The sequence below is a fragment of the Paenibacillus sp. R14(2021) genome, assembly GCF_019431355.1.
Lineage (GTDB): Bacteria > Bacillota > Bacilli > Paenibacillales > Paenibacillaceae > Paenibacillus_Z.
The window spans coordinates 2,922,118-2,967,500 of record NZ_CP080269.1 but is presented as its reverse complement, the minus strand read 5'-3'; the positions used below and the strand labels follow the sequence as shown (position 1 = coordinate 2,967,500).

General features: G+C 51.3%; 41 protein-coding genes, 16 tRNA genes and 1 rRNA gene (2 of these 58 only partly in view). 48 read left to right on the top strand and 10 right to left on the bottom strand.

Going from position 1 to position 45,383, the window contains the following annotated elements:
* The 23 genes from KXU80_RS13860 to KXU80_RS13750 all read left to right on the top strand — a co-directional run.
* Nucleotides 1–1,660: ribosomal RNA gene (locus tag KXU80_RS13860) — 23S ribosomal RNA — on the top strand (it extends 1,268 nt beyond the left edge of the window).
* A 123-nt stretch (nucleotides 1,661–1,783) separates the two neighbouring features.
* A tRNA-Asn gene (locus KXU80_RS13855) sits at nucleotides 1,784–1,859 on the top strand.
* A gap of 5 nt (nucleotides 1,860–1,864) precedes the next feature.
* Nucleotides 1,865–1,955: transfer RNA gene (locus KXU80_RS13850), tRNA-Ser, on the top strand.
* A gap of 5 nt (nucleotides 1,956–1,960) precedes the next feature.
* Nucleotides 1,961–2,035: transfer RNA gene (locus KXU80_RS13845), tRNA-Glu, on the top strand.
* A 79-nt stretch (nucleotides 2,036–2,114) separates the two neighbouring features.
* Nucleotides 2,115–2,190: transfer RNA gene (locus tag KXU80_RS13840), tRNA-Val, on the top strand.
* A 16-nt stretch (nucleotides 2,191–2,206) separates the two neighbouring features.
* Nucleotides 2,207–2,283: transfer RNA gene (locus KXU80_RS13835), tRNA-Met, on the top strand.
* A gap of 33 nt (nucleotides 2,284–2,316) precedes the next feature.
* Nucleotides 2,317–2,393: transfer RNA gene (locus KXU80_RS13830), tRNA-Asp, on the top strand.
* Nucleotides 2,394–2,407: 14 nt separating this feature from the next.
* Nucleotides 2,408–2,483, top strand: a tRNA-Phe gene (locus KXU80_RS13825).
* A 28-nt stretch (nucleotides 2,484–2,511) separates the two neighbouring features.
* A tRNA-Thr gene (locus KXU80_RS13820) sits at nucleotides 2,512–2,587 on the top strand.
* A 4-nt stretch (nucleotides 2,588–2,591) separates the two neighbouring features.
* Nucleotides 2,592–2,676 (top strand) — tRNA-Tyr (locus KXU80_RS13815).
* A gap of 12 nt (nucleotides 2,677–2,688) precedes the next feature.
* Nucleotides 2,689–2,762: transfer RNA gene (locus KXU80_RS13810), tRNA-Trp, on the top strand.
* Between the two features lie 18 nt (nucleotides 2,763–2,780).
* Nucleotides 2,781–2,856: transfer RNA gene (locus tag KXU80_RS13805), tRNA-His, on the top strand.
* Between the two features lie 26 nt (nucleotides 2,857–2,882).
* Nucleotides 2,883–2,958, top strand: a tRNA-Gln gene (locus KXU80_RS13800).
* A 6-nt stretch (nucleotides 2,959–2,964) separates the two neighbouring features.
* Nucleotides 2,965–3,039: transfer RNA gene (locus KXU80_RS13795), tRNA-Gly, on the top strand.
* Between the two features lie 11 nt (nucleotides 3,040–3,050).
* Nucleotides 3,051–3,124, top strand: a tRNA-Cys gene (locus KXU80_RS13790).
* Nucleotides 3,125–3,140: 16 nt separating this feature from the next.
* Nucleotides 3,141–3,217, top strand: a tRNA-Arg gene (locus tag KXU80_RS13785).
* An 8-nt stretch (nucleotides 3,218–3,225) separates the two neighbouring features.
* A tRNA-Leu gene (locus tag KXU80_RS13780) sits at nucleotides 3,226–3,307 on the top strand.
* Nucleotides 3,308–4,479: 1,172 nt separating this feature from the next.
* Nucleotides 4,480–4,773: a LiaF transmembrane domain-containing protein gene (locus KXU80_RS13775; RefSeq protein WP_219838762.1), complete on the top strand. Its 294-nt coding sequence runs from the start codon at nucleotides 4,480–4,482 to the stop codon at nucleotides 4,771–4,773.
* A 50-nt stretch (nucleotides 4,774–4,823) separates the two neighbouring features.
* Nucleotides 4,824–5,519 carry a PspA/IM30 family protein gene (locus KXU80_RS13770; RefSeq protein WP_219838761.1) on the top strand — a complete coding sequence of 232 codons (696 nt, stop codon included), beginning with the start codon at nucleotides 4,824–4,826 and terminating at the stop codon, nucleotides 5,517–5,519.
* Complete coding sequence (locus KXU80_RS13765) at nucleotides 5,519–5,998, top strand: PspC domain-containing protein (protein ID WP_219838760.1); 480 nt, start codon at nucleotides 5,519–5,521, stop codon at nucleotides 5,996–5,998. The genes KXU80_RS13770 and KXU80_RS13765 overlap by 1 nt, the downstream gene beginning before the upstream one ends.
* Before the next feature lie 3 nt (nucleotides 5,999–6,001).
* On the top strand, nucleotides 6,002–6,688 hold the full coding sequence (locus KXU80_RS13760) for a PspA/IM30 family protein (RefSeq protein ID WP_219838759.1): 687 nt from the start codon (nucleotides 6,002–6,004) through the stop codon (nucleotides 6,686–6,688).
* A 103-nt stretch (nucleotides 6,689–6,791) separates the two neighbouring features.
* Entirely contained in the window at nucleotides 6,792–7,868 is a 1,077-nt protein-coding gene (locus KXU80_RS13755; RefSeq protein WP_258171388.1) for a sensor histidine kinase, read from the top strand.
* 22 nt (nucleotides 7,869–7,890) lie between these two features.
* Complete coding sequence (locus KXU80_RS13750; RefSeq protein ID WP_258171387.1) at nucleotides 7,891–8,568, top strand: response regulator; 678 nt, start codon at nucleotides 7,891–7,893, stop codon at nucleotides 8,566–8,568.
* A gap of 149 nt (nucleotides 8,569–8,717) precedes the next feature.
* Here KXU80_RS13750 and mobB read toward each other — a convergent pair whose 3' ends face one another.
* Entirely contained in the window at nucleotides 8,718–9,275 is a 558-nt protein-coding gene (mobB, locus tag KXU80_RS13745) for a molybdopterin-guanine dinucleotide biosynthesis protein B (RefSeq protein ID WP_219838758.1), read from the bottom strand.
* 137 nt (nucleotides 9,276–9,412) lie between these two features.
* On the opposite strand from mobB, the gene glp reads away from it, so the two are divergent.
* Nucleotides 9,413–10,768, top strand: a complete 1,356-nt coding sequence (glp, locus tag KXU80_RS28465; protein WP_219838757.1) for a molybdopterin molybdotransferase MoeA — start codon at nucleotides 9,413–9,415, stop codon at nucleotides 10,766–10,768.
* A gap of 85 nt (nucleotides 10,769–10,853) precedes the next feature.
* On the opposite strand, the gene KXU80_RS13735 is transcribed toward glp, so the two are convergent.
* Nucleotides 10,854–12,182 (bottom strand): hypothetical protein, encoded by a 1,329-nt coding sequence (locus KXU80_RS13735; RefSeq protein ID WP_219838756.1) that lies wholly within the window; start codon nucleotides 12,180–12,182, stop codon nucleotides 10,854–10,856.
* Between the two features lie 170 nt (nucleotides 12,183–12,352).
* Nucleotides 12,353–12,763 carry a hypothetical protein gene (locus KXU80_RS13730; protein ID WP_219838755.1) on the bottom strand — a complete coding sequence of 137 codons (411 nt, stop codon included), beginning with the start codon at nucleotides 12,761–12,763 and terminating at the stop codon, nucleotides 12,353–12,355.
* 117 nt (nucleotides 12,764–12,880) lie between these two features.
* Here KXU80_RS13730 and KXU80_RS13725 point away from each other — a divergent pair, with 117 nt between their 5' ends.
* The 9 genes from KXU80_RS13725 to KXU80_RS13685 all read left to right on the top strand — a co-directional run bounded on the left by KXU80_RS13725 (nucleotide 12,881) and on the right by KXU80_RS13685 (nucleotide 23,050).
* Nucleotides 12,881–13,678 carry a YwmB family TATA-box binding protein gene (locus KXU80_RS13725; RefSeq protein WP_219838754.1) on the top strand — a complete coding sequence of 266 codons (798 nt, stop codon included), beginning with the start codon at nucleotides 12,881–12,883 and terminating at the stop codon, nucleotides 13,676–13,678.
* A 128-nt stretch (nucleotides 13,679–13,806) separates the two neighbouring features.
* A complete protein-coding gene (gene zwf, locus KXU80_RS13720; RefSeq protein WP_219838753.1) occupies nucleotides 13,807–15,351 on the top strand; it encodes a glucose-6-phosphate dehydrogenase in 1,545 nt (514 codons plus the stop codon).
* Nucleotides 15,352–15,403: 52 nt separating this feature from the next.
* Nucleotides 15,404–15,895 carry a cyclase family protein gene (locus KXU80_RS13715; protein WP_219838752.1) on the top strand — a complete coding sequence of 164 codons (492 nt, stop codon included), beginning with the start codon at nucleotides 15,404–15,406 and terminating at the stop codon, nucleotides 15,893–15,895.
* Between the two features lie 19 nt (nucleotides 15,896–15,914).
* Nucleotides 15,915–17,501: a peptide chain release factor 3 gene (locus tag KXU80_RS13710; RefSeq protein ID WP_219838751.1), complete on the top strand. Its 1,587-nt coding sequence runs from the start codon at nucleotides 15,915–15,917 to the stop codon at nucleotides 17,499–17,501.
* Between the two features lie 193 nt (nucleotides 17,502–17,694).
* Nucleotides 17,695–18,795: a LacI family DNA-binding transcriptional regulator gene (locus tag KXU80_RS13705; protein WP_219838750.1), complete on the top strand. Its 1,101-nt coding sequence runs from the start codon at nucleotides 17,695–17,697 to the stop codon at nucleotides 18,793–18,795.
* A 47-nt stretch (nucleotides 18,796–18,842) separates the two neighbouring features.
* Nucleotides 18,843–20,006, top strand: coding sequence for a Gfo/Idh/MocA family protein (locus tag KXU80_RS13700; RefSeq protein WP_219838749.1), 1,164 nt, complete (start codon nucleotides 18,843–18,845; stop codon nucleotides 20,004–20,006).
* 42 nt (nucleotides 20,007–20,048) lie between these two features.
* Nucleotides 20,049–20,672, top strand: a complete 624-nt coding sequence (locus KXU80_RS13695) for a ThuA domain-containing protein (RefSeq protein ID WP_219838748.1) — start codon at nucleotides 20,049–20,051, stop codon at nucleotides 20,670–20,672.
* 77 nt (nucleotides 20,673–20,749) lie between these two features.
* On the top strand, nucleotides 20,750–21,844 hold the full coding sequence (locus tag KXU80_RS13690) for a Gfo/Idh/MocA family protein (RefSeq protein WP_219838747.1): 1,095 nt from the start codon (nucleotides 20,750–20,752) through the stop codon (nucleotides 21,842–21,844).
* A gap of 108 nt (nucleotides 21,845–21,952) precedes the next feature.
* Complete coding sequence (locus KXU80_RS13685) at nucleotides 21,953–23,050, top strand: Gfo/Idh/MocA family protein (RefSeq protein WP_219838746.1); 1,098 nt, start codon at nucleotides 21,953–21,955, stop codon at nucleotides 23,048–23,050.
* Nucleotides 23,051–23,215: 165 nt separating this feature from the next.
* Here KXU80_RS13685 and sspI read toward each other — a convergent pair whose 3' ends face one another.
* Nucleotides 23,216–23,452: a small acid-soluble spore protein SspI gene (gene sspI, locus KXU80_RS13680; protein ID WP_258171386.1), complete on the bottom strand. Its 237-nt coding sequence runs from the start codon at nucleotides 23,450–23,452 to the stop codon at nucleotides 23,216–23,218.
* Nucleotides 23,453–23,596: 144 nt separating this feature from the next.
* On the opposite strand from sspI, the gene KXU80_RS13675 reads away from it, so the two are divergent.
* The 8 genes from KXU80_RS13675 to KXU80_RS13640 all read left to right on the top strand — a co-directional run bounded on the left by KXU80_RS13675 (nucleotide 23,597) and on the right by KXU80_RS13640 (nucleotide 32,079).
* Nucleotides 23,597–24,262: a potassium channel family protein gene (locus KXU80_RS13675; RefSeq protein ID WP_258171385.1), complete on the top strand. Its 666-nt coding sequence runs from the start codon at nucleotides 23,597–23,599 to the stop codon at nucleotides 24,260–24,262.
* A gap of 32 nt (nucleotides 24,263–24,294) precedes the next feature.
* Nucleotides 24,295–25,080, top strand: coding sequence for a TrmH family RNA methyltransferase (locus KXU80_RS13670; RefSeq protein WP_219839033.1), 786 nt, complete (start codon nucleotides 24,295–24,297; stop codon nucleotides 25,078–25,080).
* A gap of 914 nt (nucleotides 25,081–25,994) precedes the next feature.
* Nucleotides 25,995–27,155, top strand: a complete 1,161-nt coding sequence (locus tag KXU80_RS13665; protein ID WP_219838743.1) for a DegT/DnrJ/EryC1/StrS family aminotransferase — start codon at nucleotides 25,995–25,997, stop codon at nucleotides 27,153–27,155.
* 28 nt (nucleotides 27,156–27,183) lie between these two features.
* On the top strand, nucleotides 27,184–28,443 hold the full coding sequence (locus KXU80_RS13660) for a UDP-N-acetylglucosamine 4,6-dehydratase family protein (protein WP_258171384.1): 1,260 nt from the start codon (nucleotides 27,184–27,186) through the stop codon (nucleotides 28,441–28,443).
* Nucleotides 28,440–29,390 carry a glycosyltransferase gene (locus KXU80_RS13655; RefSeq protein ID WP_219838742.1) on the top strand — a complete coding sequence of 317 codons (951 nt, stop codon included), beginning with the start codon at nucleotides 28,440–28,442 and terminating at the stop codon, nucleotides 29,388–29,390. Before KXU80_RS13660 ends, KXU80_RS13655 begins: the two co-directional genes overlap by 4 nt.
* A gap of 37 nt (nucleotides 29,391–29,427) precedes the next feature.
* Complete coding sequence (locus KXU80_RS13650) at nucleotides 29,428–30,396, top strand: glycosyltransferase (protein WP_219838741.1); 969 nt, start codon at nucleotides 29,428–29,430, stop codon at nucleotides 30,394–30,396.
* A 28-nt stretch (nucleotides 30,397–30,424) separates the two neighbouring features.
* Nucleotides 30,425–31,411: an ATP-grasp domain-containing protein gene (locus KXU80_RS13645; RefSeq protein WP_219838740.1), complete on the top strand. Its 987-nt coding sequence runs from the start codon at nucleotides 30,425–30,427 to the stop codon at nucleotides 31,409–31,411.
* Nucleotides 31,408–32,079 carry an HAD family hydrolase gene (locus KXU80_RS13640; protein ID WP_219838739.1) on the top strand — a complete coding sequence of 224 codons (672 nt, stop codon included), beginning with the start codon at nucleotides 31,408–31,410 and terminating at the stop codon, nucleotides 32,077–32,079. Before KXU80_RS13645 ends, KXU80_RS13640 begins: the two co-directional genes overlap by 4 nt.
* Before the next feature lie 365 nt (nucleotides 32,080–32,444).
* Here KXU80_RS13640 and KXU80_RS13635 read toward each other — a convergent pair whose 3' ends face one another.
* Entirely contained in the window at nucleotides 32,445–33,311 is an 867-nt protein-coding gene (locus KXU80_RS13635) for an AraC family transcriptional regulator (protein ID WP_219838738.1), read from the bottom strand.
* 165 nt (nucleotides 33,312–33,476) lie between these two features.
* On the opposite strand from KXU80_RS13635, the gene KXU80_RS13630 reads away from it, so the two are divergent.
* Genes KXU80_RS13630 through KXU80_RS13615 form a run of 4 tightly spaced genes read left to right on the top strand, consistent with a single transcriptional unit; the run spans nucleotide 33,477 to nucleotide 38,499 of the window.
* A complete protein-coding gene (locus tag KXU80_RS13630) occupies nucleotides 33,477–34,961 on the top strand; it encodes a tagaturonate reductase (protein WP_219838737.1) in 1,485 nt (494 codons plus the stop codon).
* A complete protein-coding gene (locus KXU80_RS13625) occupies nucleotides 34,958–36,472 on the top strand; it encodes a UxaA family hydrolase (protein WP_219838736.1) in 1,515 nt (504 codons plus the stop codon). The genes KXU80_RS13630 and KXU80_RS13625 overlap by 4 nt, the downstream gene beginning before the upstream one ends.
* 43 nt (nucleotides 36,473–36,515) lie before the next feature.
* Nucleotides 36,516–37,460 carry an aldo/keto reductase gene (locus KXU80_RS13620; protein WP_219838735.1) on the top strand — a complete coding sequence of 315 codons (945 nt, stop codon included), beginning with the start codon at nucleotides 36,516–36,518 and terminating at the stop codon, nucleotides 37,458–37,460.
* 19 nt (nucleotides 37,461–37,479) lie between these two features.
* A complete protein-coding gene (locus KXU80_RS13615) occupies nucleotides 37,480–38,499 on the top strand; it encodes a zinc-binding alcohol dehydrogenase family protein (protein ID WP_219838734.1) in 1,020 nt (339 codons plus the stop codon).
* A gap of 164 nt (nucleotides 38,500–38,663) precedes the next feature.
* On the opposite strand, the gene KXU80_RS13610 is transcribed toward KXU80_RS13615, so the two are convergent.
* The 5 genes from KXU80_RS13610 to KXU80_RS13590 form a co-directional block, all read right to left on the bottom strand.
* Nucleotides 38,664–39,620: an alpha/beta hydrolase gene (locus KXU80_RS13610; RefSeq protein ID WP_219838733.1), complete on the bottom strand. Its 957-nt coding sequence runs from the start codon at nucleotides 39,618–39,620 to the stop codon at nucleotides 38,664–38,666.
* A 93-nt stretch (nucleotides 39,621–39,713) separates the two neighbouring features.
* Nucleotides 39,714–40,448 carry an alpha/beta hydrolase gene (locus tag KXU80_RS13605; RefSeq protein WP_219838732.1) on the bottom strand — a complete coding sequence of 245 codons (735 nt, stop codon included), beginning with the start codon at nucleotides 40,446–40,448 and terminating at the stop codon, nucleotides 39,714–39,716.
* A gap of 4 nt (nucleotides 40,449–40,452) precedes the next feature.
* Nucleotides 40,453–41,046, bottom strand: a complete 594-nt coding sequence (locus tag KXU80_RS13600; protein ID WP_374987788.1) for a hydrolase — start codon at nucleotides 41,044–41,046, stop codon at nucleotides 40,453–40,455.
* 510 nt (nucleotides 41,047–41,556) lie between these two features.
* Entirely contained in the window at nucleotides 41,557–41,676 is a 120-nt protein-coding gene (locus tag KXU80_RS28460; protein WP_374987769.1) for a helix-turn-helix domain-containing protein, read from the bottom strand.
* 57 nt (nucleotides 41,677–41,733) lie between these two features.
* Nucleotides 41,734–42,804, bottom strand: a complete 1,071-nt coding sequence (locus KXU80_RS13590) for a response regulator (protein WP_258171458.1) — start codon at nucleotides 42,802–42,804, stop codon at nucleotides 41,734–41,736.
* Nucleotides 42,805–43,119: 315 nt separating this feature from the next.
* Here KXU80_RS13590 and KXU80_RS13585 point away from each other — a divergent pair, with 315 nt between their 5' ends.
* The 3 genes from KXU80_RS13585 to KXU80_RS13575 all read left to right on the top strand — a co-directional run.
* The gene (locus KXU80_RS13585; RefSeq protein WP_219838729.1) at nucleotides 43,120–43,542 is read left to right on the top strand and encodes a DUF1641 domain-containing protein; all 423 of its coding nucleotides are present in this window, start codon (nucleotides 43,120–43,122) and stop codon (nucleotides 43,540–43,542) included.
* Between the two features lie 18 nt (nucleotides 43,543–43,560).
* A complete protein-coding gene (locus KXU80_RS13580; RefSeq protein ID WP_219838728.1) occupies nucleotides 43,561–44,739 on the top strand; it encodes an NAD(P)/FAD-dependent oxidoreductase in 1,179 nt (392 codons plus the stop codon).
* A 332-nt stretch (nucleotides 44,740–45,071) separates the two neighbouring features.
* Nucleotides 45,072–45,383, top strand: partial view of an IclR family transcriptional regulator gene (locus tag KXU80_RS13575; RefSeq protein ID WP_219838727.1) — the start only. Its footprint extends 450 nt past the window's final position; the window shows 312 of its 762 coding nt (coding positions 1–312); its start codon is at nucleotides 45,072–45,074; the stop codon falls past the right edge of the window.

The window sequence follows — 45,383 nt, the reverse complement described above, 5'->3', positions numbered from 1 at the left end:
TAAGGACTGGTGGAGCGCATTCAAGTGAGAATGCCGGTATGAGTAACGAAAAGACAAGTGAGAATCTTGTCCGCCGTAAGACTAAGGTTTCCTGAGGAAGGCTCGTCCGCTCAGGGTAAGTCGGGACCTAAGGCGAGGCCGAAAGGCGTAGTCGAAGGACAACAGGTTGATATTCCTGTACCACCGTAAGCCGTTACGAGCAATGGGGTGACGCAGAAGGATAGTGACGCGGGCTGATGGATGCCCGTCCAAGCAGTGAGGCTGATGTGTAGGCAAATCCGCACATCGATAAGGCTGGGCTGTGATGGGGAGCGAAAATTGCAGTAGCGAAGGTCATGAGTTCAGGCTGCCAAGAAAAGCCTCTAGCCAGGTGAAGGTGCCCGTACCGCAAACCGACACAGGTAGTCGAGCAGAGTATGCTAAGGCGCTCGGAAGAACTCTCGTTAAGGAACTCGGCAAAATGACCCCGTAACTTCGGGAGAAGGGGTGCCTCGGTAGGGTGAATAGCCCGAGGGGGCCGCAGTGAAAAGGCCCAAGCGACTGTTTAGCAAAAACACAGGTCTGTGCGAAGCCGTAAGGCGAAGTATACGGGCTGACGCCTGCCCGGTGCTGGAAGGTTAAGGGGAGTGGTTAGCCGCAAGGCGAAGCTATGAACCGAAGCCCCAGTAAACGGCGGCCGTAACTATAACGGTCCTAAGGTAGCGAAATTCCTTGTCAGGTAAATTCTGACCCGCACGAATGGCGTAACGACTTGGGCGCTGTCTCAACGAGAGATCCGGTGAAATTTTAATACCTGTGAAGATGCAGGTTACCCGCGACAAGACGGAAAGACCCCATGGAGCTTTACTGCAGCTTGATATTGGACTTTGGTACGATCTGTACAGGATAGGTGGGAGCCTAAGAAGCCGGAGCGCCAGCTTCGGTGGAGGCAACGTTGGGATACCACCCTGATCGTATCGGAGTTCTAACCTGGTACCGTAATCCGGTACAGGGACCGTGTCAGGTGGGCAGTTTGACTGGGGCGGTCGCCTCCTAAAATGTAACGGAGGCGCCCAAAGGTTCCCTCAGAATGGTTGGAAATCATTCGCAGCGTGCAAAGGCATAAGGGAGCTTGACTGCGAGACCTACAAGTCGAGCAGGGACGAAAGTCGGGCTTAGTGATCCGGTGGTACCGAATGGAAGGGCCATCGCTCAACGGATAAAAGCTACCCTGGGGATAACAGGCTTATCTCCCCCAAGAGTCCACATCGACGGGGAGGTTTGGCACCTCGATGTCGGCTCATCGCATCCTGGGGCTGAAGTAGGTCCCAAGGGTTGGGCTGTTCGCCCATTAAAGCGGTACGCGAGCTGGGTTCAGAACGTCGTGAGACAGTTCGGTCCCTATCTGTCGTGGGCGTAGGAAATTTGAGAGGAGCTGTCCTTAGTACGAGAGGACCGGGATGGACGCACCGCTGGTGTACCAGTTGTTCCGCCAGGAGCACCGCTGGGTAGCCAAGTGCGGACGGGATAAGCGCTGAAAGCATCTAAGCGTGAAGCCCCCCTCAAGATGAGATTTCCCAATTCGTAAGACCCCTGGTAGACGACCAGGTTGATAGGTTCGAGGTGGAAGTGCAGCAATGCATGCAGCTGACGAATACTAATCGGTCGAGGGCTTATCCTATTGAACCCTGTTAAGGGGTTCACTTCGGAAACCAACCCTAACATCTTCGCTCAGCTAAGTAATGACCTTCGCAAAGGTTCGTATCCAGTTTTCAGGGTGAAAGTTGCCCGAATGTATTACCGTTCCCTGATAGCTCAGTTGGTAGAGCACTCGACTGTTAATCGAGTTGTCACAGGTTCGAGTCCTGTTCGGGGAGCCATTTCTGGAGAGCTGTCCGAGTGGTCGAAGGAGCACGATTGGAAATCGTGTAGGCGCTAACCGCGTCTCGAGGGTTCGAATCCCTCGCTCTCCGCCAGATCTGGCCCGTTGGTCAAGTGGTTAAGACACCTCCCTTTCACGGAGGTAACAGGGGTTCGAGTCCCCTACGGGTCACCATTTTCTCTGAAATTCCTTCAAGAAAACAGTTGCATTGAGCATAAGAAATAGGTTATAGTATTACTTGTTGCTCAAACATGGAGGCTTAGCTCAGCTGGGAGAGCATCTGCCTTACAAGCAGAGGGTCGGCGGTTCGATCCCGTCAGCCTCCACCATAATGATTTACAATGACGCGGGGTGGAGCAGCTCGGTAGCTCGTCGGGCTCATAACCCGAAGGCCGCAGGTTCAAATCCTGCCCCCGCAACCAATTACCTTCGGTGTATACCGAGAATTATAATGTGGAGCCGTGGTGTAGAGGCCTAACATGCCTGCCTGTCACGCAGGAGACCGCGGGTTCGAATCCCGTCGGCTCCGCCATTATAACCAAGTACGGCTCGGTAGCTCAGTCGGTAGAGCAGAGGACTGAAAATCCTCGTGTCGGCGGTTCGATTCCGTCCCGAGCCACCATTCTTGACAAGCAATAATTGAATAACTTGCCGGTGTAGCTCAGTTGGTAGAGCAACTGACTTGTAATCAGTAGGTCGGGGGTTCGAATCCTCTCGCCGGCACCATCATGGAGGATTAGTGAAGTGGCTAAACACGGCAGACTGTAAATCTGCTCTCTCTGAGTTCGGTGGTTCGAATCCATCATCCTCCACCACTTTTCTTACCTAGGGGCATAGTTTAAGGGTAGAACAGCGGTCTCCAAAACCGTTAGTGTGGGTTCAATTCCTGCTGCCCCTGCCAATTAAATATTGTTGTATGGCGATCGTGGCGAAGTGGTTAACGCACCGGTTTGTGGATCCGGCATTCGTGGGTTCAATTCCCATCGGTCGCCCCATTTTAACTAAACCAAAAGCTTTATGTTGGGGATTAGCCAAGCGGTAAGGCAACGGACTTTGACTCCGTCATTCCCTAGGTTCGAATCCTAGATCCCCAGCCATTTTATGCGGAAGTGGCTCAGCGGTAGAGCATCGCCTTGCCAAGGCGAGGGTCGCGGGTTCGATTCCCGTCTTCCGCTCCAATTTTTTATCTGGCGCCATAGCCAAGTGGTAAGGCAGAGCTCTGCAAAAGCTTTACCCCCAGTTCGAGTCTGGGTGGCGCCTCCACAAATTTATACAACATGTGCCCTTAGCTCAGCTGGATAGAGCATTTGACTACGAATCAAAAGGTCAGGAGTTCGAATCTCTTAGGGCACGCCATTAAATATGCCGGCGTGGCGGAATGGCAGACGCGCGCGACTCAAAATCGTGAGGGAAACCGTGGAGGTTCGAGTCCTCTCGCCGGCACCAATTTAAAAATTTCAGCGCTGTATGTACATTATGTACATACAGCGTTTTTGCGTTCTAGTCTTATATTTCAATTTTGTAAAAGGGTGGGGTGTAGATGGTGTTGAATCAGTCAGCAGCCATTCAAGATGAGATTGTTGAAACGTGTCCGCTCTGCGACACGGATGTTCCGAAGAATAAGCAGTTTATGATTTGGCAACCGTGTTCATGATGACTTTGTCCATGATTCCGAAGGTGCTTTCATATTTATATATACATATGTTTACTATGAATCGCAAAAAGAGATGTATTTGGCTGACTACTCGAGCGCAACATTGAGCGGAACGGAAGCTATCATTGGGTTGAACGATACAAATGGTATGGCCGCCAGGCATTTGAGTTCGCCTTACATCGATTTGTTTTAAATCAGCATGGAGGAATTTCTTTAGAGCGGTTAAAACAACGGTGAGTGCGTTGTCCCTCCTTGAGAAGGAAAGAATCAAAACGCGTAGGGCTCCTCAAAGGATCAAGATTGCATTATACGCATCCGCCAACCGCCAATAGGCTTGAATTTTTGAATCATCATTAGATAACAACACCGCAAGTAACATTGAGTATGGAACGTGTACAAGCAATAGAAGCGGAATTGACAGCAGTTGAGCCGACAATGCAACGACGTTTAATCGAGGCTTTTCATGCTGCTCTAAACGAATAAAACACGTTCAAAAGAGGATGAATTTATTTCTTCGTCTAAATAGGCGGAGAAATTAAAAAATTACTAAAGCTTATTTTGTCTGCAGGTCAGTGGTTCTGCAGACTTTGTCAACTAGAGATGTGTCGAAGAGCAGTGAAAGGTACGATAGGAAACACGGATAGGTATAGGCAAGTAGAGGCTAGATGTGTGTTGAGAGGGCTGAACTGCAGTCGTAGCTCATAAAGGAGCAAGCAGGTACAACCTGAATTAAATAGGTGCAAATGACGTTTGAGTCGTGCAGCAAATGCTTTTTATGCATGTGTTCGGTCTTAGGGTCTGCTAGCTCCCCGCCTGAGGTCTAGGGCTAAAAACCGTCGCGGGTCCGTTTTGAATCATGGCAAAACAACCTACAATAAGGACATAAGCAAGAAACGAAACAACGGCAAGGCAAGCAACGTAAGAAACGAATAACAGTAACTTATAGAAAGGCGGTGACTGAACAATGAACGGAAAAAATGCACTTGGCGCGATACTGGTATTGGTCGGAGGACTTATGGTCTTGAAATTCCTGCACATTAATCTGGGAGGCATCATTGGTTTCTTGATGCCCTTCATCCTGATCGGACTCGGCGTTGTCGGCGTAAAAAACAACAGCAAAATAATCGGAGCCGTGTTGATCGTTGTGGGCGGACTTATGCTGCTCGGCAAACTGGCTGGTATTATCACGCTTCTGCTGGCAATCGGCTTGATCGTTTGGGGCGTGTCTTATTTCAAAAATCGTCATAACCGCGTCTAACATACAACAGTGATCGTCATTGAAGTTCTGGAACGGAGGAGGCTTAAATCATGAGCATTATGCGAAGAGTGCGGGATATGACAGTCGCTACGCTAAACGAGCGATTGGAGAAAGCGGAAGACCCAGTGAAGCTGATCGACCAGTTTCTGTGGTCCACAAGGGAAGAAATTATACAAGCAGAGAAGCTGTATCAACAGTGTCTCGGTCACAGCAATCATCTCAAAGTACAGTGGCTGCAGGCGGAGCAGTTAAAGGAGAAACGCGAGCAGCAAGCCATCATTGCCCTTAAAGCCGGCGAAGAACATGTCGCCCGCATCGCGCTGATGGAGAAGGCAGCCAGCGAAGAGCGCGCTAATCAATACCATGAGCTCTACGAGCAGGCCGCGGTGAGCGTGAAGGATCTAGAGGAACAGCTGCGCGAGCTGCGCAGCGAATATCAAAGCGTCTACGATAAACGGGAGTATTTTGCGGCACGAATGGAGTCCCTTCGTCTGCAGCAGCGGCTGAACCAACGATATGCCAATGGCGGTGTGTATAACAGTTCACCGGGCCAACAGCCTTCCGGCATGTTCCGCAAGCTGGAAGACCGGATCAGCGACCTAGAGCTGGAAGCACGGAGCTTACGCGATTTGCGCAAAGCGGGGCAAGAGTTTCTGACCAGTGCAGGACAAACGATGCAATCCGTTATCGAACGGGAGATGGAGTCGCTGAAACGTAAACTGCAGCAGGAAGGATGGAAATCGTAATGAAGAAACTGTATCGGTCGCGCCGCGATAAAAAACTGTTCGGCTTATGCGGCGGACTTGCCGAAATGTTGAACGTCGATGCGACGCTGCTGCGGATTCTTCTTATCGTCGTGACTGTCTTTACAAGCGGAGCATTGATTCTCGTTTATATCTTGGCAGGTTTAGTCGTGCCGAAGGATCCATACGGCGGTTATGGTCCCGGAGCAGGTGGATTCAATGGCGGATGGAATAACGGTCCCTATGGAGGTGGCCAATACGGAAACGGTGGAAACGGTCCGGGTCACGGACATGGAAGCTCCTACGGGAATTCCACAAATCCAGGACCGATGAACAATTGGCAGCATCCACCCGCTCAGACCCAGGCACAACCTGCCTCCAACATTGATGCGATGATGGAAGACTTGGAGAAACGCGCATTGAAGAAAGAAATCGAAGAGCTTCGCGCCAAACTAGCGAAACACGAGAAGGGAGAGTTTTAAACGATGAGTATTTTCAAACGTATGAAGGATATGACGAAAGCTTCCGTACATGAGCTCTTGGACAAAATGGAAGATCCGGTTGTCATGCTGAATCAATATCTCCGCGATATGGAGGCAGAAATTCACACAGCGGAGTTGACGGTCGCGAAGCAAATGGCCAATGAGCGTCGTATGAAACAGCGCCTGGACGAAGCGGAAAGAGGCGGCGTTGACCGCGAAGGAAAAGCCGAAACTGCACTTCGCGCTGGTCAGGAAGAGCTTGCACGCAAACTGCTGGAGGAGAAAATCTTCTTCGATCAAAAGACTGCGGAGTACGCCGAACTGCATGCGAGTGCAAAGACTCAGGCCGAGGAGCTGATGAACCAGCTGCATGGGATGAAGGATGAATACTACCAGCTCCGCAACAAGCGCAATGAGCTCGCAGCCCGCGCGCAAATGGCCAAAGCCAAGAAACAAATGGCACAGGCAGCATCTGTACATTCCATCGAAAGCGGCAGCGCTTCACGCGGTTTCAGCCGTATGGAAGAGAAGATCATGCAGCTGGAAGCAGAAGCGGATGTCATTCGAGGACCGTTCGGAACGTATAACGCTCCTTCCGCAGTAAGCACAGTCGATACGGCAAAGCAATTGAAAGTCGAAGAGCAGCTGCAAGCACTTAAAAGCAAGCTGAACCCGCCATCAGGCGAATAAGTCCACTCCAACAGCTGAACAATATGCCCATTTGGTCGATGCGAGTAAGCGGCATCGGCCACTGGCATGTTTTTACGCGTTTACATAAGGAAGGGGGAGGGCCGTGAGCGAGCATTCGTCCGTGCCGAAGCAAGAGCCGTTAGAAACTCAAGCTGACAGTTCGGAGACGGTTGTGGCAGAGCGGGGCCAATATCCAGTTTACCGCAATGACGGGGTACCGCCGCCCATTCAGGCCGAGAAAAGAAGAAATGCTGCGGAAACGGTGCTGTGGTTATTCGTCATTCTTGGATTAATCGTACTGGTGCTGCAGGGAACCGGCTATGTTAAGCTGTTTGCGCTGCAAAGCAAAGCGGCGCTGATCGGGTTGACGGTCATTGCGGTTGCGCTTGTGCTCGCTGCCGTTTACAGTTATTTACAAGGGATGAAGCTCCGTGCCGCACTTAAGCGGCTGACGGATCAACAACGGCGTAAGCGTCAACGCGTGACATTGCCCGCAGAGGGAAGCAGCAGGGCGGACACGGAAGCGTTGTCCGAGGAGGACGACGTATGGACGGAGCAGGTGCGTTTCTCGGCTGTGATCGAGGAGCGGGAACGTCTGGCCCGCGAGCTGCATGATGCTGTCAGTCAGCAGCTGTTCGCGATTTCGATGACGGCAACGGCTGTCAGCCGTACGCTGGAGAAAGACTGGGAGCGCGCAAAGCGCCAGGTACAGCTCATTGAGGAGATGGCATCCGTGGCGCAATCGGAAATGCGCGCGCTGCTGCTGCATTTGAGACCGGTGCATTTGGATGGCAAGAATTTGAGTCAGGCGCTTCATAGCCTGATTGAAGAATTGAAACAGAAGGTACCGATGGCGATCACGCTGGAAGCGGATGCGACGATCAAGCTGGATTCGGAAGCAGAGGATCATTTGTTTCGAATTGCGCAAGAGGCGTTCTCGAATGCGCTGCGCCACTCCAAAGCGGATCAGCTCAATATCTATCTGCAGCATGCGGGTCCTTACGTCCGGCTGACCATCCAGGATAACGGAAGCGGGTTTAATTTGGAAGAGAAGAAACAAACGTCCTACGGCTTACTCACCATAGAGGAACGGGTCAACGTGCTCGGGGGCTCGATGAAGCTCATTACTTCGCCGGGCAACGGAGTCGTTATCGATATCCGAGTGCCTTCGGCCGTATAGGATGGAGGAGGAATTTCACCGAATGGAAGCGATCGAACGAATGGAAAGCATCGAACAACCGATTAAGGTACTGCTTGTGGATGACCATGAAATGGTACGTATCGGCCTTGCGGCCGTACTCCATACAGAAGACGGCATCGAGGTCGTCGGAGAAGCCAGCAATGGCATGGAAGGAATTCGTCTGGCGCAGGCTTACCATCCCGATGTGGTGCTGATGGATCTGGTCATGGAAGGCATGGACGGGGTGGAAACGACTCGGCGGCTGCTTGAATTGTATCCGGATTGCAAAGTGATCGTGCTGACCAGCTATCTCGACGACGGCAAAATGTATCCGGTTATTGAAGCGGGGGCGTTTAGCTACCTGCTCAAAACGTCCCGCGCAAACGAAATTGCCGATGCGATACGCGCAGCGGCAAGAGGGCAGTCCGTGCTAGAATCGCAAGTGGCGGCAAAAATGATGAATCGTTTCCGCCAGCCCAAGGCTGAAGCCGTTCGGCCGCTGCATGAGCAGCTGACGGACCGGGAGATGGATGTCCTCAAATGCGTTGGCAAAGGCTTGTCTAATCAGGAAATTGCCGAGGAGCTGTTCATCGGCATTAAGACGGTTAAATTCCATGTAACGAATATTTTTGCCAAGCTCGGCGTGGATGACCGGACGCAGGCTGCTATCTATGCGCATAAGCACGGGCTGGCGGAGTAGCCTGATAGAGAGAGCCGGTGCAAAGCGAGTCTTTTGAAGTAATGGCCATAAGCGGTTGGAATTAGACAAGAGCTTTGCTTCATACATTAGCCCGAAGGGGACCCGAAAGAAGGACACTTGGCGAGAAGTGATCTTTTTTCGGGTCCTTTTCATATCGAGGTTTGGATGAGGGTTAGAATTTCTTTGGCAATGGCTTCATCTTGTTCGATATCGAAGAAGCGTATTCCTGTGCGCGGTTCCGTATCTACAAGGAGTGCGCCGGGCCAACGAACGGCCAGTAGCGGATTGCTGAGCGCAAGAAGCGCAGCGTCTTCGGGCGACCGGATGAGGATGATTTTGGGGTAAGCTTCCTGCTTAAAGCCTTCGACAAGTACAACATCGATATGCAGCATGTACGCAAGCAGCTCGGAGAGCTCGGCTGCACCTTGGCTGATCAGAGCGCTTCGATAGGCGGAGGAGATTGCGGTGATATTGGCTCCGGCCTCTTGGTGCTTCCATGTATCCGTACCCGGGGTATCCATAGCGAAATCATGGGCGTCATGTTTAATTGTACCGACTGTATAGCCGTTTTGCTTCAGGTGCTTTGTCAGCTTCGTGAGCAGGGTTGTTTTGCCGCTGTTCTTGTAGCCGACGATTTGAAGCACGAACGGGCTTCTGCGGCGATGCACGTCAGAGGAAGGCTGATGGCCCGGTAGATGAGATAGCATGGCAAATGTACTCCTTCAGTAGAATTGGGAGGTTTCGTGTCCGCTGGACATGCGCTTAGTATACCATATGAAGGTATCGCGGCATTGCCGGTTTCTGGTACAATGGAACGATAACGTGAGATGGGATCGGAGGAAGCATGAACGTGGGGCAGCTGCAAGGGGAGGCACGGTTTCGCAGGCAGGCTATCAAAGTAGACGATGCGATTCGTCTCATAATCGAAGCAGCGAAGCCTGGGCGGATGGAGTCGGTGCCGCTCCGGGAGGCCGGAGGCAGGCGGTTGGCAGAGTCGATTGCCGCGACGACGGACTGGCCGCCTTTCGCGCGGGCCGGACTGGACGGATTCGCCGTCCGCAGCGCGGATACCGCGCTGGCATCGCCGGGCTCGCCGGCGGTGCTGCGCGTCATTGACACGGTCGCCGCCGGCGAGCTTGCCTCGGCGGCCGTAGCTCCGGGCACTGCCGTCCGCATCATGACGGGCGGCGCCGTGCCCTGGGGGGCGGACGCCGTCGTCATGCTGGAGCAGACGGCGGACGCCCGGCTTGACGGGCAGCCCGCGGTACAGGTGAAGCGCACCGCCGAGCCCGGGCAGAACATCGCACCGCAGGGCGAGGAGTTTCGCTGCGGCAGCGTGCTGGCGGAGCCCGGCGTGCGGCTGCGGCCGGGCCACGCGGCATTGCTAGGCACATTCGGCTATGCCCATGTGCCTGTATATGCGCGGCCGCGCATCGCGGTGCTTGCGACCGGGGCGGAGCTGCTGCCGGTCGAGGCGCCGCTTGAGCCGGGCCGCATACGCGACAGCAACAGCGCGATGGTCGCCGCGCTCATCGAGCAGTACGGCGGCGTGCCGGTGCTGTGCGGCCGCGTGCCCGATGAGCCGGCAGCAGCGGCACGGGCCATCAGCGACGCGCTGGCGCAAAGCGATCTGCTCGTGACGACCGGCGGCGTGTCGGTCGGCGATTACGACGTGATCGCGAGCCTGCTGCAACGCATCGACGGCGTGCCTGCCGCGGCACCGGTTGAAGCTGCCCCGCAGCCGCGGGGAGAGATAGAGCTCTCGACGTCCGCGGCGCTGCCGGCGGACAGCAGGCTGCTATTTAACAAGGCCGCTATGCGTCCCGGGTCGCCGACCTCGGCGGCAGTCGTATCGGGCAAGCTGCTGATCGCGCTGTCGGGCAATCCAGGCGCTTGCTTTGTTGGCTTCGAGCTCTTCGCCCGGCCCGCGCTTCTACGGCTGCAGGGTGCTTCGCCGGCTGAAGCCATGCCGAAGCAGGTCACCGCTAAGCTCGCTTGCACCTTCGATAAAGGCAGTCCGCATGAACGATTCGTGCGTACCCGGCTGTATACGGAGGCGGGAGTTCTCTTCGCGGACCCGCTGGCGTTCGGCAAGTCCAGCATGATGGCTTCGATACCGGAAGCAGAGGGTCTGATACGCATTAAAGCCGGCGCGGAAGGTCCATCGGAGGGGACCGTCGTCGATGTGATCGTGCTCTAAACGTTCAAAACCCGCAGCCTTGCAGCATGCCGACAAAGCCGTTGCAGAGGAAGCGGGTTTATTTGATTGATCGCGAGTACGGCTCCTACATAAACGAATTTACGTAAAGTCCGTTCAAGGGCAGCTGGAGATAGGCTTTGGAGGAGGCACGGTACAGCGTGAACGATTGAAAGCCGCGTGCTCTCGAGCTGATCAGCGCTTCCGTAGGCAGGCTTGTAAATCGTTTCAGTGCGCTTTCCAGCCTCCCTGACAGTCCGTTCCGGCCTGTCAGCAGCCGTTTGACTTCATCGGGCTGCGTCTCCATAGCAGCCTGAAACGTCTCCTCTTCAAGTGTCCATGCTTCGTCGTGGTCACGATAGATGCCGATGGCCTCGATGCTGGCATTGTGCATGGCATCATGGATTCGCTGCTCCAGCATAGGATTCAGGTAACCGGAAGCACTGCCGTAAATGCGATGAAGCTCGTTGACATGTCCAAGAATCCGTTCAAGCTGCGAGGCGATGGCAGGGATATCATTGCCTACGGTTACCGTTACGGAAGCCGGGTCTGATAAAGGAGCGGCGATCTCAAGTGTGACGAGCCCGTCTTGGAGCACGATAAGGTTGGAGGTGGATACGATATCCGCTCCGCCGTCAATGGCGTAGACGGCATCCGACGCAGCATGCACGATCCGGCCGGCGCCGCTTGCAGCGATGCAGCTGCTGCTCCCCACATCTGTCAGCGCAAACGCCGCTGCAGCGCTCGCTTGTTCAGAGACGGCTTCAAATCGAATGACGCCGTTCACGGCATCCTCCAGCAGCGAAGCCATTATCCCTTTTCCCGCGTTATTCACGACATCGCGGATTTTGCCCAGCGCAATGGCATTGGTATCGCCTCTGCGAATATCGACCGCCAGGAGCGTGGAATCCCAGCCCATCCGCAGCAGAAACCGATGCGCGCCCCAGGGGATCACGGAAGGTGCCTGCGGGGTCAGCTCATAGCCCAGATTGCGCTGCGCCATTGCGGCAGAGGTAACCGCCACCGTATACGGCCGCCGTTCAGCGCCTGCCTGAGCTTGGCCGGACAGGGCGCCGCGCTCATCCACATCGATGACCCGCTGTTGAAACACGGATTTGTCTCTCCGGGCAAACTGGTTCAACGTGCCGATGAGCGCTTTGCCCTCCGAAAGCCACGCGGCCGAGCTGAACGCGGCCGACTTCAGTGCTTCCTCAGCTCCCTTGGGCAGTTGGAAGCTGGCGACGACTCCGGCAAGCTTGGCTCCGCGCACCGCAGGCTTCTTGGCGCTTCTGCGCCAGAACGGATATTTCCCATCATGCATGTAGGGGTACATCGCATAGCGTTCTACAGGAAAAATTGTCTCATCTGAGCGGCGAACCGTTCCGAAAATAGCAGGCACGGAATAAGGCAGCACCACAATCATCGCCTCCGGTCATTAGAATATGCTATTCTTATGCTACATAAATTTTTCCACCTTGTCGATGATTTATCGGCATTCCTCATCGATTCGCCTCAGGACAAGCCCCGCGCATACAAAAGCCCTCACCCCGCATGGCGCAAGGCTCGGGCGTTCGATGCATTGGCCTGCTACAGAAGCAGAAACAAGAATGCGATAGAAGCCAGATCGAAGGCAAGCGCCTCGCCGTAGTAGGGGTAACCATAGCCGTATCCGTAGCCATAACCACCGTAGGGATCACCGTAATAAGGATCGTACGGATAATAGGCTTGAGTCTGAGCAGCGGAATCCTTGGATTTGCTATCGGCTGCTGATTTTCCCTTCTTCTGCTTCTTGCTTTTCAGGTTCGTCACTTTGCCCAGCTGATCACCAATTGTCGCTTGCTGAGCATGGGCATTGGGGCGCTCGTTCAACATGAGGCGGCCGCCGTGGCACCGGCTTAATATGCCGACGTGGCGTTGTCCCTCTGTCGTGACAACACATACGGCCATGCCGCAGTAGCGTTTTATCGTATCTTCATGCAGCGGATAAATTTGTTCCATCTGTGATTGACACCTCCCCTGGTTAATCTGTGACAGTGTATTCACCCAGAGGCGGATGCGTATGGATGTTTACCCACTAATCGCGGAGAATAAGCCGAAGCGAAGGAGTGATCGTGCATGACACGTCAAATGGCCCCTCTGGTTCCGATTCGCAAAATGAAGCGTTCGCGCGGCCCGGTATTCAGCCTCATTGCCGCCCTGCTTGTGCTGACTGCTGCTGTCATATGGACGCTGCAGCACAGGGATAATCGCACCCGTCAGTCCGGAGACGAGCCGCTGCGGCATGATTTTGACACGGTATGGTCGTGGGGGCAATCGGCGTTTAAGGGAGGTTCGGAGGAGGCGCGCTGGTCTTTTCGCTGGGATGGCACGACAAGCTTGAAGGCCGCGAAGCTGTTCGCGGAGAGGCTGGGTTTTACGCTAAGCAGCAATGCGGGCAGCAAGCCCGTCGATATCATGGCTGCTAATCCAGCGCATAAAATGACACTTTGGCTGCATCCTCAGCAGGCAGCGGACGGTACGTCTACATCCGATTACGAGCTGGTGCTGCTCTTCGACGCCGTTCAACCGGCGGAGCAGTCGTCGATCCGCGCGTCATTGGGAAGCATTGAGGCAGCACGGAATGCCGCGCGGATTCAGCTGCAAGGGGGCTTTAGTGTCAAAGGTACCTCAGCCAGCGCAGATGCTGCTTCAAGAATCGTGAGGCTGGCTTCCGCGAGGGAGATGGAGTCCTACGATGACGGCCACACAAGCAGCCTGACCTACTATACCCCAGATTTGGAGCTCGAGGTCCAGAGCGGCTCTTCGTCCGTAAATCTACAAATCGCCGTCTCTCATGCCAGCAAAAATCAAGCGGAAGAACTGATCTTTGGGGTACCGCTAATAACGGGCGATTATACAGTGCAAGATAAGTGAAAGATTAACGGGGAAGTCGTTTATTTCTCCCCTGATGAATGGCATCCGGCGACTTGATATGCTAAACTACAATACAAGATACATACAATCGTTGGGTGAAAATACGTAGAGAATGAGGTATAACCTAAGTGAGCAAACATGATGCGATTGCCGCAGAGGGTGCGGTATACTTTTTGTTCGGGGCGACTGGCGATTTGGCGCGCAGAAAGCTGTTTCCTGCGCTTTTCAGCTTATATAAGGAAGGCAAACTGGCCGAGGATTTCGCTGTCATCGGACTTGCGCGCAGACCGCGGACCAATGAACAGTTCCGAGCGGATGTGCATGAATCCATCGGCGAGTTCTGCCGGTACAAGGCCGACGATGAAGCGCTGTGGAATCGGTTTGCGGAGCACTTTGTATACATGCCGCTCGACATCAAGAATGTCGATGGCTTCCGTGAGCTTTCCCGGCTCACCGTAGAACTGGATAAGAAGTTCGATATTCCGGGCAACCGCTTGTTTTACTTGGCGCTTGCGCCTGAGCTGTTCGGGCCGGTCTCGTTCAACCTGCGCGACGGCGGCATGCTGGAATCGCCGGGCTGGAACCGGCTCGTAATCGAGAAGCCGTTCGGCTACGACCTGGAATCTGCGCGCAAGCTGAATACGCAGCTCAGCCAGGTGTTCAAGGAAGAAGAGATCTACCGGATCGACCATTACCTGGGCAAGGAAATGGTGCAAAATATCGAAGTGCTCCGTTTCTCCAATGCGTTCTTCGAACCGTTATGGAACAACAAGCATATCGCGAATGTGCAAATAACGCTTTCCGAGACCGTCGGGGTCGAGGAGCGCGGCGGCTATTACGACAAGTCCGGCGCACTGCGCGATATGGTTCAGAACCATATGATGCAGATGCTCGCCATGATTGCCATGGAACCGCCGAGCAGACTGCATCCGGAAGACATCCGGGACGAGAAGGTCAAAGCGCTTCGCTCGCTTCGTCCGTACGAGACTGCTGCAGAAGTCAATCAGCACGTTATTCGCGGACAATACAGCGAAGGCGCGGTGAACGGCAAGCCGCTGAGCGGCTATCGGCAGGAGGATTCCGTCAATCCGGAGTCGTCGACGGAAACGTATTTCGCAGCCCGCGTATATCTGGACAATTTCCGGTGGGCGGGCGTTCCGTTCTACATTCGCACAGGCAAACGCCTTCCGGTCAAAACGACCGAAATCGTTATCGAGTTCAAGAACGTGCCGAACAATATTTTGTTCGCGAACCGTCACGAGCTGGAGCCGAACCTGCTTGTCATCCGCGTGAACCCGATGGAAGGCATTTATATTAAAATCAATGCCAAAAAGCCCGGCGCTGAGAATGTCGTGCCGGTGTCGATGGAGTTCTGCCAAAGCTGCATGGTAGGCATCAATACGCCTGAGGCTTACGAGCGGCTGCTTCATGACGCCGGCCGCGGCGAATCGACGTACTTCACGCGTTGGGACGAGGTCGCACAGGCTTGGTCTTTCGTGGACAGGATTGCTGCTGTATGGCGGGAAGGCAACGCCAGCCTGCAGTTCTATCCGGCGGGTTCGTGGGGACCGGAGCGTACGGACGGCCTGCTGGCCGAGGACGGATTTCACTGGTGGCCGGTCAACGGCCAAGTCGAAGATAATGTCATCTGGATTTCCGGCGGGCCGAAGTAGCAGGCAGCCCCTGTATACTTGCTGACGCTGAGCAGGGGGTCACCGCCTGGATATGGACGTTCACTGCGGCACGCATGTCGATGCGCCTTTGCATATGCTGGAGGATGGCGAAACGATCGATACCATCGGTCTGGAGCAGCTTGTCGGCTATGCGCGCGTCGTGGACCTGATGCATTGCGAGGAAGCGATCACCCGGGCGGATTTGGAAGTGCTCGGGTTGCAGCGCAATGACTGGGTGTTGTTCAAAACGCGCAATTCGTTGTCGGCGTCATTTGATTTTCAATTTGTGTACTTGCGCGAAGACGGCGCACGCTACTTGGTCGAGCTCGGCATTCGCGGCTTAGGCACGGATGCGCTTGGCATTGAACGCGCGCAGCCGGATTATGCCACACATCGCTCGTTATTCCGCAATAATGTTATTATTGTGGAGGGGCTGCGTTTGAAGGACGTTGCTCCTGGCACTTATTTTATGGTCATTGCGCCGCTTAAACTCACCGGAATCGACGCGGCTCCTGCCCGCGCATTCCTGATCGGCGGCATGTAAAAGGACGAAGGGAATAATCATGAGTAAAACAATTACGGACGAAATTAAACAGCAAGTCGAGAAAAGGCGAACATTCGCTATTATTTCTCACCCGGATGCGGGAAAAACGACACTGACCGAGAAGCTGCTTCTATTCGGGGGCGCGATCCGCGAAGCGGGCTCGGTTAAGGCGCGTAAAGCAAGCCGCCACGCAACAAGCGACTGGATGGAAATCGAGAAGCAGCGGGGGATCTCCGTTACTTCCTCGGTCATGCAGTTCGATTACAGCGGCCACCGCGTCAACATTCTGGATACGCCGGGTCACCAGGACTTCAGTGAAGATACTTACCGGACGCTGACTGCAGCGGACAGCGCTGTTATGCTGATCGACGTCGCGAAGGGCGTCGAGGCACAGACGATTAAGCTGTTCCAGGTGTGCAGCAAACGCGGCATTCCCATCTTCACGTTCATTAATAAGCTCGACCGCGAAGGGCAAAGCCCGTTCGAGCTGATGGAGGAGCTGGAGCGGGTGCTCGGCATCCGCGCCGTTCCGATGAACTGGCCGATCGGCATGGGCCGCGAGCTGTGCGGCGTATACGATCGGATGAAGAACCAAGTGGAGCTGTTTCAAGGGAACGATCACTCTACGATTGAAGTACAGAAGGTCGCCGATTATAACGACCCGCATATTCGCGAGATGGCGGGCGATTATTTGACCGATCAATTAATTGCGGATCTGGAGCTCCTCGATGTCGCGGGCGATCCGTTCGACTATGAGAAGGTACGTGCCGGCGAGTTGACGCCGCTCTTCTTCGGAAGTGCCGTGAACAACTTCGGCGTGCAGACCTTCCTCGAGAATTTCCTGCAGCTTGCTCCGGCGCCGACGCCGCGCCAAAGCACAAGCGGTCCGGTCGATCCGCTGAACGAGAAGTTCTCCGGCTACGTGTTCAAAATTCAAGCGAATATGAATCCGGCTCACCGTGACCGGATTGCCTTCCTGCGGATCTGCTCCGGCCGGTTCGAGCGCGGCATGAGCGTGCGTCATGTACGCAACGGCAAAGACATCAAGCTGTCGCAGCCGCAGCAGTTTCTTGCGCAGGACCGGGATATCGTGGAGAATGCGTATCCAGGCGATATTATCGGTTTATTCGATCCCGGCATATTCCGAATCGGAGATTCGCTATCGCAGGGAAGCGAGATCGTGTTCGATGAGCTGCCGACATTCTCGCCGGAGCTGTTCGCGAAGGTGACGGTTAAGAATGCGCTCAAGCATAAGCAGTATCAGAAGGGTATTGACCAGTTGACGGAGGAAGGGACAATTCAAGTGTTCCATTCCACAGGCAACTTCGACGAGACCATTCTGGGCGTCGTCGGCCAATTGCAATTCGAGGTGTTCGAGCATCGGATGCGCTCTGAGTATGGCGTAGACATTATGCTTCACCGAATGCAGTTCCAGTTTGCCCGCTGGATCGTCGACGATAAAATCGATCCTTCCAAGTATCGGATTAATTCCACGCTCGTGAAAGACAAGAAAGACAATTACGTTGCGCTGTTCGAGAACGAATACGCGATGCGCACGGCGATGGATAAGAACCCAACCTCCAAGTTTTTGGAGATGGCGCCGTAATCGAGTAGAAGTATGACGGATAGGAAGACCTCGAGTCTGCAAGCCATTGCGGATTCGGGGTCTTTTTGCATCTAAGCGTCAGTCTGCGCAAAGCTAACATGCTAAGTGTGACAGAGACGGTAAAAGCGGCATCCTGCGCCTTGCCTTGTCGAATGCGGCTGCACACAATTCACGTTGACATTCAGAGAGCTTCATGCGAAAATGTACGCGTGTACATTATGAGAGTTATGCTGAACGGGAGGAAGGACTTATCCGTAAAAAAGTCGCTGAGCTTGCCGGCGTGTCCGAGGCGACGGTATCGCGCGTGTTGAGCGGCGTCGGCTCGGTGAAGGAAGAAACGGCGAGGCGCGTCATTGAAGCGGCGGAGCAGCTGAATTATGTGCCGAGTTCGCTTGCACAGCGGTTTGCGCTGCGTAAAAGCGGCAATCTTGGCGTCATTCTGCCTATGCTGCCAAAGGTCAACCTGTTCTCGACGTACTATTTCTCAGAAGTGCTCAGCGGGATTGGCATGACGGCCAAACAGCGCGGCTATGATCTGTTGCTGCTCTTCCGCGAACCCGACGAGCCGCGAGACTATGCCAACCTGTTTCGGACGCAGAAGGTGGACGGCTGTATCATTCTGGGTGCGCAAGACGTGCCGCCCGAACGCGCAGCGCTGGCTGAGCTGAAAGCCGGCCATCACCCCTTCTGCCTGGTCAATCAGCGGTTTGACGGTGAAGCCTACAACACGGTGGACGCCGATCAGCGAAAGGGCAGCTATGATGCGGTCAAGCATCTGCTTCATCAGGGCTGCAAGCAAATTTGTTTCTTGAATGGACCTTCCGTCTACTCTAACAGCTTAGATCGGCTTCAAGGATATCGGGATGCGCTTGAGGAGGCAGGCCTTCCGTTCTTGAGCGAACGGGTGCTCCTCGGCAATTACAGCCGCAAGAGCGGCTATTTACAAGCGAAAGCGGTTGCAGATCTGATTCGCAGCGGGCAAATCGATGCGGTGATCGCGGCGAATGACCGGATGGCGATCGGTCTGCTGCAAGGGTTGAAGGAGCTCGGTATCCGAGTCGGCGAGGAAGCGGCGCTCATCGGCTGTGATGATTCCGATGTCGTACGCATGACGGACCCGCCGCTTTCCTCAATCAGAGTGCCGTTCTTTGAAATCGGGTCGGAGGCGGCTTCAAGATTGCTGGATAGGATGCAGGATCCGAATCCGGAGTCCGCTGCGTCCTTCGACGCAAAGCTGCCGGTCAAGCTGATCGAACGCGCTTCCTCTGCAGCCGCAGGAACGAACAGAACCTAACGATTGCCTGACTTTTAACCTATTCCAATGAGAGGTGGAACAAAACGATGAGCAATATTCGCATTGGCATGATCGGTTATAAATTCATGGGGAAAGCGCACAGCAACGCCTACCGCGCGCTGCCGATGTTTTTCCCGAACGTCAAACGGCCGCAAATGTCGGTCATCTGCGGCCGCGACGCTGCCGGCTTGGAGCAGGCGCGCGCGCAGTTCGGCTGGGAGAGCGCCGAGACGGATTGGCGGAAGCTGGTCGAGCGCGAGGATATCGATGTCGTCGATATCAATGCGCCTAGCGACGCTCATAAGGAGATTGCCATTGCCGCGGCGAAAGCAGGCAAGCACATTTTCTGCGAGAAGCCGCTGGCGCTGAATCTTGCAGATTCCGTCGAGATGCTGAATGAAGCCGAGAAAGCCGGCGTGAAGCATATGGTTGGTTTCAACTACCGATTTGCACCGGCCGTACAGCTGGCGAAGAAGCTGATCGAGGAGGGCCGCATCGGCCAAATTTATCATTTCCGCGGATTCTTTCTGCAGGACTGGATTGTGGATCCTAGCTTCCCGCTCGTATGGCGACTGCAGAAGGAGATCGCCGGCTCCGGCTCCCATGGCGATTTGGGCGCGCATGTCATCGACATGGCTCGTTTCCTGGTCGGCGAGTTCAACGAGGTGATCGGCATGAGCGAAACGTTCGTGAAAGAACGTCCGCTGCCGACGGCGATGACAGGATTGAGCGCAAAGGGCGACAAAGATGCGCCTAAGGGTTCGGTTACTGTCGATGACGCAACGCTGTTTCTGGCGCGTTTCGCTAACGGTGCGCTTGGCAGCATCGAAGCGACTCGCTTCGCGCCTGGCCACCGCTGCACGAATTCGTTCGAGATCAACGGCAGCAAGGGCAGCATCAAGTTCGATTTCGAGCGCGTTAATGAGCTCGAAGTATACTTCTCGGACGATGCCGCCGACGTGCAGGGCTTCCGCCGCGTGCTGGCTACAGATGCCGCGCATGCGTACAGCGAGAACTGGTGGCCGGCAGGGCATACAATCGGTTACGAGCATACGTTCACGCACGAGATGGTGGAATTCATGAACGCGATCGCCGAGGATCGCCAGCCGATTCCGAATTTCGTGGACGGCGTGGAGTGCCAAGCCGTATTGGAAGCCGTAGATAAATCGATCGAAGAACGCCGCTGGGTTTCCATTTCGGAGCTGCGATAGACGAATTGAGCGGGCAAATCAGAGCAGAGGATGGTACGGAATATGAAAAAGGCACTGATCGTATGGGGCGGATGGGATGGCCATCAGCCAAAGGAAGTGGGCGAGATCTTCGCAGGCTTGCTGCGCGAGGAAGGGTTCGAGGTGACAGTATCCGATACGCTGGATACGTTCGCGAACGCGGAACTGATGGCAGGTCTTGACTTGATCGTTCCGGTCTGGACGATGGGCCAAATTACGCAAGAGCAGCTTCGTCCGCTTCTGGACGCCGTGAACGCGGGCTGCGGGATCGCCGGCTGCCATGGCGGCATGGGCGATTCGTTCCGCAACGAGACGGAGTTTCAATTTATGGTGGGCGGCCAATGGGTTGCGCATCCGGGCAATGACGGCGTCCGCTACGACGTCAACCTGGTGGATGAGAACGATCCGCTGACGAAGGGCATCGGCGATTTTGAGGTCGTATCCGAGCAGTATTACATGCATGTCGATCCGGCGATCAAGGTTCACGCGACGACAAACTTCGGCGACGTGAAGATGCCTGTCGTATGGACGAAGAGTTGGGGGGCCGGCCGCGTGTATTACAATACGCTTGGCCATCAAGCGAACATTGTGGCCATGCCGCAAACGCTTGAACTGATGCGCCGCGGTTTCCTGTGGGCAGCGCGCTGACGCCAGGTCATGCTGAACCGTAATGCCTTGCAGTTCTGAGGAGAATCGAAGCATCACCATTCGGGAGGGGATTATCGATGAAGAAGGTTAAAGTCGGCATTATCGGCTGCGGTAATATCAGCTGGATTTATTTTACGAACTTGCAGAAGTACCCGGAGATTGATCTTGTTGCGGCGGCAGATCTTGATATTGAACGGGCACAGGCACGCGCGGCGGAATTCAATCTGGAGAAAGCCTACACGGTGGAACAGCTGCTCGCTGATCCCGAGATTGAGATCGTCGTCAACCTGACGATTCCGAAGGCGCATGCCTCCGTATGTTTGCAGGCGCTGGAAGCGGGCAAGCATGTGTATGTGGAGAAGCCGATCGTCGTGACGCGCGAAGAAGGCAGGCAGGTGCTTGAGCTTGCTGCGGCCAAAGGCCTCCGCGTAGCAAGCGCACCGGAGACGTTCCTCGGCGGCGGCATCCAAACGTGCCGCAAGCTGATCGATGAAGGCGCGATCGGGACGCCGGTATCGGCGACGGGCTTCATGATCTGCGGCGGTCATGAGAGCTGGCATCCGGATCCGGAATTTTACTATGAAATCGGCGGCGGGCCGATGTTTGATATGGGGCCTTATTATTTGACTGCGTTCGTCACCCTGTTTGGTCCGATTGACCGTGTGACAGGCTCCGCGCGCATCTCATACCCGGAGCGGACGATTACGAGCGAGAAGAAGCGCGGCAAGAAAATCACGGTGGAAACGCCGACGAACATTACGGGCGTGCTGGATTTCGCGAACGGTACGATCGGCACGCTTATTACAAGCTTTGATGCCGCGGCAGGTACTTCGCTGCCGAACATTGAGGTACATGGCAGCGCTGGCACGCTGCTCGTTCCGGATCCGAACGGCTTCGGCGGAACGGTCAAGCTGCGCCGCGCAGGCGGTGAGTGGGAAGAGATCGAGCTAACGCATGGTTATACGGATAACAACCGCGGCATCGGCGTAGCCGATATGGCCCGCGCTATCCGCGAAGGCGGACAGCATCGCGCGAACGGAGAAATGGCGTACCATGTCCTGGAAGCAATGCACGGCATTCATGATGCCTCCCGTGACGGCAAGCATTATGTGATGGAGAGCAGCTGCTCGCGGCCTGAGCCGATGCCGGCGCTGGAGACGCAGTCGAAGTAACCACTGAAGTCGCGTATACTGCATGTTGGAAAAGTACGTATTAAATGCCAGCCTGCCCCGAAGGGGCGGGCTGCTTTCTTATTTATGTTGAGACGGGGAGATGCTTCGATGAAGCCTGTTAAAGTCGGAATTGTGGGCTGCGGCAATATCAGCCAGATTTATTTTACAAATTTAAAGCAATATCCGGAGATCGAGCTTGTCGCGGCGGCGGATATCGATTTGGAGCGAGCGAAGCAGCGCGCCGAGGAATTTGATTTACCCAAAGCGTATACCGTTGAACAGCTGATGGCCGATCCTGACATTGAGCTTGTGGTAAACCTGACGTTTCCGAAGGCACATGCGAATATTTGCCTGCAAGCGCTGGAAGCTGGTAAGCATGTTTACGTGGAGAAGCCGCTTGCCGTAACGAGAGAGGAAGGCAGGCAGGTGCTGGAGTTAGCGGCGGCGAAGGGGCTGCGCGTAGCAAGCGCGCCGGAAACATTCCTCGGCGGCGGCATTCAAACGTGTCGCAAGTTGATCGATGACGGCGTGATCGGCCAGCCGATTTCGATTTCCGGGTTTATGATGGGCGGCGGGCCGGAGGGCTGGCACCCGGATCCGGAATTTTTCTACGAAGTCGGCGGCGGTCCGATGTTCGATATGGGACCTTATTATTTGACGGCCTACATTACGCTCATGGGCCCGATCCGCAGAGTAACGGGATCCGCGGTTATTTCCTATCCGGAGCGTACCATTACAAGCGAGAAGAAGAAGGGTAAAGTGATGAAGGTCGAGACGCCGACGTACATTGCGGGGGTTATCGATTTCGAAAGCGGCGCCGTCGGCACGCTGATTACGAGTTTTGATACGCGCGGAGGCACGACGCTGCCGAAAATGGAGATCCACGGCAGCGAAGGCTCCATGCTGGTGCCGGATCCGAACATGTTCGGCGGCACGGTGAAGCTTCGCCGTCTCGGCGGCGAGTGGGAGGAGGTCTCCCTTACGCACGACAATACGGATAATAACCGGGGCATCGGCGTTGCCGACATGGCCCGGGCGATCCGGGAAGGCGGCCCGCACCGCGCGAATGGCGCGATGGCCTACCATGTGCTTGAGGCGATGCACGGCTTCCACGATGCTTCCCGCGAGGGCAAGCATTACACGATGGAGAGCACATGCGCGCGTCCTGAACCGATGCCGGCGCTGACGAATTCTCCCGCTGTATAATTGTCCAGCACGAAAACAGCTTGCCCTTCCCGGGCAAGCTGTTTTCGTGTACTGGCCTTCGTATCGATGTCTTCCCGCTCGGAATGACTGCGTGTCCGCGCAGAGATGATGCTTTATTCGGTTAGTTAGTGACCCCGTTTATCTTCACTGCTTGCGCGGCGAGGGTCAGCTTGGACTCGGCGCTGCGCTTTCTGCTGTGTGCAGGTGATTGTACAGCAGCTCCACCATGCGATTTTGTTCCGGAACCTCGCTGCTGCGCCAAATCATTTCAAATAGGACACCTAGTCCGGGGAGCGCCCGCTCGTCGCTGCCGATGGAGCTTTCGATGACGTCGGTTAGTTCCTCACCGGATTTATTTTGCACCCGACGCACGATCGCTTGACGCAAATCTAGATTGTTCAAATCTATCCCTCCATCACCTGATGATTCCCGATTAATATCTCCATGCTGCGCTGTTTTCATGCCGTATTCGCGGCCTGGATATTCGGATATCATCGGCAGTTATGCTATAATAAGCTAACTCTGAGTCATGGGAGGAGAACTGGTTTGGCGAAGAAGCAATATGCCGTTATCGGCATGGGGAGATTTGGTACAAGCGTTGCGCATACGCTGTCCAACCTAGGGTTTGATGTGCTTGCGATCGACGCTGACGAGGAGCGAATCCAAGAGGTATCCGATTGGGTGACGCATGCGGTTGCCACGGATTCAACGGATGAAGAAGCACTGAAGTCACTCGGACTGCGTAATTTCGATGTGGTGGTCGTGGCCATCGGCGAAGATATCCAGGCCAGCATTTTGACGACGCTGATTCTCAAAGAGCTTGGCGTGGCTGAAATTATCGTGAAAGCCCAAAGCGAGCTGCACGGTAAAGTGCTAAGCAAGATCGGCGCGGACAAAGTGGTGTTTCCCGAACGCGATATGGGAATGCGCGTTGCGCATCACTTGATTTCCCCCAACATTATGGAATACATAGAACTGTCTAAGGATTACAGCATCGTCGAAGTTAAGGCACCGGCTTTTACCGTCGGCCGAAATTTAAAGCAACTCGATATTCGGGCTCGATATAAATGTAATGTCCTCGCCATAAAATCGGGTACGGAGATGAATATCTCCCCTTACCCAGAGGAAACCATTAAGGCAAGCGATGTCCTCGTCATCGTCGGCAAGAATGAAGATCTTGCGGATGTCGAGCTCGCCTTTGCGGAAGGCTGATAACGAACGTGCGGAATGCTGAACAGCGAATGATGAGCATTACTTCATTGCAAAACGAAAAAGTAAAAGCGATGGCGGCGCTATTAGAGAAGAAGCATCGGGACAGAACCGGCCGCTTCTTGATCGAGGGTGTGCATCTCGTGCTGGAGGCACTGCTTGCAGGCGCAGAGGTCGAGACGATCGTCATCGACGCGGAGCGCGGCGTACCCGGCGAGCTTCGGACAATGCTGAGCCAGATAGACTGCGAGCTGATCGAAGCGACGCCTGCGATCATGGCGAAGTGTACGGGCACCGACTCGCCGCCCCCGGTCTTCGGCGTCGTGGCTAAGCCGCTCGTGGACTCTTCAGCACTATATAAGTCTGACTCGCTTGTCGTCGTACTAGACGGCGTCCGCGATCCCGGCAACGTCGGCACCATTATCCGCAGCGCCGATGCCGTTGGCGCCGATGCGGTCGTTCTCGGCCGCGGCTGCGTGGACCTGTACAACCCGAAGACGGTACGTTCGACGATGGGGTCGTTGTTCCATTTGCCCGTTGTGGAAGGAGACTTGAGTGTGCTGCTTCCCGAAGCGAAGAAACGCGGCATTCAGCTGGTCGGGACGAGCCTACAGGCGACGGCGACCTGCTACAGCTACGACTGGAGCGGGCCGACTTGGCTGCTGCTTGGCAGCGAATCCAACGGCTTGTCGGAGCAGGCGCTCGAGATGGTGGACACGCGGATGATTATCCCGATGCACGGAAAGTCGGAATCGCTGAATGTGGCGATGGCCTCCACAGTGCTGCTGTATGAGGCATTAAGGCAACGGCGGTATGCTTAAGATCCAGAGACTGTTGTGTGTGAGTTGTAATTCAGTTTGGCACCGATTGTAACTTGTTCTGGCATAGATTTGTAACGTAATTTTGGCACAGCTTCGTCTGTCCTGATAATCAAGAATCCCTTGATTTATCAGGACTTTTTTGTTCTCTTATCAGCTGAATGAATTTGATTATCATTAATTGGTTGAAAAAATTCCACGTTTTTTAGGGATCCAATATATTGGAATGATAACTGGCACAAACTACTTCAGCCGGATGGAAATAAATACGATGTTTGGAGCGAGCTCTCGGTGGACTTTAAAGAGAAATATAACATTATTTGATTGAACTATACCAGCCAATAGGTGTTAAGAGTTTCGAGGTGAGATAGATGCTCCTGGTATTGAAGAAGGGATTGCACCAGGATTGACTCACAAAATTGCTGCTCATTATGGCTTCTTTAAAAGGGTTTCTCGAGTTCCTCTTTGTAGAACAACTAGCCGAGCAGATACGCGTCTGCCGCATCGGTATCGGTCTCGAATAAAGGAAGCAGCGGTTGCCTGGTAATGACGGGCCGCCTCCAAAACAATAGTTGGGGGATTACCTGCCTCATCCTCGAGCTCTTTCACGTAATCTCTGAAGCGAGCCAACCCTTTAATCGTGAAAAATGATAATACTAGAGAAACGAAAGTAATTAATACGGAAACCAAGGAAGTGAACGTATTGTCTAATGTACCAAATTGTTATGAAACGTGAGTCGCGATAAGCGCATCAAGCAAGAGAATAACGCTATTCAAATCTATGGAAAAATCCATAGATTTTTTTGATATCAGCTTGATTATTGTGCTAGTCCAAGCAGTATGCCTTGGGAATGAATATTTTATATCGTATACCAAAAATTCCGGCATACTACTTTGAGTAATCGAGGGGGAACGGGATGAATCAAAACAAGCGGATTTTTCTATCTCCTCCACATATGGGCTGCGAGGAACTGAATCTGATCCAAGAGGCTTTCAAATCAAATTGGATTGCTCCACTTGGTCCGCATGTAGATGCTTTCGAAAAAGAGATGGCAGAATATGTAGGAACGAATGGGGCTTTGGCAGTAAATTCCGGCACAAGTGCACTTCATTTAGCATTAAAGGTTTTAGAGGTAGGTCACGGGGATATCGTATTCTGTTCCACTTTTACGTTTGTTGCAAGTGCCAATCCTATCTTGTATCAAGGTGCAATACCCGTCTTTATTGACTCTGAAATAGAAACATGGAATATGTCGCCATCGGCATTAGAACGAGCATTTATTCATTTCGATAATCTCGGAAAGCTGCCCAAAGCGGTGATCGTCGTTAATCTGTTTGGGCAGAGTGCAAATATGTTATCCATTTTGAAGATTTGTGAGCAATACCGTGTTCCGGTTATAGAGGATGCGGCAGAATCTCTAGGCGCTACCTTCCATAAAAAGGCGAGTGGAACGTTTGGAAAGTTTGGAGTCTTTTCTTTTAACGGTAATAAGATCATAACTGCTTCAGGTGGAGGAATGGTGGTTTCCGATGATCTCGACGCCATGAAGAAAATGCGTTTTTGGGCTACCCAATCCAGAGATCCAGCCTTGCATTATCAGCACAGTGAAATTGGATTTAATTACAGGCTGAGTAACGTCCTAGCAGCCATCGGAAGAGGACAATTACAAGTACTGAATGAAAGGATAGCTGACCGGAGGAACATTTTTCAACGCTATTATTCAGCACTTTCACCTTGTGAGGGTATAGAGTTTATGCCTGAACCTGCCAATAGTTATTCTACCCGCTGGCTTACGGCATTGACAGTCAACCCGCTAATAACCGGTGTATCCCCGATTCAAATTATAGAGGCTTTGGCCGAGAACAACATAGAATCGCGCCCCGTCTGGAAGCCAATGCATCTCCAGCCTCTTTTCAAATCATGCATGTACTTCCCGCATTTTCCGGATGAGAGCATCTCTAATCAATTGTTTCATCAAGGTCTATGTCTGCCTTCGGGTTCCAATCTTTCGGAAGAAGATCAGGATCGGGTGATTGAATGCGTAATAACAATCATGAACGGAAAACGAACGTATTGACAGTAAAGAATGTGACAGGGGTGAGTTCTTGAACAATTTTCTATATCATTACTCGATCAATGTCTTTTATGTCTTGCTGCTATTAATTTTAACGATTGGAATCTTTTTTTACTTCCGGTTTCATTCAAGACGTTCTGAAGCCCGAAAGAATAGAGCTCAACAGAGCAACAACCATATTCCAGATATAAGGATTGAAGAAATATTAGGAAGGGAACCGGTTCGCATTGATTTGGAAGCAGCATCTGAATTAGTGAGAGATAAAGTGATACTAGTTACGGGGGCCGGAGGTTCAATAGGCTCAGAGATTTGCAGGCATATTTGCGGTTTTCTTCCTCGAAAACTAATATTGCTTGGTCATGGTGAGTACAGTATTTTTACGATCGAGAATGAATTAAAATTGAATTTCCCCAATATCGCTACCGAATCGGTTATTGCCGATATTCAAGACAAGAAAAGGCTGGAAGACGTATTCTCCTATTTTCAGCCCCACATTATCTTTCATGCAGCAGCCCATAAACACGTGCGATTAATGGAATTAAATCCATCCGAAGCGATAAAAAACAATGTGTTTGGGACCCGGAACGTTGCCGAATGTGCGCTAAAATTTAAAGCTGAAAGGCTAGTTTTTATTTCTTCGGATAAGGGGGTTGACGCATCCAGCGTGATGGGGGCTTCTAAACGATTGGCTGAAATTATGATACTAGCGATGGGGAAATCCAAGGATACAAAATTTGTGATTGTTAGATTTGGGAATGTTTTAGGCAGCCGGGGAAGCGTGGTGCCTCTGTTTAAACAGCAAATAAAGAACGGGGGTCCCATTAAGGTATCCCATCCGGATATGGTTCGCTATTTCATGACGATTCAGGAAGCTGTGCAGCTCGTCTTTAAAGCTGCTGGGATGGCCACAGGCGGAGAAACTTTCATTCTTGATATGGGGAAGCCAGTCAAAATCATCGATTTGGCCTACCATGTCATACGAATGTCCGGTTTAGAACCAAATGAAGACATCAAGATCGTTTTTACTGGCATAGGTCCGGGCGAGAAACTGGTTGAAGAGCTCTTTAATGCCGAAGAAAAATTAAAAGCTACGAAGCATGGTTCCATCTATGTTTGTGAACCCCATGTATTCTTAGAGGAAGATGTATTTGAAACTTTGAGGACATTGGAAGAGATAGTATCTCACGAAGAAATGTTTGCCATTTCGGAAGAAATCTATTCTGTCATCAGACAATTTATTCCAGGTTTCAAGAATACCGGACAGAATCTAAGGTCGGTGGACAAAAGTTGAATAAACTAAATATTTTATATTTTACAATCGATTGGTCGACATACACTTATAAACCTGATCATTATTTCAAACTGGAATTGGCTACTCTGCCGGATGTTCATGTTCATTTCAGGGAACAAGGTGGGTATTTACCGGATATTCTTAGTACGTTGGACTTTATTCCTGATTTTATTTATATGGATAATTTTAAACATAGTCGTAATTTGTCCGCACTCCCCACCGGTATGAATAAAGTAAGCATCCCAAAAGGTATTTTATTTCACGATGTCAACAGATCCAATGATACTTTCAGAAGTTACGTCAAAGAGAACAAGATTGATTTGATCTTCGTCCACTACCGTGATGCATTTCTCAAATATTTCCCGAAATATCATGACCGGTTGAGATGGCTGCCAAATCATGCTTATAAACCGGTTTTCCACAGATACAATGTTCAGAAGACTATTGATTATTTAATGATGGGCAGAGTCAAAGACTATTACCCTCTTCGTAAAGAAATAATCCGTAAAATGCATAAGTTAGAAGGTTTTGTTTCACACGAGCATCCGGGATATAGATGGTTTACAAATAATGAAAAAGAAACACTGTATCTAGACCAAAATTATGCGAAGGAAATCAACCGAGCGAAAATGTTCCTGACATGCGGGTCCAAGTATGATTTCGCGGTAGGAAAATACTTTGAAATCCCGGCTTGCGGGACCTTGCTGTTAGCCTCCGGTTTTAATGAATTAGAAGATTTGGGGTTCATCCATAAGAAGACGTTTATTGAAATCAATAAAAGCAATTTTATGGATAAGGCCCAGTATTATCTGAGACATGAAGATGTAAGAAATGCAATAACGGAGAAGGGCTATGAGTTGGTTCGTTCCCGCCATACAACCGATATAAGAGTCAGAGAATTTGTAGATGAGCTATGGAAGTTTACCGGAAAGACTAGGCAGGAATAGATTCATAACGAACTAAGACCTTAAGGAGAAGTTGATCTTGAATAAATTAAATATCTTATATTTTACAATTAATTGGTCTACTTTCACCTACAAACCCGATCATTATTTTAAATTGGAACTAGCTAAGCTGCCGGATGTTAGGGTTCATTTTAAGCTAGGGGTGCGAGACGGTAAGAAAAAAAACGGAGGACACCTGCCTGATATTTTAAATAAATTGGAATTCGTTCCAGATTTTATTTTTTTCGATGATTTTGAATCTATTCGAGGTGTCTATGGGCTCCCGACCGGAATGAATACAGTAAACATTCCAAAGGGAATTTTATTTCACGATGTCAACAGAATCAATAATGATTTCTCTAGTTACGTGAAAGAGCATAAAATCGAGTTGGTCTTCGCCCACTATCGTGACGCCTTTTTGAACTATTTTCCGCAATACCGTAATCGATTTAGATGGTTGCCGAATCATGTTTATAAGCCGGTATTTCGCAGATATAAAGTAGAGAAAACCATTGATTATTTAATGATGGGCAAAATCAATCAATTGTACCCTCTTCGTAAAAAGATTTACCGTGAAATGCAAAATGTTAAAGGATTTGTTTCACATGGGCATCCGGGGTATAAATGGGTTTCGGAAAAAGAGAAAAAGAGGTTGTTTATTGATGAAAAATACGCGAAGGAAATCAACCGAGCGAAAATGTTCCTGACGTGCGGGTCCAAGTATGATTTCGCGGTAGGAAAATACTTTGAAATCCCGGCTTGCGGGACCTTGCTATTAGCCTCCGGTTTTCATGAATTAGAAGATTTGGGGTTCATCCATAAGAAGACGTTTATTGAAATCAATAAAAGCAATTTTATGGATATGGCCCAGTATTATCTGAGACATGAAGATGCAAGAAATGCAATAGCGGAGAAGGGCTATGAGTTGGTTCATTCCCGCCATACAACCGATATAAGAGTCAGAGAATTTGTAGATGAGCTATGGAGGTTTACCGGAAAGACTAGGTGAATCTACGGCAGGAGGTGAAGTGCACAACATGACTGCATTCAATATTCTGTTTACCAGTGCGGGTAGGAGAGTATCCTTAATCCGATCTTTTAAAGAAGCATTGAATGAGTTGGTTATAGAGGGAACCATCGTCACTGCGGATATGCAAAAATTTGCCCCTGCAGCCAAGGTTGGAGATGTCCATGAATTGCTTCCTTGCGTAACAGAATTTAACTACATTTCAAGCCTGTTGGAAGTTTGCAAAAAGCATGAAATTCAGCTATTGATCCCTCTAATCGACCCTGAATTGCAAGTGCTTGCGGATCATCGCAATGAATTCGAGAAAATAGGAGTTTTTGTGCTCATTAGTTCTTCGGAGGTCAACCGTATTTGTTTTGACAAAAGAAATACGGCTTCTTTTTTTGAGAGTATTCAATTTAACACTCCTAAAACGTTAGATCCCGCACAGATTCTATCTGATCCGGATGCCTATTATCCTCTGATGTTAAAGCCCGCCAACGGGAGCAGCAGTAAAGGGGTAACAAAGATTAATAACTCTGAGGAGTTACGATTTTTTCTGAAATATACACCTAACCCCTTGCTTCAGGAATATGTGACAGGCCTAGAATATACGATTGATGTTTTGATGGATTTTCAAGGAAGAGCACGTGCAGCCGTTCCGCGTTTACGAATGGAAACAAGAGCGGGTGAAGTCAGCAAAGGGATGACGGTGAAAAACTTCGCCATTATGGCTGCAGCCAAGAAAGCGGTTGAAGCGCTTCCTGGTGCTATAGGCTGCATCACTTTGCAGTGCTTTGTGACTAGAGAAGAGAGAATCGTTTTTATAGAAATCAATCCACGCTTTGGCGGAGGGATCCCGCTTTCCTTAGCTGCTGGGGCTAAGTATAGTAAGACCATAATTAAATGGCTTTTAAACCAGACCGAGGATTGGACGGATATGGATGATTGGCAGGACGGGTTAGTCATGCTTCGCTATGATGAAGCCTTTTATGCTCATAAGGACGAATTTCTATGAAACAAGCCATTGTGTTTGATTTGGACGATACACTTTACAGCGAGAATGAGTATGTGATTAGCGGTTTTCAGGAATTAGACCGCTGGGTTCGAAGACGTTTCAATCGTCAAGGTTTTTTCGAAGAAGCGATGCTGCTTTACTCTAAAGGACATAAAGGGAATATATTCAATGAAGCTTTGAACTTATTGAACGTACAATATGATTATGAATTGATCCTGCAGATGCTTAAGGTCTATCGTGAACATCTTCCGCAGATTCAACTTTACCCGGATGCCCTATGGTGCTTGCAGTATGCCTCAACCAAAGCGAAGACAGGATTAATCACCGATGGGTTTTTAGTCGCGCAGAAGCAAAAAGTAAAATCTTTAGGGATACACTTCTATTTAAACTATATCGTATACTCGGATGAGCTAGGTTGGCAGTATTGGAAGCCTAGTCCAATTCCATATATGCTTATGACAAATGGGCTAGGTATTTCTCCTGCCGCATGTGTGTATATCGGTGATAATTCACATAAAGACTTTATTACGGCCAAACGCTTAGGATGGACAACGGTTTGCGTTAAGCGAACGAACGGCATTTACAAAAATGCTGTAGTCGATCCCCATTACTTGGCAGATTATGAGGTTTCAAGTTTATATGAAATTAGAAATTTAGGCTTCTTTTAAAGCAATTTAAAAGGATTGACGGATGGACGAATGAGGACTTTACACCTGCCGAAGAAAAGCAGTGGAGACAATATTTTAATGTTATAGACTGTTGCGGTTACCCAAAACTAGAACCACTTCAAATTAATGCTCGGAAAGCCAGTTTGAGAGATTAAGCCAGTAATAACCGGTTGGTTCCATGCCTACAATGGCTGCCGTTAGGCTATGCGTCGCTTGCAGTGTGTAACCCAACGAAGAAGGTTGAACTGTGACCCACAAGAAGGACACTTTGAAAAAAGTGACCCCTCTTGTGGGTCATTTGTGTTTTAATCAAGGGAAGAGATGAGGAGCGAGTCGAAAAATGAATTTGAGCCATTGCTTCTTTTTTAATGTAATTTCTCCTTAAGGCGGTAGGACCGCGGCGTCATGCCTGCTAACTTCTTGAACGCTTCATAGAAATGCGGCAGGCCCTGGAATCCGCAGATTAACGCGATCGTTTCGATATTGTCATCCGTTGTGCGAAGTAATTCCTTAGCGCGAATGATTCGCTTCGCATTCACGTAGTCGGTCAGGTTCATGCCTGTGAGCTGCTTAAATACGCGGGAGAAATGTGCGGAGCTTACGCATGCCTTGGCCGACAGTTCGCGGAGTCCACCGCATTGAACGGGATCACGAACGATACGCTGCAGTGCTTCATGGATCCACTGCGGACCCATCCCTGCTAGTGAGGAAGCAGCGTCTTTCGTAAAAGGAAGGCGGCTAATGCCAAGCAGCAGCGTCTGTAAATGGAGCTTTACTGCATGCCGATGGCCGATTTCCTTCCCGGCCCATTCATCAGCCATCGCTTCGATCCATGTTTCGATTTGCCTGCTAGATTCACTAGGCAGCTCGATTTTATAGCGCTTGAATTTATGCGCGATATCAAAGCAGCTCAGCGGATCGTGCCCGTCGTCTAACGATTCTGCTTGTGCGAAGGATGGAGCAAAGAATATAGCGGTGGAAATAATAGGATCGTTAGTAGAAGGAAAGGCGCGATGAACGGTATTGCCCGGTATGATGAATAAGTCTCCGGCTTCTTTCTCGTAAAGCGCATCGTCAATAAAAAAGGTGCCTCTCCCGGCGTGAACATAGACCACCTCGTACATGTCATGCAAATGATCGGGCAGTTCGGTTTCTGAATATCGAATGCCTTTATAGACGAGTTCGAATGGGAAAACGGGATCCAATTGAAAGGGCTTACGAATCGGATGCATGTACATGGCTCCTATCGAATGCTTTTGATGCTACAATATCAAATTTCGGAATAAAATTGCAACAATACGTTATTTTATTATCCATTTATAGATGTAAAATGAGAAGCATATGACGCTGCAAAGAGCACGGATATTCAGAGACAAGCCAAAGGAGTTTTGTCGATTATGAATAGGTCACCGTTGAACCGGCATGTATTGACAAGGGAACAGAAGCTTTGTTTGGAGGGCGCTAAGGAAAGTCCGGTTACTGTACTACAAATTGGCGAAGGTAATTTTTTGAGGGGCTTCGTCGATTGGATGCTCCAAGTCAGCAGGGAGCAGGGCAAGTTCGCCGGAGGCGTTGCCGTTATCCAGCCAAGACCATCCGGAAAACACAACATCGAAACATTGGCTGCACAGGATGGACTTTATACGCTTGTCGTCCGCGGATTGGAGGGCGGCCAAATTGTTGATCAAGCATCCCTTGTTTCCGTGTTTACCGACGTTTTTAATCCTTATGAGCAATGGAACCGTTTAATCGCACTGGCGACTAGCGATTCGCTGCAATTCGTCATCTCGAATACGACGGAAGCAGGCATCGTCTACAAACCCGAGCCGCTGACAGACGGTCCGATCGCCTCGTTTCCTGGGAAAATCGCATTTTTGCTGCATCGCCGCTACTTAGCGTTAGGCGGAGCGCCGGATAAAGGTTTAATCTTTCTGCCGTGCGAGCTTCTGGAAAGAAACGGTGATGCTCTACGTGACATCGTCATTCAATATAGCGAGGATTGGGGCTTCCCGGATGCATTTATCCAATGGCTGCGTTCGAGTAATCGTTTCTTAAACTCGCTTGTCGATCGCATTGTCACGGGTTATCCAAGTGAAGATCAAGCGCAGGCATGGTTCGATGAGTGGGGCTATACGGACGGCATGTTGACGGTCGCGGAGCCGTACCACTTGTGGGCAATCGAAGGCGAAGTGGAATTGGATGAGCAATTGCCTCTTCAACAGGCAGGGCTTAATGTACATTGGACGGATAATCTTCGTCCCTATCAGCAGCGGAAGGTTCGGATTCTGAATGCCGCTCATACTTGGATGGCGCCGATCGGTATTCTGAATGGCATTGAACACGTTCGGGAAATCATGGAACACCGCGTTTATGGGCAAGAGATTCAGACGTTGGTGAGAGCTGAAATCCTGCCTTCTCTTCCTTACCCGACAGAGGAGATGAATAGGTACGCGGATACGGTGTTCGATCGATTCAACAATCCGTTCATCCGGCATCGACTGGCAGACATTGCGATGAATAGCTTGGCCAAGTTTAAAGTACGCCTGCTCCCTTCGTTGAAGCACTATGCGCTGCTCGGGCAAGAGCCGCCTGAGATTCTCGCGTCAGGTTTGGCAGCGCTTCTCAGATATTACGCTGTTCGTCGTACGGCGGCTGGATTCGAAGGCAGCAATCTCCACGGCCGAACGTATCTCGTACGAGACGATGTTGATTCTTTGAACCGAATGGCGGACATTTGGGAGCGAGGCGGAACATTGCAGAACATTGCAGTGCTGCTGCTGAAACAAACGGAGCTTTGGGGCGAAGATTTAACCGAATGGCGGGGACTGGAAGAAGCCGTTTGCATGGCATGGACGAAGTGGGAAGGAGGAGGCGAGCGATGAAGCCTTGGGTTCGTTTGTCGCCTGACGATCAAGTTATCGTTGCCCTCGAACCAATAGCAGCAGGCGAGAAGCTGATGCTGGAGGACGGGACTTCTATTACCGTGACGGAAGAAGTTGGGCGAGGTCACAAAATCGCTGCCGCAGCGATCCTCTCCGGAGATGACGTGCGTAAATTCGGGTATTCCATCGGGAAAGCCATTGTCGAGATAACGCCAGGCACTTGGGTCCATACGCATAATCTGAAAACCGGATTAGACGGGATATTAGACTATCGATATGATCCGGTGGATCAAACCCTGCATTCAAAAGAAGCCGCATTCGCAGCATCCGGTGATTCTATCCGTACATTTAGCGGCTACGAGAGGCCCAATGGGGAAGTCGGCATTCGCAACGAAATTTGGATCATTAACACGGTGGGATGTATCAATAAAACATGCGAGTTACTGGCCAAAAGCGGGCAGACCTTATTTGGCGACAAAGTAGACGGCGTATTTCACTTTGCACATCCGTTTGGATGCTCCCAGCTGGGGGATGATCTTCAGCATACCCAAAAGCTGCTGGCTTCTCTAGTTCATCACCCGAATGCCGCGGGCGTGCTGGTCGTTGGCCTCGGATGCGAGAACAATCAGATCGAATCGTTCAAGACCGTGATTGGAGACTACGACCCGCAGAGAGTCAAATTCTTGAAATCCCAGGAATCGGAAGATGAGTTGGCGGAAGGAATAAAGCTAATCGGCGAATTGGTCGACTATGCGGAAACCTTCTCGAGAAAGCCGCTTCCGGTATCCAAATTAAAGATTGGGCTAAAATGCGGCGGATCGGACGGCTTGTCCGGCATTACGGCGAACCCGCTCGTCGGCGCTGTATCAGATCGGCTTATAGCGGCAGGAGGCACGGCACTCCTGACGGAAGTTCCCGAGATGTTCGGAGCGGAAACGATTCTCATGAATCGTGCATGCGATGAAGAAGTATTCAATCGAATCGTCTTGCTCATTAACGATTTTAAGCACTATTTTATAAGGCATAATCAACCCGTATACGAAAACCCTTCCCCAGGCAACAAGGCAGGGGGGATAAGCACGCTGGAGGAGAAGTCGCTCGGCTGCACCCAAAAGGGAGGGCGCGCACGCATTGCTGACGTGCTGCCATATGGCGAAAGAGCCGCGAAGACCGGGCTGAATTTGTTGAATTCGCCGGGAAATGATTTGATTTCAGTGACGGCGCTTACCGCGGCGGGCGCACATATCGTCTTCTTCACCACGGGTAGAGGAACACCATTCGGAGGGCCGGTCCCAACCGTGAAAATTTCGACGAACACCGAGCTGGCTAAGCGTAAAAAGAACTGGATTGACTATAATGCCGGGGTACTCCTCGAAGGAACGTCCATGGACGAAATGACGAATGGCTTGTGGGAGTCCATGATCGCGATCGCTTCGGGTGAGGCGCGGACACATAATGAGAATAACGGATATAAAGAAATCGCGATTTTCAAGGATGGGGTAACCTTATGACCGCTAGCGGAATCCATTTGCCGGTAAAGAACGGAGTGATTGCATGAAGTATCGCAAGTTGGGAAAGACCGATATGGAAGTTTCCAATCTTAGTTTCGGTGCATCTTCGCTAGGTTCCGTTTTCCGCGAGACGGATGATGCGGAAGGGATCCGCACGGTGCACGCTGCATTGGACCTCGGCATCAATTTTATTGACGTTTCTCCGTATTACGGGGCTGCCAAAGCCGAAACCGTGTTGGGCAGAGCTATTGGTCAAACCTCGCGGGATCGATTTTATTTGTCTACCAAGGCCGGGCGTTACGGCGCCGATACGTTCGATTTTTCCGGTGCTCGAATCGCAGCCAGTTTGGAAGAGAGCCTGCGCAGGCTTCAAACGGAGTATGTCGATATTTTGTTCCTTCACGATATCGAATTCATTCAACCGGAAATCATTGTAGAGGAAGCTCTTCCTGCATTAGAGAGATTAAAGCAGCAAGGCAAAATACGATATTCAGGCATTTGCGGCTTGCCATTGGCCTTATTCGAACAACTGCTGCCGGTCATTGAAGTCGATGCAATCATCTCCTATTGCCATTATGCTTTAAACGATACCTCCTTGCTAAGTCTTCTCCCGCTGCTAGAAGCAAGGGGGATTGGACTCGTCAATGCTTCCCCTTTATCTATGGGACTTCTGAGCACGCGCGGCACGCCTGATTGGCATCCTGCAAGCGAAGCGTTGAAAAAGGCATGTCTTGAGGCAGCTCGATTCGTTGAAAGCCAAGGCCAAGACATGGCAAAGCTTGCGATTCAATTCTCGACCCGAGATGAACGGATTCCGACAACGTTGGTCAGTACGGCGAATCCCGAAAATATAATAAGGAATATTGAGTGGTCGGAAGAGCACTTGGACATGGCGTTATTGAACGAGGTGCTCGGCCGACTTGCTGCCGTACAGAACCAAACGTGGATAAGCGGATTGCCGCGGTACAATGAGAATATTAGGGTCTAAACGAAAAGAGGTCTGCGAAATGAAAGGGATTATATGCGAGAAAATTGAAGCGTTCCGTATGACTAGTGAATTGCAAGAACCCGAACTTACCGATGGACACGCAATCGTGAGCATACGACGAATTGGTATTTGCGGAACGGATTATCACGCTTTTAAAGGTAACCAGCCCTTCTTTCAATATCCGCGCGTATTGGGTCACGAGCTTTCCGGCGTCATTGAAAGGATTGGCACGAATAATGCTGGATTTGAAGTCGGTGATCAGGTTTCCATTATTCCCTACATGCATTGCGGGAAATGTCTTGCATGTTCCCAAGGAAAGACCAATTGCTGTATGGACATGAAGGTACTTGGCGTGCATATCGACGGGGGGATGCGGGAGCGCATTGCGGTTCCTGTCACGCATTTAATCGAAGCCAATGATCTGACGTTGGACGAGGCGGCGATCGTGGAGCCGCTGGCCATTGGTGCGCATGCCGTTCGTAGAGCTGATGTTTCAGCTTCGGATACGGTTCTTGTCATCGGGTCCGGGCCGATCGGTCTAGGCGTTATGGCATTTGCCAAACATACGGGAGCCCGGGTCATTGCCATGGATATCAACGAGGAACGACTTGCTTTCTGCAAATCCTGGGCTAAAGTGGACCATACGGTTAATGCTCTGGAGTCCGATGTAAAGCAGCGTCTGTCGGCTATCACGAACGGCCAGTTTCCAGCTGCCGTATTCGATGCAACGGGGAATGCGGCCTCAATGACCAGAGCGTTTGAACTGGTCTCTCACGGCGGGAAACTGGTTTTCGTCGGGCTTGTTAAGGGCGATATTTCTTTTTCGGATCCTGAATTCCATAAGCGTGAATTGACGCTCATGGGCAGCCGGAACGCAGCAATCTCTGATTTCAATCACGTTTTGCACGTATTGCGCAGCCGTGAGCTGGATATAAACCGATATATTACGCATCGTTCATCCTTTGACGAGATGATTGAAGCGTTTGATGGTTGGTTAAAGCCGGAGGCCAAGGTTATAAAAGCGATCTTAGAACTATAATACGTGGTTAAATCCGGAATTTGTGCATGTGTGCGAAATGCATATGAATTGAATAAGATGATAAAGCCGCTAAATCCATGATTTAGCGGCTATCGTATTTATTTTCACAAATGCCAAGTGGGAAGATTACGAGCCATACCCTAACTAAGACGATTTGCCCACGGCTATTGTTTCAGCCAAGCGTTGGCCAGAAGGAGCGCGCCGCGTGTGGCGTTCGTATCCTTCAGCGCGTTCAGCATGACGAAGTCGTGAATGGTGCCCTGGAAGCGTACAGCCGTTACCGGCACGCCGGCTTCCCGCAGCTTGTTCGCATAGGCTTCGCCTTCATCCCGCAGAACGTCGGCTTCCCCCGTGATAATGAGTGCTTCGGGTAGTCCCTTCAACTGATCGATCGATGCGCGAAGAGGGGAGGCGTAAATTTCTTCTCTTTGCTTCGGATCGGACGTGTATTGCTCCCAGAACCAAGACATCCCGTCCCGGCGGAGGAAGTAGCCCGTCGCGAATTGCGAGTAAGATGGCGTGTCGAGGCCGGAGTCGGTTACCGGGTAGAACAGGAGCTGCCTGCTGATCTTAGGTCCGTTGCGATCTTTGGCCATGAGCGTAATAACCGCGGTCATATTGCCGCCTACGCTATCGCCCGCTACCGTAATGCGATCCGTGTCTAGCCCTTTGTTGCCGCCTTCGGCCGCAACCCATTGCAGCGCGGTATAGACCTCTTCGATGGCCACCGGATATTTCGATTCCGGCGACAGAGAGTAGTTCGTGAAGACGATGGCGGAATGGGAACCGACGGCCAGCTCGCGAATAAGGCGATCGTGCGTCAAATCGTTACCGAACACCCATCCTGCGCCATGCGTGTACAGAATGACGGGCAGCGTCTCCTTCGCGCCTTTCGGGCGAACGATCGTAAGCGACACGGTACCTTTAGGTCCGCCGTTGATCGTCAAGCGTTCCAAGTCGACGTCCGGCTTCACGATATCGCCCGATTGTACTTGGTCGACGACTTCGCGTCCTTTGACGGGACCGAGATCGAACAGGTAGGGCGGGTTGGCAGTGTCGGCGACGAATTGTCGCGCGGCAGGCTCTAGAACGACTTTGGAATCGTTATTTGGGGTTGTCATGATTAAATTCCTCCTCTTAATGTTTTAACCAAGCGTTGGCGAGCAGCATGGCGCCATTAGCGGATTCCGTATCCGCCAAAGCGTTTGACGTCATTAAGGTCTTCCGGCTTGCACGAATTTCTCGGCAATCATTTTCGGTTCTGTTTGGAAGGTCGTAAAGTGGTCTCCGTGGCCTTCAATGTAACGGAAGAAACCGAGATGGCTGGATTGGTTTGTATGCCAAGCATAATCGCCGTGCGGAAGTACGATATCTTCCGTCAGGTTAAGATAGCTTTTCGGAATTTGCAGACTGTAGAACTTTTTCAGATCGAGTTTTTGATATAAAGGGCCCGCAGGTTCCGGCGTAATCCGGCGGTACATCGCTTTCGCTTCTTCTAGGCTGGCCGTGTTTACGAAGGCATCGCGGAACAGCGGGAACGGAAGCATGATCGTGTTGTTTCCTGAAGCATCGGCCAGTTGTTTGAATGCTTCTTGGGCAGGCGGCGGAAGTTGATCGGATACGCTTTGTCCGTCCAGAGGAACAAAGGCGTTCGTAAAGACGAGACGGTCGATCCGGTTCGGGATTTGCTGGGCTACTGTTGCGACAACCGTACCGCCGAAGCTATGCCCGAGCAGTACGATATTTTTCAAATCTTTTTCCCTGATATAATCGACGACGGCAATCGTGATTTGCTCGTGGGTGACGTTTTTGTCTTTCAACTCTCCATGACCTGGATATTCCGGTACGTGAACGGTATGGCCTAGTTTGCGAAGCTCGTCAGCTACTTTTTCGAATTGGCTGACGTCACCCCAAGCGCCGTGAATGAGAACGAAGTTCAGTTTATCCATTTTATTATTTGCCTTCTCCGCCGCCGAACATCGAGCCTGCGTAGACTAAGCCCAAGCCGTATCCGCCGGCATGTTCTTTAGCGATGTCGATCACTTCTTTGTAGTGGGTTTGATCCTTCCAGTCGCGTTGAAGCTCGAGCATGTATTGCAGCCAAGTCATCGGTTTAGCGCCGGCTTGGATCATACGCTCGACAGCCATGTCGTGCGCTTCGTCGCTTACGCCGCCGGATGCATCGGAGATGAAGTAAACTTCAAAGCCTTGATCGAGAGCGGACAGAACCGGGTCAACCAAGCAAACTTCTGTCCAAAGACCCGCCATGACGATTTTCTTTTTGCCGTAGCTGTTGATTTTGTCGGTTACGTTTTTGTCTTCCCAAGGGTTCATCGTCGTGCGATCGATCGGTTTTAGGTCAGGGAACACGGCTTGCAGTTCCGGGAAAATCGGGCCGCTGAACGTTTTGGCGGAAACGGTCGTCAGAATCGTAGGCACTTTGAACGCTTTTGCCGCTTTTGCAAGGCCTTCCGTATTGTTGCGAACCGAATCAACGTCGTGGGATTTGAGTGCGAAAGCCATTTGAGGCTGGTGGTCGATGAACATCAGCGTATGATCGGTAGGCGTCAGCAATTGTTTGGCCGCTGCCGGTTTCGCGACCGGGCCTGCTTGTACTTCAGCCGCCGCTGCGTTAGCGGCGTGCGACGTTGTGCTCAGGATTGCAAAACCGGCACCGCCCGTTACCAAAGTAAATGCCATTGCACCTGCGGTTAATTTTTTTCTTAAGGATGTTTTCATACGAATTCGCTTCCCTTCATGGTGTAAGTTGTGCTGCTTCTGCTAGCATCCCCAGTATAGTAGATGATCTTACGGTTTTCGGTACAATATATTAACCTCTTATAGTGAGATATTGACAAGTTAATACTTGTAAATCAGCAGGAAAGGGCCGCTCGCGGCGAGAGACATGCTGCCATTTATGAAATCGGAAGGCATAAAAATGCGCACAGCTGCTTCCCTTTTGCAAGAGGGAGCAGCTGTGCGTTAATGCATACCTATTCAGGAAATGGCGGGAGAGTGGAGGAGCTGGCTGGGAATTTGCGCCTCGCGAGTTCAGGATTACTGCTTCAGGTCTTTCCGGTAATTTTGGGGCGTGCAGCCGGTCGTTTTCTTGAACACCTTGCTAAAATATTTCATATCCGCATATCCTACCATTTCGGCGATATGTGAGATTTTCAAGCATGGATTCGCCAAATACTGCTTGGCGTTGTCTATCCGGACTTGCTGCAAATAATCTCAAGCGTTTACGCCGAAATCTTGTTTAAAGCGCCTTGAGATGTACTCTCGGCTATAATGAAATTGATTCGAAAGATGCGTCAGCGATAAATCGGTAAAATAGTGCGTCTCTATGTATTGCTGAATCTCTGCCATCACATTCCGGTCCTGAGCATGTTCAAGGATATAAATTTGGTCGCGTGCCGGTTCGACATTGCGTTGATGGAGCGCGGCTTTAGCCTCAAGATAAGCTTGCTGAACTTCAGAGTGGAACCGTTTGTCAGAGCTGATCCCGAAGTCGAACCTGGCGCCGAGGGTATCGAACAAGCCTTTATTGATTTTTCTGATGACTTCCTCCACGCATTCCAAATGGTTCCAATGAAGAAGCACGATCTCATCCTCGCTTGACCAGTACCGGAAGGCAAACCCGGACAGTGTTCTTCGCAGAATCTCGTTGCACACGTTGGTGAGTGCAAAGAACAGCAGGTCCTGGTGCTTCACAAACTCTTGCCGGATCCCCTCGTCCATCTTCGCAAGGCTGAGTACCGAGCATCTGCACGTGTCCATAGCGCCGAATGCCGAGAATTCCCGTTGAATCTCGGATAATCGTTTGGGGTTATCGTCCGGGTGCTGAATCAATTCGGTGAACAGCTTCTCCCAATAAATCGGCCTGAGCAGGTTTACCTCGATGTTAACGCTGCACTGATACTTGCGCGAATCGGCTTCTTGTTTCCAAAGCAGAACGGCTTGCTTGACCGCTTTCTGAAGCTCTCTCTCGTTAATCGGTTTGAGCAGATAATCCAATCCTCCGGCCATCATCGAATGACGTATGAGCCGGTAATCATAATATCCGCTGATCACGATTGATTTGCTGCAAGGCGCATGTTTCTGGATCCAACTCAGCAGCTCAGTACCGTCCATTCCGGGCATCGTCATATCCGTAATAATGATTTCCGGCTTATGCTTCCGAATCACTTGAATGGCCGATTCACCGTCCGTTGCCTCAAATACCTCCCGAATGCCGTGCCTCTCCCATTCCACCAGCAGTCGAACGGCTTCCCGGACGTGCCGTTCGTCATCTACGATAAGCACCTTCAAATCGCGAATCCTCCTTCCGCCATGTTGATCGGAATGGCAACGCCGCGACCAATCCGCTGCCTTCATTTGGTTGCCGTCCCGAGGTCAATATATTCGACCGAACCTATCATTCCTATAATTTTATAGTTTAATAATTTGTTTGTATAGTATAATATATATGAACAATTATACGAAAGGGAGTGAAATACACGTGACAATCCACCATTTATAACCATTTATATTATTTTTAGTAAATATTATTTATTGTTAGATCAATTACGGTATTGAGAGTCGCCGGGTTCAGGAGAATAAACAAGGAGGAGCAATAATATGTTGGAGACTACCATTCAAAAGCAAGACGATTACGAATTGCAGGCAAAAAGGGCGGACTTTCTGGATCAATTGTTGAAGCCGGAATTCCAAGAGGCTTTGACGGCGCTGATCACTAACTTGCCGAAGACCGCCGAGCTGACGGTGCTGCTGACGAAGACGTACGACTTGGCGGCCCGAATAGCAGGCGATCGCGTGTTGATTCAGGACACGCTGGGCGGCATCAAGGAAGTCGTGAAGCCTATCGAGAAGAAAGTGAAGCATTTCGCGTCGTCTGCTATCGAGGCCCGCGAACGCGCGGAACAAGACGAGTCCACGATTGGCTTATTCGGCATGCTGAGACTGCTCAAAGATCCAGAACTGCAGCGGATGCTTCGCTTCGGTCAAGCGTATTTGGATATTCTGAGCGAGAGAAGAAAATAAGAAATAGGGGATGGGAACATGAGCAAGCAAATTTTAATTTTGGGTGCGGGTTATGGCGGCCTTCTTAGCGCGCTTTCCGCTCGCGAGCACTTTACGGCGGAGGAAGCGACGATTACGGTCATTAACCGGTACGAATCGCACGAAATCATTACCGAGCTTCATCGTCTGGCGGTAGGCAACGTCGCCGAGAAAGCCGTTTCTTTGCCGCTCGCACAGTTGTTTAAAGGCAAGGACATCAACGTGCGGATCGGCACGGTGTCCACGATCGATCCAGAAGGCCGCAAAGTCGTTCTGGACAATGGAACGTCATATGTTTACGATGCGCTCGTGCTCGCGCTGGGCAGCGAAACAAACTTCCACGGCATTCCAGGACTGGAGGAAAACAGCTTCACGCTGAAATCCGCCGCGGACGCGAAACGAATTTTCGCCCACGTCAAAGAAAAAATCGCCGCATACGCGAAATCGAAAAGCAAAGCCGACGCGACTTTCGTCATTGGCGGTGGTGGCTTGACGGGCGTCGAACTCATTGGCGAGCTGGCGGACGAGCTTCCAGGTATCTGTCATGCGCATGGCGTCGACTTCGCGGATGTGTCCTTGTACCTCGTCGAATCGAAAGCATCTATACTCTCGACGTACTCCTCGGAGCTGATTGGACGCGCGGTAACGAGTCTTGAAGCGCGCGGCGTTCAGTTCCTGACGGGGCTTAGGATCACGAAAGTGAACGGTTCAATGGTCAGTATGAGTGACGGCCGGAAGATCGAAGCGGGTACCCTCCTATGGACAGGCGGCGTACAAGGCAATGGGCTCGTGGCGAACTGCGGCATCGCAGTCGACCGCGGCTGGGCGACGGTCAACGAGTTCCTGCAATCCGTATCGCACCCGGACGTATTCCTCGCCGGCGACTGTGCCGTCGTCATCGGACCGGATGGGCATCCGTACCCGCCGACCGCTCAGCTGTCTTGGCAAATGGGCGAGCTCGTTGGAGGCAACCTGTTCGCTCAGTTCAAAGCTGCGAAAATGGCGGCGTTCGAGCCGGTTAACTCCGGTTCACTCGCCAGCTTGGGCCGCAAGGACGGCATCGGTTGGATCGGCGAAAGCGGCATCGAACTGAAAGGCATGCCGGCGTCTCTAATGAAAAAAGCGAGCGACGTGCGCTACTTGGCGCATATCGACGGCTTATTCTCGCTTGCTTACTAAGCCGCTTCGCTATTGCGCTCTGCCGGCTGAAAGAATCAAACGTGGATTAAAACGAGAAATGGCGGCGCAGGGATACTCCCTAACGCCGCCATTTGTTATTTGATTAAGGCGAGCTGCCTGCATGGTGAGCGAACTTGCTTTTGCCGGCAATGCATTTTGGCTTGGTTTGGAAAAACGTTGTTTATTTGATCTTTACGAGGGCAATAAAGTGTAAGAAGGAAATAAATCCGTGAATAGTCTACAAGAGTCTGTTACTATATTTCAAGAAATGAAATAGGAGAACCAGAATCGGGCGTAACGTATTTAACTATGCATGGAGGAGAAACAACCCAATGTCACAAGAAATAAAAGGGCAAGGGATCCAATCATTGGAGGTTGGGCTAGCGATTTTAAAAAAGATAGCTGTGGAAAAAAGACCACTTACGATAACGCATATTGCTCAAATTTGTGAAATGCCGAAAAGTAAAGTACACCATTATTTAACCAGCTTTTGCAGATCCGGTTTTTTACAAAAAGGTGAGGATTTAAAGTATACACTCGGATCAGAACTGGTTTTATTAGGCTTAGAAGCAGTTGATGCTATGGATATCAACGAGTTGGCGCTGCCCTATCTTCAAGAAATCAGTGATGCTTTAAATGAAACG

Excerpts from the sequence above, each read along its gene's own strand:
- KXU80_RS13775 (WP_219838762.1), top strand. The coding sequence starts at position 4,480 with ATGAACGGAAAAAATGCACTTGGCGCGATACTGGTATTGGTCGGAGGA.
- KXU80_RS13770 (WP_219838761.1), top strand. The coding sequence starts at position 4,824 with ATGAGCATTATGCGAAGAGTGCGGGATATGACAGTCGCTACGCTAAAC.
- KXU80_RS13765 (WP_219838760.1), top strand. The coding sequence starts at position 5,519 with ATGAAGAAACTGTATCGGTCGCGCCGCGATAAAAAACTGTTCGGCTTA.
- KXU80_RS13760 (WP_219838759.1), top strand. The coding sequence starts at position 6,002 with ATGAGTATTTTCAAACGTATGAAGGATATGACGAAAGCTTCCGTACAT.
- KXU80_RS13750 (WP_258171387.1), top strand. The coding sequence starts at position 7,891 with ATGGAAGCGATCGAACGAATGGAAAGCATCGAACAACCGATTAAGGTA.
- mobB (WP_219838758.1), bottom strand. The coding sequence starts at position 9,275 with ATGCTATCTCATCTACCGGGCCATCAGCCTTCCTCTGACGTGCATCGC.
- glp (WP_219838757.1), top strand. The coding sequence starts at position 9,413 with ATGAACGTGGGGCAGCTGCAAGGGGAGGCACGGTTTCGCAGGCAGGCT.
- KXU80_RS13730 (WP_219838755.1), bottom strand. The coding sequence starts at position 12,763 with ATGGAACAAATTTATCCGCTGCATGAAGATACGATAAAACGCTACTGC.
- KXU80_RS13725 (WP_219838754.1), top strand. The coding sequence starts at position 12,881 with ATGACACGTCAAATGGCCCCTCTGGTTCCGATTCGCAAAATGAAGCGT.
- KXU80_RS13715 (WP_219838752.1), top strand. The coding sequence starts at position 15,404 with ATGGACGTTCACTGCGGCACGCATGTCGATGCGCCTTTGCATATGCTG.
- KXU80_RS13710 (WP_219838751.1), top strand. The coding sequence starts at position 15,915 with ATGAGTAAAACAATTACGGACGAAATTAAACAGCAAGTCGAGAAAAGG.
- KXU80_RS13705 (WP_219838750.1), top strand. The coding sequence starts at position 17,695 with ATGCGAAAATGTACGCGTGTACATTATGAGAGTTATGCTGAACGGGAG.
- KXU80_RS13700 (WP_219838749.1), top strand. The coding sequence starts at position 18,843 with ATGAGCAATATTCGCATTGGCATGATCGGTTATAAATTCATGGGGAAA.
- KXU80_RS13695 (WP_219838748.1), top strand. The coding sequence starts at position 20,049 with ATGAAAAAGGCACTGATCGTATGGGGCGGATGGGATGGCCATCAGCCA.
- KXU80_RS13690 (WP_219838747.1), top strand. The coding sequence starts at position 20,750 with ATGAAGAAGGTTAAAGTCGGCATTATCGGCTGCGGTAATATCAGCTGG.
- KXU80_RS13685 (WP_219838746.1), top strand. The coding sequence starts at position 21,953 with ATGAAGCCTGTTAAAGTCGGAATTGTGGGCTGCGGCAATATCAGCCAG.
- KXU80_RS13670 (WP_219839033.1), top strand. The coding sequence starts at position 24,295 with ATGAGCATTACTTCATTGCAAAACGAAAAAGTAAAAGCGATGGCGGCG.
- KXU80_RS13665 (WP_219838743.1), top strand. The coding sequence starts at position 25,995 with ATGAATCAAAACAAGCGGATTTTTCTATCTCCTCCACATATGGGCTGC.
- KXU80_RS13645 (WP_219838740.1), top strand. The coding sequence starts at position 30,425 with ATGACTGCATTCAATATTCTGTTTACCAGTGCGGGTAGGAGAGTATCC.
- KXU80_RS13640 (WP_219838739.1), top strand. The coding sequence starts at position 31,408 with ATGAAACAAGCCATTGTGTTTGATTTGGACGATACACTTTACAGCGAG.
- KXU80_RS13635 (WP_219838738.1), bottom strand. The coding sequence starts at position 33,311 with ATGCATCCGATTCGTAAGCCCTTTCAATTGGATCCCGTTTTCCCATTC.
- KXU80_RS13630 (WP_219838737.1), top strand. The coding sequence starts at position 33,477 with ATGAATAGGTCACCGTTGAACCGGCATGTATTGACAAGGGAACAGAAG.
- KXU80_RS13625 (WP_219838736.1), top strand. The coding sequence starts at position 34,958 with ATGAAGCCTTGGGTTCGTTTGTCGCCTGACGATCAAGTTATCGTTGCC.
- KXU80_RS13620 (WP_219838735.1), top strand. The coding sequence starts at position 36,516 with ATGAAGTATCGCAAGTTGGGAAAGACCGATATGGAAGTTTCCAATCTT.
- KXU80_RS13615 (WP_219838734.1), top strand. The coding sequence starts at position 37,480 with ATGAAAGGGATTATATGCGAGAAAATTGAAGCGTTCCGTATGACTAGT.
- KXU80_RS13610 (WP_219838733.1), bottom strand. The coding sequence starts at position 39,620 with ATGACAACCCCAAATAACGATTCCAAAGTCGTTCTAGAGCCTGCCGCG.
- KXU80_RS13605 (WP_219838732.1), bottom strand. The coding sequence starts at position 40,448 with ATGGATAAACTGAACTTCGTTCTCATTCACGGCGCTTGGGGTGACGTC.
- KXU80_RS13600 (WP_374987788.1), bottom strand. The coding sequence starts at position 41,046 with ATGTTCATCGACCACCAGCCTCAAATGGCTTTCGCACTCAAATCCCAC.
- KXU80_RS13585 (WP_219838729.1), top strand. The coding sequence starts at position 43,120 with ATGTTGGAGACTACCATTCAAAAGCAAGACGATTACGAATTGCAGGCA.
- KXU80_RS13580 (WP_219838728.1), top strand. The coding sequence starts at position 43,561 with ATGAGCAAGCAAATTTTAATTTTGGGTGCGGGTTATGGCGGCCTTCTT.